The 44868-nt window shown below is 57.5% G+C and carries 48 protein-coding genes, 1 other RNA gene and 2 riboswitches (1 of these 51 only partly in view); of the genes, 22 read left to right on the top strand and 27 right to left on the bottom strand.

The features are described 5' to 3' along the window. The 5 genes from ACQY5R_RS12040 to ACQY5R_RS12020 form a co-directional block, all read right to left on the bottom strand. Window positions 1-296 (bottom strand): hypothetical protein (locus ACQY5R_RS12040; protein WP_428608690.1); only part of this gene is annotated, 296 nt, incomplete at its 3' end. A 178-nt stretch (window positions 297-474) separates the two neighbouring features. Continuing rightward, window positions 475-1065 carry a 5-formyltetrahydrofolate cyclo-ligase gene (locus ACQY5R_RS12035; RefSeq protein ID WP_428608681.1) on the bottom strand — a complete coding sequence of 197 codons (591 nt, stop codon included), beginning with the start codon at window positions 1063-1065 and terminating at the stop codon, window positions 475-477. 24 nt (window positions 1066-1089) lie between these two features. Beyond that, window positions 1090-1273: non-coding RNA, 6S RNA (gene ssrS / locus ACQY5R_RS12030), on the bottom strand. Window positions 1274-1302: 29 nt separating this feature from the next. Further along, window positions 1303-1617 carry a cell division protein ZapA gene (locus ACQY5R_RS12025; protein WP_428608679.1) on the bottom strand — a complete coding sequence of 105 codons (315 nt, stop codon included), beginning with the start codon at window positions 1615-1617 and terminating at the stop codon, window positions 1303-1305. A 62-nt stretch (window positions 1618-1679) separates the two neighbouring features. Next, on the bottom strand, window positions 1680-1910 hold the full coding sequence (locus ACQY5R_RS12020) for a TIGR02449 family protein (RefSeq protein WP_428608676.1): 231 nt from the start codon (window positions 1908-1910) through the stop codon (window positions 1680-1682). A gap of 141 nt (window positions 1911-2051) precedes the next feature. On the opposite strand from ACQY5R_RS12020, the gene ACQY5R_RS12015 reads away from it, so the two are divergent. Beyond that, a complete protein-coding gene (locus tag ACQY5R_RS12015; RefSeq protein WP_428608673.1) occupies window positions 2052-2606 on the top strand; it encodes a UPF0149 family protein in 555 nt (184 codons plus the stop codon). After that, complete coding sequence (pepP, locus tag ACQY5R_RS12010; protein ID WP_428608670.1) at window positions 2603-3910, top strand: Xaa-Pro aminopeptidase; 1308 nt, start codon at window positions 2603-2605, stop codon at window positions 3908-3910. Before ACQY5R_RS12015 ends, pepP begins: the two co-directional genes overlap by 4 nt. A gap of 9 nt (window positions 3911-3919) precedes the next feature. Here pepP and ACQY5R_RS12005 read toward each other — a convergent pair whose 3' ends face one another. The 3 genes from ACQY5R_RS12005 to ACQY5R_RS11995 form a co-directional block, all read right to left on the bottom strand. Next, a complete protein-coding gene (locus tag ACQY5R_RS12005; RefSeq protein WP_428608667.1) occupies window positions 3920-4981 on the bottom strand; it encodes an ABC transporter ATP-binding protein in 1062 nt (353 codons plus the stop codon). After that, window positions 4956-6572 carry an ABC transporter permease gene (locus ACQY5R_RS12000; RefSeq protein ID WP_428608664.1) on the bottom strand — a complete coding sequence of 539 codons (1617 nt, stop codon included), beginning with the start codon at window positions 6570-6572 and terminating at the stop codon, window positions 4956-4958. Before ACQY5R_RS12000 ends, ACQY5R_RS12005 begins: the two co-directional genes overlap by 26 nt. A 184-nt stretch (window positions 6573-6756) precedes the next feature. Next, complete coding sequence (locus ACQY5R_RS11995; protein ID WP_428608661.1) at window positions 6757-7773, bottom strand: Fe(3+) ABC transporter substrate-binding protein; 1017 nt, start codon at window positions 7771-7773, stop codon at window positions 6757-6759. A gap of 292 nt (window positions 7774-8065) precedes the next feature. After that, a riboswitch (glycine riboswitch) is annotated at window positions 8066-8153 on the top strand. Between the two features lie 15 nt (window positions 8154-8168). Next, window positions 8169-8264: riboswitch (glycine riboswitch) on the top strand. Between the two features lie 106 nt (window positions 8265-8370). On the opposite strand from ACQY5R_RS11995, the gene gcvT reads away from it, so the two are divergent. The 13 genes from gcvT to ACQY5R_RS11930 all read left to right on the top strand — a co-directional run bounded on the left by gcvT (window position 8371) and on the right by ACQY5R_RS11930 (window position 21112). Continuing rightward, entirely contained in the window at window positions 8371-9462 is a 1092-nt protein-coding gene (gene gcvT / locus ACQY5R_RS11990; protein ID WP_428608658.1) for a glycine cleavage system aminomethyltransferase GcvT, read from the top strand. 71 nt (window positions 9463-9533) lie between these two features. Continuing rightward, window positions 9534-9929 (top strand): glycine cleavage system protein GcvH, encoded by a 396-nt coding sequence (gene gcvH / locus ACQY5R_RS11985; protein ID WP_428608655.1) that lies wholly within the window; start codon window positions 9534-9536, stop codon window positions 9927-9929. 16 nt (window positions 9930-9945) lie between these two features. Then, a complete protein-coding gene (gene gcvPA, locus ACQY5R_RS11980) occupies window positions 9946-11343 on the top strand; it encodes an aminomethyl-transferring glycine dehydrogenase subunit GcvPA (RefSeq protein WP_428608652.1) in 1398 nt (465 codons plus the stop codon). A gap of 18 nt (window positions 11344-11361) precedes the next feature. Next, window positions 11362-12819: an aminomethyl-transferring glycine dehydrogenase subunit GcvPB gene (gene gcvPB / locus ACQY5R_RS11975; protein WP_428608650.1), complete on the top strand. Its 1458-nt coding sequence runs from the start codon at window positions 11362-11364 to the stop codon at window positions 12817-12819. Then, window positions 12820-13182: a diacylglycerol kinase gene (locus tag ACQY5R_RS11970; RefSeq protein ID WP_428608648.1), complete on the top strand. Its 363-nt coding sequence runs from the start codon at window positions 12820-12822 to the stop codon at window positions 13180-13182. A 163-nt stretch (window positions 13183-13345) separates the two neighbouring features. Then, window positions 13346-14278 (top strand): carbohydrate kinase family protein, encoded by a 933-nt coding sequence (locus tag ACQY5R_RS11965; RefSeq protein WP_428608646.1) that lies wholly within the window; start codon window positions 13346-13348, stop codon window positions 14276-14278. Window positions 14279-14299: 21 nt separating this feature from the next. Next, on the top strand, window positions 14300-14818 hold the full coding sequence (moaB, locus tag ACQY5R_RS11960) for a molybdenum cofactor biosynthesis protein B (protein WP_428608643.1): 519 nt from the start codon (window positions 14300-14302) through the stop codon (window positions 14816-14818). Window positions 14819-14854: 36 nt separating this feature from the next. After that, window positions 14855-16108, top strand: coding sequence for a molybdopterin molybdotransferase MoeA (locus tag ACQY5R_RS11955; RefSeq protein ID WP_428608640.1), 1254 nt, complete (start codon window positions 14855-14857; stop codon window positions 16106-16108). Next, window positions 16105-16359 carry a molybdopterin converting factor subunit 1 gene (gene moaD / locus ACQY5R_RS11950; protein ID WP_428608637.1) on the top strand — a complete coding sequence of 85 codons (255 nt, stop codon included), beginning with the start codon at window positions 16105-16107 and terminating at the stop codon, window positions 16357-16359. Before ACQY5R_RS11955 ends, moaD begins: the two co-directional genes overlap by 4 nt. Before the next feature lie 194 nt (window positions 16360-16553). Then, complete coding sequence (moaE, locus tag ACQY5R_RS11945; RefSeq protein WP_428608634.1) at window positions 16554-17012, top strand: molybdopterin synthase catalytic subunit MoaE; 459 nt, start codon at window positions 16554-16556, stop codon at window positions 17010-17012. Between the two features lie 6 nt (window positions 17013-17018). Further along, a complete protein-coding gene (locus ACQY5R_RS11940) occupies window positions 17019-17651 on the top strand; it encodes a LysE family translocator (RefSeq protein WP_428608631.1) in 633 nt (210 codons plus the stop codon). 189 nt (window positions 17652-17840) lie between these two features. Further along, window positions 17841-20063, top strand: coding sequence for a thiamine pyrophosphate-dependent enzyme (locus ACQY5R_RS11935; protein ID WP_428608627.1), 2223 nt, complete (start codon window positions 17841-17843; stop codon window positions 20061-20063). Beyond that, window positions 20060-21112, top strand: a complete 1053-nt coding sequence (locus ACQY5R_RS11930) for a malonyl CoA-ACP transacylase (protein WP_428608624.1) — start codon at window positions 20060-20062, stop codon at window positions 21110-21112. Before ACQY5R_RS11935 ends, ACQY5R_RS11930 begins: the two co-directional genes overlap by 4 nt. Window positions 21113-21155: 43 nt before the next feature. Here ACQY5R_RS11930 and ACQY5R_RS11925 read toward each other — a convergent pair whose 3' ends face one another. The 5 genes from ACQY5R_RS11925 to ACQY5R_RS11905 all read right to left on the bottom strand — a co-directional run bounded on the left by ACQY5R_RS11925 (window position 21156) and on the right by ACQY5R_RS11905 (window position 25480). Next, window positions 21156-21593 carry a hypothetical protein gene (locus ACQY5R_RS11925; protein ID WP_428608622.1) on the bottom strand — a complete coding sequence of 146 codons (438 nt, stop codon included), beginning with the start codon at window positions 21591-21593 and terminating at the stop codon, window positions 21156-21158. Between the two features lie 94 nt (window positions 21594-21687). Beyond that, on the bottom strand, window positions 21688-22398 hold the full coding sequence (locus tag ACQY5R_RS11920; protein ID WP_428608620.1) for a hypothetical protein: 711 nt from the start codon (window positions 22396-22398) through the stop codon (window positions 21688-21690). After that, window positions 22395-22940 (bottom strand): RNA polymerase sigma factor, encoded by a 546-nt coding sequence (locus ACQY5R_RS11915; RefSeq protein WP_428608617.1) that lies wholly within the window; start codon window positions 22938-22940, stop codon window positions 22395-22397. Before ACQY5R_RS11915 ends, ACQY5R_RS11920 begins: the two co-directional genes overlap by 4 nt. Window positions 22941-23119: 179 nt before the next feature. Further along, on the bottom strand, window positions 23120-25240 hold the full coding sequence (locus ACQY5R_RS11910; protein ID WP_428608614.1) for a thioredoxin domain-containing protein: 2121 nt from the start codon (window positions 25238-25240) through the stop codon (window positions 23120-23122). Next, window positions 25241-25480, bottom strand: coding sequence for a hypothetical protein (locus ACQY5R_RS11905; RefSeq protein WP_428608611.1), 240 nt, complete (start codon window positions 25478-25480; stop codon window positions 25241-25243). An 89-nt stretch (window positions 25481-25569) separates the two neighbouring features. Here ACQY5R_RS11905 and ACQY5R_RS11900 point away from each other — a divergent pair, with 89 nt between their 5' ends. Next, window positions 25570-26676, top strand: a complete 1107-nt coding sequence (locus tag ACQY5R_RS11900; protein WP_428608609.1) for an HD domain-containing phosphohydrolase — start codon at window positions 25570-25572, stop codon at window positions 26674-26676. Here the strand turns inward: ACQY5R_RS11900 and metA are convergent. From metA to ACQY5R_RS11865, 7 genes are all read right to left on the bottom strand, one after another. Next, the gene (gene metA / locus ACQY5R_RS11895) at window positions 26666-27736 is read right to left on the bottom strand and encodes a homoserine O-succinyltransferase MetA (protein ID WP_428608607.1); all 1071 of its coding nucleotides are present in this window, start codon (window positions 27734-27736) and stop codon (window positions 26666-26668) included. The genes ACQY5R_RS11900 and metA overlap by 11 nt on opposite strands. 12 nt (window positions 27737-27748) lie before the next feature. Then, window positions 27749-28543 (bottom strand): ATPase, encoded by a 795-nt coding sequence (locus ACQY5R_RS11890; protein WP_428608687.1) that lies wholly within the window; start codon window positions 28541-28543, stop codon window positions 27749-27751. A 120-nt stretch (window positions 28544-28663) separates the two neighbouring features. After that, complete coding sequence (locus ACQY5R_RS11885) at window positions 28664-29815, bottom strand: MFS transporter (protein WP_428608604.1); 1152 nt, start codon at window positions 29813-29815, stop codon at window positions 28664-28666. Beyond that, on the bottom strand, window positions 29816-30151 hold the full coding sequence (locus ACQY5R_RS11880; RefSeq protein ID WP_428608602.1) for a hypothetical protein: 336 nt from the start codon (window positions 30149-30151) through the stop codon (window positions 29816-29818). 74 nt (window positions 30152-30225) lie between these two features. Next, window positions 30226-33360, bottom strand: coding sequence for an efflux RND transporter permease subunit (locus ACQY5R_RS11875; RefSeq protein ID WP_428608599.1), 3135 nt, complete (start codon window positions 33358-33360; stop codon window positions 30226-30228). A 1-nt stretch (window position 33361) separates the two neighbouring features. Continuing rightward, window positions 33362-34396 carry an efflux RND transporter periplasmic adaptor subunit gene (locus ACQY5R_RS11870; protein ID WP_428608596.1) on the bottom strand — a complete coding sequence of 345 codons (1035 nt, stop codon included), beginning with the start codon at window positions 34394-34396 and terminating at the stop codon, window positions 33362-33364. Continuing rightward, window positions 34393-34938, bottom strand: a complete 546-nt coding sequence (locus ACQY5R_RS11865) for a helix-turn-helix transcriptional regulator (RefSeq protein WP_428608593.1) — start codon at window positions 34936-34938, stop codon at window positions 34393-34395. The genes ACQY5R_RS11870 and ACQY5R_RS11865 overlap by 4 nt, the downstream gene beginning before the upstream one ends. Before the next feature lie 120 nt (window positions 34939-35058). Here ACQY5R_RS11865 and ACQY5R_RS11860 point away from each other — a divergent pair, with 120 nt between their 5' ends. After that, the gene (locus tag ACQY5R_RS11860; protein ID WP_428608590.1) at window positions 35059-36255 is read left to right on the top strand and encodes a class I SAM-dependent rRNA methyltransferase; all 1197 of its coding nucleotides are present in this window, start codon (window positions 35059-35061) and stop codon (window positions 36253-36255) included. A 59-nt stretch (window positions 36256-36314) separates the two neighbouring features. On the opposite strand, the gene ACQY5R_RS11855 is transcribed toward ACQY5R_RS11860, so the two are convergent. Both ACQY5R_RS11855 and ACQY5R_RS11850 read right to left on the bottom strand, forming a co-directional pair. Then, window positions 36315-36653, bottom strand: a complete 339-nt coding sequence (locus ACQY5R_RS11855) for a helix-turn-helix domain-containing protein (protein ID WP_428608587.1) — start codon at window positions 36651-36653, stop codon at window positions 36315-36317. 409 nt (window positions 36654-37062) lie between these two features. Beyond that, a complete protein-coding gene (locus ACQY5R_RS11850) occupies window positions 37063-37416 on the bottom strand; it encodes a hypothetical protein (RefSeq protein WP_428608584.1) in 354 nt (117 codons plus the stop codon). Between the two features lie 115 nt (window positions 37417-37531). Here ACQY5R_RS11850 and lgt point away from each other — a divergent pair, with 115 nt between their 5' ends. The 3 genes from lgt to ACQY5R_RS11835 all read left to right on the top strand — a co-directional run bounded on the left by lgt (window position 37532) and on the right by ACQY5R_RS11835 (window position 40243). After that, the gene (lgt, locus tag ACQY5R_RS11845) at window positions 37532-38374 is read left to right on the top strand and encodes a prolipoprotein diacylglyceryl transferase (protein WP_428608582.1); all 843 of its coding nucleotides are present in this window, start codon (window positions 37532-37534) and stop codon (window positions 38372-38374) included. Window positions 38375-38377: 3 nt separating this feature from the next. After that, complete coding sequence (locus ACQY5R_RS11840) at window positions 38378-39172, top strand: thymidylate synthase (protein WP_428608580.1); 795 nt, start codon at window positions 38378-38380, stop codon at window positions 39170-39172. A 108-nt stretch (window positions 39173-39280) separates the two neighbouring features. Continuing rightward, complete coding sequence (locus ACQY5R_RS11835; RefSeq protein WP_428608577.1) at window positions 39281-40243, top strand: arginase; 963 nt, start codon at window positions 39281-39283, stop codon at window positions 40241-40243. Here ACQY5R_RS11835 and ACQY5R_RS11830 read toward each other — a convergent pair. Then, window positions 40144-41154: an ornithine cyclodeaminase gene (locus ACQY5R_RS11830; RefSeq protein WP_428608575.1), complete on the bottom strand. Its 1011-nt coding sequence runs from the start codon at window positions 41152-41154 to the stop codon at window positions 40144-40146. The genes ACQY5R_RS11835 and ACQY5R_RS11830 overlap by 100 nt on opposite strands. Before the next feature lie 74 nt (window positions 41155-41228). On the opposite strand from ACQY5R_RS11830, the gene folA reads away from it, so the two are divergent. Beyond that, window positions 41229-41732 carry a type 3 dihydrofolate reductase gene (gene folA, locus ACQY5R_RS11825; RefSeq protein WP_428608573.1) on the top strand — a complete coding sequence of 168 codons (504 nt, stop codon included), beginning with the start codon at window positions 41229-41231 and terminating at the stop codon, window positions 41730-41732. 23 nt (window positions 41733-41755) lie between these two features. Here folA and ACQY5R_RS11820 read toward each other — a convergent pair whose 3' ends face one another. From ACQY5R_RS11820 to apaG, 4 genes are read right to left on the bottom strand one after another with little or no spacing between them, the layout of a single operon-like run. After that, window positions 41756-42544 (bottom strand): TIGR00266 family protein, encoded by a 789-nt coding sequence (locus tag ACQY5R_RS11820; RefSeq protein ID WP_428608571.1) that lies wholly within the window; start codon window positions 42542-42544, stop codon window positions 41756-41758. Window positions 42545-42603: 59 nt separating this feature from the next. After that, window positions 42604-43437 carry a symmetrical bis(5'-nucleosyl)-tetraphosphatase gene (locus tag ACQY5R_RS11815; RefSeq protein ID WP_428608568.1) on the bottom strand — a complete coding sequence of 278 codons (834 nt, stop codon included), beginning with the start codon at window positions 43435-43437 and terminating at the stop codon, window positions 42604-42606. 15 nt (window positions 43438-43452) lie between these two features. Further along, the gene (locus tag ACQY5R_RS11810; protein WP_428608566.1) at window positions 43453-44070 is read right to left on the bottom strand and encodes a DUF2238 domain-containing protein; all 618 of its coding nucleotides are present in this window, start codon (window positions 44068-44070) and stop codon (window positions 43453-43455) included. A gap of 9 nt (window positions 44071-44079) precedes the next feature. Then, on the bottom strand, window positions 44080-44463 hold the full coding sequence (gene apaG, locus ACQY5R_RS11805) for a Co2+/Mg2+ efflux protein ApaG (RefSeq protein ID WP_428608563.1): 384 nt from the start codon (window positions 44461-44463) through the stop codon (window positions 44080-44082). A gap of 156 nt (window positions 44464-44619) precedes the next feature. Here apaG and ACQY5R_RS11800 point away from each other — a divergent pair, with 156 nt between their 5' ends. After that, a protein-coding gene (locus ACQY5R_RS11800) for an ankyrin repeat domain-containing protein (protein WP_428608561.1) crosses the window boundary here: on the top strand, window positions 44620-44868 show its 5' portion. It continues 210 nt past the right edge of the window; only the first 249 of its 459 coding nucleotides appear in the window; its start codon is at window positions 44620-44622; its stop codon lies beyond the right edge, outside the window.

Below are 44868 nucleotides of genomic sequence, written 5' to 3'. Positions count from 1 at the left end.
GCGACCTTTTTCTTAGCTACCTTCTTTTTAGCCACTTTCTTTTTAGCGGCGACCTTTTTCTTAGCTACCTTCTTTTTAGCCACTTTCTTTTTAGCGGCGACCTTTTTCTTAGCTACCTTCTTTTTGGCCACTTTCTTTTTAGCAGCGACCTTTTTCTTGGCTACCTTCTTTTTGCTGACGGCTTTCTTTTTACTGACCGTCTTTTTGGGTGCGATAGCCTTCTTGCTGACTGTTTTCTTCGCGACTGCACCCTTCTTCTTTGCAGCTTTCTTCTTAGCGGCTTTCTTGACGGCCATTACACTCCCTCCACGATCAGTATGTAAAAGTCAATTTTGAGTATAATAAAGTATTCAAAAAAAGCTAGTAAATTACGGATATTTTGGTCTTTTTTGGCTTGATTTGTAACTTGAAAGCGATCTTTTTGAGCTTTTAGCTTAATTGGGATGGGAATAGGGATTGAATGAAAGGCTGGGGTTACCGGTACGACTTATATCCTCGCTCAGTGATGATGCCGTGCAGCGGTACATCCCAATGCTCTCTTGTGAGTTCTTCAATGCACTGAAATGCGTGGGCATAGCCAACGAGCTTGGGACGGATCCATCGCTGATGTCTCAGTTGATAAGAGAGGGTGCGATCGTAGTAACCTCCGCCCATACCTATGCGAGTACCTTCGCTGTTGAACGCAACCAACGGCATGACAATTAGATCAAGCGACCAGGCCGGTTTAGGTTTACTGTGCCGGATATTAGGTTCAGCAATGCCGAAACGGTTGGGTATCAGACGTTCTCCATCTCTATACTCGGCAAACCAAAGCGAATTATTGGTGCCGGGTTTAAGAACCGGTAAATAGAGTTTTTTATGTAGTTGTCTTAACCGGCGTATCAAGGGTTGGGTGTCCAGCTCACCATCTGCGGCGAGATAGAGTGCAATGTGATTGCAGTGGATAAGTTGTGGATTGCAAATGAAGTGGGTGGCGGCAGACAGGCTATTTGCTCGATGTTCCTGCGTGGTCAGGCTGCGCCTTTTTGCACGAATGGCTTGGCGTATTTTTGCTGGGTTAGGCATCTAGTTGTGTTGGAATGAAATAAGGCATCCCCCGCCTGTGCCGTAGCAAATCATCGTTCTTGAACCAGTAGGTTCAAGTGGGGACGACAAGGAAGCTTAAGGCTTTCCGCTTTGGGCGGACATGCACAATGACATTCCCATTAAGTCCCCGGGGTAATGAATAGGCTCAAGAAAATACCCGATTCGCTTACAAACACCGCAGGGGATACCTGTGAGAATAGGCTAACTCTAATGGATTTAAAGATCCAGCTGATTTTCTTTACTAAGGATGGCGTCAATTTTTTGTTGCATGGTGCGCAGTCGGGAGTTAATGCCAAGATTTGCTTCATCCTTATGCATCTGTTTTTCGAGCAGGTCATGTGCCAGATTGAGCGATGCCATTACCGCAATCCTATCCGTCCCCAGCACTTTCCCACTCGAACGGATCTCCCGCATCTTCTGATCGACCAGGCGCGCGGCAGCGATCAGACTCTCTTCCTCACCCTGCTTACAGGCAACGCGGTACTCCTTGTCCAGTATGCGCACGGTAACGGGGATGCTGTTCTCGATCACGTTTATTATCCAGGATGTATTTGATGTTGGCGGATTAGCGCGGTGATTTTATCCGATATGGATCAGCCGGTTTCGATGGCGCGCAGCCGGGAGATCATTGCTTCGACACGGCTTCGGGCCAGTTCGGTCTTCTCGATCAACTCCGCGCGCTCTGACATCAGCTCCTGCTGTTTGCCGCGGAGACTTCTGTTCTCATCACTTAACCGCTCGATCGTGCGGATCAGCTGATCCACTTGTGACTCAAGCCGTTTAAGGTCCAGTTCTGTAGAGGAATTGGGGTCGTTCGTGTTCATAACGTCCAATATAGAGTGAGCTAAAGCGTCGGTCAATGTTATCCCTATGCATGATACTATCATTAAGGCGATATGCTATTAGATAATGCGCAGTTAGTGATATTGTCCCAATAAATACAGCCCCCATGAAACAGGTTTCCAATGAGTGATAGCAGTTTGAATTATGAGCGTGTCGAACGGCAGATGGCCTCGGCGGATATTGAGAGTACCGGTGCCGAAGTGCATGGTATTTTGTGCGGGTTGATCTGTGCGGGTCGTGAAGATGCCCAGGCGCGCTGGTTTGCCGAGTTGTTTACCGAGATGCAGGCAACGGATCTATTGGTACGTGAGTGCGCCAACTCGCTCAAGGTGCTGCATGATGAAACCCTGGCGGCGGTAACAGGACCGGGGCTGGGGTTTACCCCCTTCCTGCCTGATGAGGAGGTGCCGATCAAGCAGCGAGCACAAGCGGTCGCAGACTGGTGTCAGGGGTTTCTCTACGGTATCGGGGTGGCGGGGCTTTCGGCCGACCACGACTTTTCTACAGAAACCCAGGATGCCTTGAGTTCATTGTCTGAAATCACCCGTATGGATCTGGATCATCTGGATGGGGGAGAAGAGGATGAGGAGTCGCTCACGGAGATAGCGGAATTTATTTGGGTGGCCGCCATGTTGGTGCATGCGGAAATGGTCGCCGACGAGACGGAGCGGTCATGACTCAGGCGGAATTCAAACGACGGCGCAATCAACTGATGCGCATGATGGGGCCGGGTAGCATCGCCATCCTCCCTTCGGCTCCGGTGTCGGTGCGCAACCGGGATGCCGATTACCCTTATCGTCCCGATAGTGATTTTTACTACCTGACCGGGTTTCCAGAACCGGAAGCGGTAGCCGTGCTGATACCCGGTCGTAAACAGGCTGAATATATTCTGTTTTGCCGTGAGCGCGATCTGGAAAAAGAGACCTGGAATGGACTACGCGCCGGTCAAGAGGGAGCCTGCGAGATTTATGGCGCAGATGACTCTTTTCCGGTCGGTGATCTGAATGACATTTTGCCGCGCATGATTGAACAGAGTGAGCGGGTGTTCTACGCCATGGGTTGTAATCATGAGCTGGATAAGCAGATGTCGGAATGGATCAGTACAATTCGCAACATGGGGCGTAATGGGGTACATGGCCCGATTGAGTTTGTGGCACTGGACCACTACCTGCATGACATGCGGCTGTATAAAAGTCGTTCCGAGATTAAAGCGATGCGAACCGCCGCGCGAATCTCAGCTAAGGCACACAAGCGGGCGATGCAGTATTGTCGTCCGGGACTTATGGAATGGCAGGTGGAAGCAGAGTTGGTGCATGAGTGCGCCCGTCAGGGAGGGCGTTTCCAGGCCTATACCCCCATTGTTGGCGGGGGCGCCAACGGCTGCATTCTGCACTATGTAGAGAATTCTGCCGAGCTGAAGTCAGGGGATCTGCTGTTGATTGATGCCGGTTGTGAGTATGACTATTACGCCTCGGATATTACCCGCACCTTCCCGGTCAACGGAAAATTCACGCCGGAACAACGGGCGCTTTACGAATTGGTACTCAAGTCCCAGGAGTCGGCAATCGAGAAAGTGCGTCCGGGAAATCACTGGAACGACCCGCATGATACGGTCGTTAAAGTGATCACCAAGGGGTTGGTTGAACTGGGAATACTCAAGGGCCGCGTCTCCACCCTGATTAAGAAAGAGGCGTACAAGTCTTTTTATATGCACCGCGCCGGTCATTGGCTGGGTATGGATGTCCATGATGTGGGGGATTATAAAATCGACGGAAAGTGGCGCCTGCTGGAGCCGGGTATGGTTCTGACGGTTGAGCCGGGTATCTATATTCCGGCCGGTGCAAAAGGGATAGCGAAAAAGTGGTGGAATATCGGCATCCGCATTGAGGATGATGTGCTGGTGACCAAGGATGGGCACGACATTCTCTCCAAAGATGTGCCTAAGTCGGTTGAAGAAATCGAGGCCTTGATGGTCAGGTAGACGGTTTGGTCAGAGTGCCCGGCCATCGTTAGAGAACAGGACCAGATCCTGAATGTCCAGTTTCAGGCTGACCGTGTCACCGGGGGTGTGTTGCTGGTGGCTGGGTGCGAGACACTGGAAATGGTGGCCGCTGGCCAGTTGCAGGGTATAGAGATACTCCGCACCCTGGAACAGGCGTTCGCTGATCCGGGCACTGATGGAACCCTCCTTGGTGGTTAGATGGATGTCGTCGGGGCGGATCAGCAGTTGCAGGGCGGTGCCGGTCTCAATGCCGTCGGGGAGTTTGCCGCTCAGGCGTCCAAACGGTGTATCGATGCTGTTTCTGTCGGCAACCTGAATGGCGAATAGGGCGCCGCGGCCGACAAAGTCAGCCACGAAGGTTGTGGCCGGGTGGTGGTAGAGATTGTAGCCGCTATCCCACTGATGCAGTTTGCCCTGGCTCATGACGCCAATTTGATCGGCCATGGCGAAGGCCTCGGTCTGGTCGTGGGTTACCAGGATGGCGGTGATGCCATCCTGTTTCAGTAGTGAGCGCACTTCGCTCGCCAGCTGTCCGCGCAGCTCGGGATCGAGGGCGGAGAACGGCTCGTCCAGCAACAGGATCTCCGGGCGCGGCGCCATGGCGCGAGCCAGTGCAATGCGCTGTTGCTGTCCGCCGGAGAGTTGGTGCGGGTGTTTGCCGGCGGAGTCGCTGAGCCCGACCAGCGTCAGCAGGTCGGCAATCCGGGATTGCTTTTCTGCGGCCGTCCAGCCGCGCAGGCCGAAGCCGATATTTCCGGCTACCGTGAGATGGGGGAACAGGGCAAAGTCCTGGAATACCATGCCCACGCGGCGCCGTTCCGGTGCAATCATGCGCTGGGTGTCACAAACCACTTTTCCATGCAGTGCGATACGGCCCTGGCGCAACGGCTCAAAGCCCGCAATCGCCCGCAACAGGGTGGTCTTGCCACAGCCGCTGGGGCCCAGCAGGCAGCCGATGTCACCTTCACGCAGCTGCAAGCTGACCCGCTGTACCACATCGGTGGCACCGAAGGTGACGGTCGCCTCATTCAGTTCCAGTCGGTAGCTCATGCTTCTCTCTCGAATTGCGTATGGAACGGCTCAGCAGGATGACCGGGATGATTCCTGCCAAGACAATGGTCAGGGCGGCGCTGGCCGAATCCTGAAGGCGTTCGTCCGAGGCCAGTTCGAAGGCCCGGACCGCCAGGGTATTGAAATTGAACGGGCGCAGCACCAGGGTTGCCGGCAGCTCCTTCATCACATCCACAAAGACCAGCAACAGTGCCGTCAGCAGGCTACCCTTCAGCATCGGCAGATGCACCCGCTTCAGCACCTCGCCCGGCGAGGCGCCCAACGTACGGGCACTCTCATCAATACTCTGTTTGATCTTGCCCAGTCCCGCTTCCACCGTTTGTAGCGAAACTGCGAGAAAGCGCACCAGGTAGGCCGAGACCAGCGCCACCAGGGTGCCGCTCAATAGCAAGCCGCTGGAAACGCCATAATGCGCCCGCAGCCAGCTGTCGATGCCGTTGTCGATCCAGGCGAGTGGCAACATCACTCCGACCGCAATCACCGTGCCGGGTACCGCGTATCCCATGCCGGCCACCCGAACCGCGGCCACCGTACTGCGGTTGGTGCTGATGCGCCGTCCGTAACCCATGAGCAACGCCAACAACAGGGCGAGCAGCGCGGTACCGGCGGCCAGGCCAACGGTATTGAGGGTCAGACGCAGAAACTCGTGATCGATCATCTCGCGTGTCTGGATCGCCCAAAATAGTAACTGGCCGGCCGGTAGCAGGAAACCCAGTGTCAGTGCGGTCGAGCAGATCAGGATGGCACCCAGCTTCTGCCTGCCCTGGAGCACAAAACCGGGCAGGGACTGGTGGCGCTGGCTGGCGTGGTGGTAACGCATCTTGCGGCGTGACCAGCGCTCCAACAGTACCAGGGTAAAGACAAACAGCAGTAGCGCGGTGGAAAGTTGCGCGGCGGCGGCACTGTCGTCCATGCCGAACCAGGTGCGGAAAATGCCGGTGGTGAAGGTGCCAATACCGAAATACTGAACCGTGCCGTAATCGGCCAGGGTCTCCATGAGTGCCAGGCTCAGGCCGGCCACCACGGCGGGTCTGGCCAGCGGCAGGGCTACCCTGAAGAAGGTGCGCCAGGGTCCATTGCCTAGTGATCGGCTCACCTCCAGCACGCACACCGACTGCTCCAGGAAGGCGGTACGCGAGAGCAGGTAGACGTAGGGATAGAGGGTTAGTGACAGCATGCCGCCGGCGCCCCACAGGGAACGGATATCGGGAAACCAGTATTCCCCATACCGCAGGCCAAACCAATCCCGCACGCTCGACTGGACCGGCCCAGCCACGTCGAACATGCCGGTGTAGGTGTAGGCGATGATATAGGCCGGCATAGCCATGGGCAGCAGCAGCGCCCACTCGAACAGGCGCCGGCCGGGGAAGCGGCACATGGTGGTGAGCCAGGCGGTGGAGACACCGATCAGCAGGGTGCCCACGGCCACCTCCAACATAAGCAGCAGGGAGTTGCTGACATAGTCGGCTAGCACGGTGTCGGCGAGGTGTTGCCACACCTCACCGGCCGGAATCAGGGCATAGCTGGAGACGACCAGCACCGGCATGGCCAGCAGCAGGGCGGTGCCCATGATCCCGAGCCGCCAGGACAGCGGTGCTGTTGCTCGTCTGTTGTTGCCAGATGCCACCGCTTCAAGGTTTCCGGAGTGACTGAAGATAAAAGACCAACGCCATCCAGCAGGATGGCGTTGGTGTGTGAAGCCCTATTCTCTGGGGTTCAGCGGGATTGTGCAATAGAGGTCGCCCCCCTTGCGATTACTTCCAGCCCGCCTTGTCCATCAGACGTACGGCGGTTGGGTTGTTCTTGCCTAGTTGCGAAAGGTTCAGTGTGTCAGCCTTGAAAGTGCCCCATTGCTTGAGGGTTTCAGACCACGCTACCCCGGGGCGCACCGGATACTCATGGTTGACGCTGGCGTACCAGGCCTGGGACTTTTCATTCACCAGGAACTCCAGTAGTTGGATCGCTGCCGCCTTGTTTTTGGCGGAACGGGTTACGCCCGCCCCACTGACATTAACGTGAGTGCCGCGGTTAGCTTGATTGGGCCAGAACAGCGCAACCTTGGAAGCGGCGGCCCGCTCGCCTTCGTCCTTACTGTTGATCATGGCGCCCAGATAGTAGGTGTTGATGATCGCCAGATCACAGACGCCGGCAGCCGCGGCCTTGACTTGGTCGCGGTCGCCGCCCTTTGGATCGCGGGCGAAATTTTTCACGAAACCGTCGGCCCACTCCTGGGTGGCGGCCTCGCCGTTAGCGGCGATCAGCGAAGCTACCAGGGACTGGTTGTAGATGTTGCCGGAGCCACGAATACAGATACGGCCTTTCCATTGTGGGTCGGTCAGGGCTTCATAGGTGGAGAGCTGCTGGGGATCAATCCGGTCCTTGATATAAGTAACCACCCGGGCGCGTACCGAAAGCCCGTGCCAGAACCCCTCGGGGTCGCGATAGTGGCTGGGGATGGCCGCGCTCAAAATGTCGCTGCTAACCGGTTGCAGGACGTCCGCTTCCTTGGCGCGGTGCAGGCGGCCGGCGTCGGTGGTGATGAACAGGTCGGCCGGGGAGTTGGCTCCCTCGCTGGTTAGCCGCTTCAACAGAGCGTCCGCCTTGCCGGTGACCAGGTTGACCTGGATACCGCTTTCGCTGCTGAACTGATCCAGCAGTGGCTTGATCAGGGCTTCCTTGCGGGCTGAATAAACATTCACCTCGGCCGCCAACGCATGGGTGCAGAGGGCGAGAGTGGTGACAAATAGGGCTAGCTTGTAGCGGATGTTCATGGGAGGGCCTCCAGGATTGTTAATTCAATGATGCGCATTCTATTAATAATCATTCGCGTTTGCAATACTAACAATCTCGTATCGCCCAGCAATCTCTATCCGATGTTTTGCGATATCGCAGTCCAGCCCTGTCGCAATTGCCATTGGAGCCAGTTTGCAAGGGATTGGGGTGGTGCGGCCGTCTACCCCGGTCAGTATAGAAAAGGCTGGCGGCGAGAGCGACCAGGGGACTTTCTCTCCACCACCGTTATTGGCAAAGGGTAACTCAACAGGTATAGTCGGCAATTCAATCCAAACCACTGTGGGAGAGATCGGCCGAGGCCGACACCGAAGGCGCAAACCGTCCGGAATCGCTCAGGTAGAAGGACCGCGGTGTGGGGAGGGATCTCTCCTTCCAGGTTGACTCTGGAGAGTGGCCGTCCGGCCCACCGACGGGGCAGGGACCGATCATTTCGGTTTCAAACTCTCAGGTTCAGGACAGAGGGGCGGCGCATGGGATCATTCCCCTGCGCCGCCCCTTTTTTTGTCCGGGGACGGACTTATGCTGCCGAGCACAGGGATGTGTGAGAGCTGCCTTGTTTTTGACTGGAGGATCCCATGGGAAACAGAACCATCCTTTTTGATACTCATAACAGCATAGGGGCACGTATCGTCCCTTTTGGCGGCTGGGATATGCCGCTGCATTATGGCTCGCAACTTGAGGAGCATCACGCCGTGCGACGGGATGCAGGCATGTTCGATGTTTGCCACATGACAGTGGTGGACCTCAACGGCGAGCGAGTACGTGAATTCCTGCGCCACTTGCTGGCCAACGACGTCGCCCGTCTGCAGCAACCCGGCAAGGCCCTTTATAGTTGCATGCTGAATGAACAGGGCGGTGTGATTGATGATCTGATCGTCTATTTCATGAGTGAAACCTGGTTTCGCATGGTGGTCAACGCCGGTACAACGGAGAAGGATTTGGCCTGGTTGAACCGGCAAGCGCCGGCATTCCAAGTCACGGTGCAGCCGCGCAAGGATCTGGCGATGATCGCGGTCCAAGGTCCACAGGCAAGGGAGAAGACGTTGCCGCTACTGCCGGAGGCGCTAAGGGGGCCGGTGGGAGAACTGAAGCCATTCTTTGCCGCCAGTGCAGCCGACTGGTTTGTTGGACGCACCGGGTATACGGGCGAGGATGGCTTTGAGGTGGTGCTGCCAGAGACCGAGGCGGTCGCCTTTTGGCAAGCGCTGGCCACTGCCGGTGTACAGCCCTGTGGCCTGGGCGCGCGGGATACGCTGCGTCTGGAGGCGGGGATGAATCTGTATGGCTCGGATATGGATGAAACCATTTCGCCGCTGGAGGCCGGGTTGAACTGGACGATCGCCTGGGAGCCAGCGGAGCGGGACTTTATGGGTCGTCGCGCGATTGAAATCCATCGGGATGATCCCGCCAACCGGCAGTTTGTCGGGCTGGTTCTCACCGGGCGCGGCGTACTGCGTGACCATCAGAAGGTCTTTTTTCAGGATCAGGAGGCGGGAGAGATCACATCCGGTGGATTTGCGCCTACACTGGAGAAATCCATTGCCCTGGCGCGGGTATCCCCTGCCGTCAGCGAGCAATGCGAGGTAGAGATCCGCGGCAAGCGCATCGCAGCAAAGGTGGTGCAACCGCCCTTCGTGCGTCATGGCAAGGTGCGGGTCGAACTCTGATCGTCCAGCGGTAATCCAGACAACGAAAATTTTAGATAACAACCTATTTAGCGAATAGCGAGGGCCTAGAGATGAGCAATGTACCCAATGATCTGAAATACGCCAAAAGTCACGAATGGGTGCGTGATGAAGAGGATGGTACGGTGGTCATCGGTATTACCGACCACGCCCAGGAATTACTGGGGGATTTAGTATTTGTCGAGCTGCCGGAGGTGGGCGACACGGTTTCCGCAGGCAGTGAGTGCGCGGTGGTTGAGTCCGTCAAGGCCGCTTCCGATGTTTACAGTCCGGTATCCGGTGAAGTGGTGGCGGTGAACGAGAGCTTGGTGGATGCGCCAGAAACCGTTAACCAGGATGCTTTTGGCGATGGCTGGCTGTTCCAGGTCAAACTCTCTGCCCCGGCAGAGTTGGATGACCTCCTGGATGCCGATGCCTATAGCGAAGTGATGGAATCGGAAGAGCACTGAGAGGGCCCTGAGAGACATGCCATTTATCCCCCACACAGAAGAAGAGGTTCAGGAGATGCTGGCGACCATCGGTGCAGCCAGCATTGATGATCTGTTCGATGAGATACCCGCCAACCTGCGCCTCTCACAACTGGATGCCATCCCGTCCGCGATGTCAGAAATGGAGATCAGCCAGCTGATGAGCCAGCGGGCTCAGCAGGATGGTCAGGCGACTTGCTTCCTGGGTGCTGGTGCCTATGACCACCACATCCCGGCAGCGGTCTGGCAGATCACCACCCGTGGCGAATACTACACCGCCTATACACCCTATCAGGCTGAGGCGAGCCAGGGCACGTTGCAACTGCTCTATGAGTATCAGTCCATGATGGTGGCGCTAACGGGGATGGATGTTTCCAATGCCTCACTCTATGACGGTGCCTCGGCACTGGCTGAAGCCGTGTTGATGGCGGTGCGGGCCAACCGTAAATCCAAGTCAAAGCGCATCTTGATGCCCCGCACAGTGCATCCTGCTTACCGCCGGGTGGTGCACAATATCGTTAAAAACCAGCAGATTGAGCTGGTGGAGCTGCCGTTTGATCCCCAGGGAGGCCATACTGATCCAGCCGTGCTGGAGGCGTATCAAGGCCAGGACTTTGCCGCCCTGGTGATCCCCCAGCCGAATTTCTTCGGTGTCCTGGAAGAGGTGGATCTGTTGACCGACTGGGCCCATGCCAATGGCGCCTTGGCCATCGGCCTGGTCAACCCCCTCAGCCTAGCGTTGTTAACACCGCCCGGTGAGTGGGGTGAAAAGGGCGCGGATATCTGCTGTGGCGAAGGTCAGCCTCTCGGTGCCCCTCTCTCCTCCGGTGGGCCCTATTTCGGTTTCCTCTGTTGCCAGCAGGCGCATGTACGGCAAATGCCGGGACGCATCATCGGGCGTACCCAGGATCTGGATGGTAAGGTCGGTTACACCTTGACCCTGCAGGCCCGTGAGCAGCATATCCGCCGCTCCAAGGCAACTTCGAATATCTGCACCAATCAGGGGCTGATGGTCACCGCGGCCACCATCCACATGGCACTGCTCGGCAGTGAAGGGTTGGAGAGGACGGCGGCGGCCTGTTTCGCCAACACCCGGAGGCTGGTGGACGCGTTGGGGGCGATTCCGGGTGTCACCCCACTGTTTGACCGTGCTGTCTTCCATGAGCGGGTATTGGCGTTGCCCGCACCGGCAACCAGTGTGTTGCGTTCCCTGGCGGCGCACAATGTGCTGGGCGGACTCGATCTATCCCGCGACTATCCAGAATTGGGCGAGGCGATCCTGGTCTGTGCCACGGAAAAACGGACCGAAGGTGAGATTGCGGCCTATGCCGAAAAACTGGCCCGGGTGATACAGCTGCAGGGTGGTGTGACCTGCGGTCTGGTGCCGAAAGAGTAATCGGGAGAATCTGTCAGCATGTTAATTTTTGAACAATCGAAGGCCGGTCGTTATGCGCCGGCCCAATCGCCCCTCGATAGGGCGGATGCCAGTGGCATCCCCGAGGCGTTCCGGCGCAAGCAGTCGGCGGCACTGCCGGAGGTTTCTGAGATGCAGGCGGTGCGCCACTACACCCGCCTCTCGCGCAAGAATTTCTCTATCGATACCCAGTTCTATCCGCTGGGTTCGTGTACGATGAAATACAACCCCCGTGCCTGTAACAGTTTGGCCAGTTTGCCGGGATTGGTGACGCGTCACCCCGAGGCGCCCGAGAGCCACAGCCAGGGTTTCATGGCCTGTCTCTATGAACTGCAGGAGATGCTGCGTGAGGTGACCGGCATGAAGGCGGTCTCCCTTAGCCCGGCGGCCGGTGCTCAGGGTGAGTTTGCCGGGGTAGCCATGATTCGCGCCTACCATGAGGCACGCGGTGACACCGCTCGCTGCGAGATCCTTGCGCCGGATGCGGCGCACGGGACAAATCCGGCCTCGGCGGTGATGTGCGGCTACAAGGTGCGGGAGATCCCCACCGGCCCGGAAGGCGATGTGGACCTGGAGGCGCTGAAGGGCGTGGTCGGTCCGCAGACGGCGGGTATTATGTTGACCAACCCATCCACCCTGGGCGTGTTTGATCGCAATATTGAGGCGATCGCCAAGACCGTGCATGAGGCGGGTGGTCTGCTCTATTACGATGGCGCCAACCTGAATGCGATCCTGGGCAAAGTCCGACCCGGCACCATGGGGTTCGATGTGATTCACATGAATCTGCACAAGACCTTCTCTACCCCCCATGGCGGTGGCGGTCCGGGGGCTGGTCCGGTCGGGGTCAGCGAACGCCTGGTACCCTACCTGCCGGTGCCGATGGTCACCAAAACGGGTGACGAGTACCAGTGGCTTACTGAGCGGGAGTGTCCGGAAAGTATCGGGCGCCTGACGGCCTTCGCCGGTAATGCCGGGGTCTTGCTGCGGGCGTATATTTATGCGCGCATGCTGGGTCGCGAGGGTATGCCGCGGGTGGCGGAATTCTCCACCCTGAATGCCAATTACATGCTGAAGCAGTTACAGGCGGCCGGTTTCCAGGCGGCGTATCCGCAGCGGCGTGCTACCCATGAGTTCATAGTTACCCTAAAAAAGCAGGCCAAAGAGTTGGGGGTGAATACCATGGACTTCGCCAAGCGTTTGCTGGATTACGGGTTCCATGCGCCCACCACCTATTTCCCGCTATTGGTACCGGAGTGTCTGCTGATAGAGCCGACCGAGACGGAGGATAAGGCGACCCTGGATGACTTTATCGACGCCATGCGAAGCATTCTGGAAGAGGCGGCGGAGGATCCGGGGCTAGTGAAAGGGGCGCCTCATACCCTGCCGGTGAAACGGCTGGATGACGTGAAAGCGGCGCGTGAGCTGGATTTGGCCTGGCGTCGTCCGGCGGTTAAATAGATGGCGGGTCAAAAGGTCACCGGCGTGCGTCGAATCATCAATGCCGGTGGCTATTCCATTGCCGGATTCAGAGCTTGCTGGCAGCATGAAGCGGCCTTTCGTCAGGAGCTGCTTGGGGCGATTCTGCTGCTTCCGTTGGCGCTCTATCTGGGCCAAAACGGTTTGGAAAGGGCGCTGTTGGTTGGCAGTGTGTTGCTGGTGCCTTTAATAGAACTGCTCAATTCCGCCATCGAGGCGGTGGTCGATCGTTTCGGTGGCGAGCAGCATGAGCTTTCCGGGCGGGCCAAGGACCTGGGGTCGGCTGCCGTGTTCTTGTCCATCGTACTGGCGATAGCGGTCTGGTTATTGATTCTCCTGCCCTGAGGTAGACCTGATCTGGATCATTGCCAGGCGCGCTCTCGCCTGGCAGTTTTGTGCAGGGATGGACTTATGCCGCCGAGGCCATGGATGGCCTGGAGCGGCTTTCTATCCAACCTTACACCTATCGGTGTATGATCCCCGGCTTGAAAAAACAATGGAGGACGGAATGTCTGCGCTGATTTGTGGCTCTATGGCCTTTGATACCATCATGGTCTTTCAGGACCAGTTCAAGAACCACATCCTGCCGGAGCAGGTACATATTCTTAACGTCTCCTTCCTGGTGCCGGAACTACGCAGGGAATTCGGCGGTTGTGCCGGCAATATTGCCTACAACCTGAAACTGTTGGGCGGGGAGGGAAAGCCGATGGCAACCGTCGGCGCCGACTTTGGTGCCTACGCCAGTTGGATGGATGAGATCGGTGTCAGCCGGGATCATATCAAAGTGATTGAGGACAGCTATACCGCGCAGGCCTATATCACCACCGACCAGGATGACAATCAGATTAACGCCTTCCACCCGGGTGCCATGTCTTTTTCCCACCTGAACCGGGTGGATGAGGCAAAAGGGTGCAGCATTGGTATCATCTCCCCCGATGGCCGCCAGGGAATGATCGAGCACGCCGAGCAGTTTGTTGAGCTGGGTATACCTTTTATATTTGATCCCGGCCAGGGCCTGCCGATGTTTGATGGCGACGACCTGAAACGCTTTGTCGACCAAGCCACTTGGCTGGCCTTTAATGACTACGAGGCCAAACTGATGGAAGAGCGTACCGGCCTAACCCCGGAGCAGATGGCCAAACAGGCGGAGGCGGTGGTGATTACTCGGGGCGGCCAAGGTTCGCTGATCTATACCCGCGACAAGCTGCATGAAATCCCGGTCGCGCCGGTGGCCAATATCGTTGACCCTACAGGTTGTGGTGATGCTTATCGGGCCGGTCTGTTGTATGGTTTGATGAACGATATGGACTGGGAAACCACGGGACGTATCGCTTCGCTGATGGGTGGCGTGAAGATCGAGGAAGCGGGGCCGCAGAATCATCGCTTCCAGTGCGACGAATTTGCGCAGTGCTTCAAGATCGCCTTCGGCTACAGCTTCTGATCCGAATTTTGTGAGTAAACCATGACAGGACATTATGATGAATCGGGCTTCGTGCCCTTGAATATTGCGGTATTGACTATCTCAGATACGCGCACCGAAGAGACGGATAAATCGGGCAAAATTCTCCAGGAGGGGGCCGAGGCGGCCGGGCACCGGGTGATCGAGAAAGCGATCGTCAAGGATGATGTCTACCAGATGCGGGCGATCTTTTCGCGCTGGATCGCCGACCCCGATGTGCATGTCGTTATCAGTACTGGGGGGACCGGGATAACCGGGCGTGACAGTACCCCGGAAGCGGTGCAGCCGCTGCTGGAGAAATCAATCGAGGGTTTCGGTGAGCTGTTTCGCCACGTCTCCCTGGAGGAGATTGGCGCCTCGGCCATCCAGTCGCGGGCGATTGCCGGATTGACCAACCAGACCCTGGTGTTCTGTCTGCCGGGCTCCACCGGTGCCTGTCGTACCGGTTGGGATAAGATTCTCAATCCACAGTTGGATCACCGCACCCGTCCCTGCAATTTTGCCCAGATGTTCCGGGCCTGACGCCTCCCCAGCAACAGAACCCAAGAGTAAAGAGCGATGAGTGAGTGTGGTTGTTCTTCCGTATCCGAGCCGAGCATGAAACCGTTGGAAGAGGCGCTGGCACTGTTGCTGGGTCACGCCCAGGCGGTGACTGAGCGTGAAGTCGTGACTTTGGCCGAGGCCAATGGGCGCATCCTGGCGGAGCCGGTGGTGAGCAAAATCAATATGCCACCCTGGGATAACAGTGCAATGGACGGCTATGCGGTCAATAGTGTCGATCTGAAGCAGGGGGCGTCTAATTGCTTGCCGGTTTCCCAGCGCATCCCGGCCGGCGCGGCGCCACAACCGCTCGTTGCCGGAACGGCGGCGCGCATCTTCACCGGTGCTCCGGTGCCGCCGGGAGCCGATGCCGTGGTGATCCAAGAGGTGTGTGCCCAGGACGGCGAGCAGGTCACCATCAATGAACTGCCTGAGCAGGGTGCCAATATCCGCTATGCCGGCGAAGATACCCGCATCGGCCAGGAGGTGTTGCAGGCCGGTACCCGTCTGGGTGCCCAGCATCTGGGCTTGGCGGCCTCTGTCGGTGTCGGCGAACTGGTGGTCTATCGTCGCCTAAAGGTGGCGTTGTTTTCATCCGGTGATGAGCTGATCAATCCCGGCAAACCACTGGGACCGGGACAGATCTACAACTCCAACGAATATACGTTGCAAGCACTACTGCAGTCGTTGGGCTGTGACATAGTCAGTCTGGGCATTGTTGAGGATACCTTTGAGGCGACCTGCCAGGCGCTTTCCGCCGCCGCGGCGCAGGCTGATCTGGTGATGACGTCCGGCGGCGTTTCAGTGGGTGAAGAGGATCACCTGAAGCCGGCAGTCGAAGCTCTGGGCTCGTTGGATCTGTGGAAGATAGCCATACGACCGGGTAAGCCGCTGGCATTTGGTCATATTGAGGGCATCCCCTTCATCGGCACCCCTGGCAATCCGGTCTCCCTGTTTGTGACTTTTTGCCTGTTCGCCCGCCCCTTCATCCTCAAGTCACAGGGTGTGCGGGAGGAGGCTCTGGCGCCTACACCGATTCTGGCCAAGGCGGATTTCGATTGGCCGAGGGCTGAAAAGCGCCGTGAGTTTGCCCGCGCCCAGTTGAACCTGGATGGGCAGGGCCAGGCACAGATCAGCCTCTACTCCAGCCGCTCTTCCGGTGTGCTCAACTCCCTGACCTGGGCCAACGGACTGGCAATTTTGCCGGAGCAGCGGACGCTGGCTCGCGGCGAACTGGTGCAATTTTTACCCTTTAGCGAGTTACTCAAATGATCAACCTGCTCTACTTTGCGCGGTTGCGCGAGGCGCTTCAGACCGGTTCAGAGGAGCTGGACTACAATTCGGATATCGACACCGTGGCTGCCGTTGTGGCAAGACTAAAAAGTCGTGGTGATGTATGGGGTGACGTGTTTGCCGATGACCAGACTGTGTTGGTGGCGGTAAATCAGGAGATGTGTGATCTGTCGACCGCGGTTAAGGATGGTGACGAAGTGGCCTTCTTCCCCCCGGTCACCGGCGGCTAGGCAGGCATCAATACTCCTTGGTGGGGCTGCATGCTCCGGTGACACAGTAGATGGTAGGGTGGGCATGCTTTTTGTGTCCACCGAATGGGGGATAACCGCGTGGGCACAAATGACGTGCCCACCCTACCGGATGCCTCTCTCGCATTTACCCTAAGAGGGCATCCGTTCGCCCCATCAAATCACGGTAGCACAGCATGAAAGAGATCAACATCCAGACCGAACCTTTTGATATTGCGGCGATTCAGGAAGAGCTGCGGCGCCAGAATCCCGCCATCGGTGCGGTGGTTACCTTTCTCGGTCAGATGCGCGATATCAACGAAGGTGACGCGGTGACTACCATGACCCTGGAGCACTACCCCGGTATGACCGAGAAGGCGCTGCAGGCAATTGTGGACGAGGCCAATGAGCGCTGGGAGTTGATGGGGATACGGGTGGTTCACCGGGTTGGACCGTTGCATCCGCTGGATCCGATTGTGTTGGTGGCTGTCGCCAGCGCACATCGTGGCGAAGCGTTCCAGGCCTGTGAATTTGTGATCGATTATCTCAAAACCCGGGCTCCATTCTGGAAAAAGGAGCAAACCTCGGCGGGTGAGCGTTGGGTCGATGCCCGTCATACCGACGACCAGGCTGAGCAACGCTGGAAAAAATCCTGAACGGCCATGGCTGCTACCCTGAATCCGGCACTGCTGGGGGTCTTTATTCCCACCTTTTTTTTCGTCTCGATCACTCCCGGTATGTGCATGACCCTCTCCATGACATTGGGTATGACCATCGGTATCAGGCGTACCTTCTGGATGATGGCGGGTGAGTTGCTGGGGGTTGGATTGGTGGCCGCTGCCGCCGTCATTGGCGTGGCCGCACTGATGCTCAATTATCCGCTGCTGTTCGAATTGTTCAAATATCTGGGCGGCGCCTACTTGGCCTTCCTTGGGATACAGATGTGGCGATCCCGCGGTAAGCTGGCCATCGACCTGGAGTCACCCCGGCATGGACGTGCTACGGCCCCGACCTTGGCGTTGCAAGGGTTTGTGACCGCCGTGGCCAACCCAAAGGGGTGGGCCTTTTTTATCTCCCTGCTGCCGCCCTTTATCAGTAACGAACAACCGATGTTACCCCAGCTCGGCGTGTTGTTGAGTCTGATACTGTTGATCGAATTCAGCTGCCTGGTGCTTTATGCCAGTGGTGGTCGTAGCCTGAGCCTATTTTTGCAACAACGTGGCAATGTGCGACTCCTCAACCGGGTTGCCGGCACCCTGATGCTGGCGGTAGGTGTCTGGTTGGCATTTGGCTGAATGTCTGGCATTGCGTCGCTCAGTGCTTTGCTATGGGAATCCTCACCACCGCCAACTCGCCAAGATCTCGTCCCTTGAGCTTAAATTTATGTGCAAGGCCGAGACGCTATGCTATTCATAGACTGTTGATTCCAGGCGAATGAAACCGCTTCCCGGATCTTCCGTTAACGGTATGGATGGACCATCTGAATGAAAAGCAGGGCCGAACTCCTCGCGTCGCAATTTCCTGAAGCTGTCTTGTCGGGTACCTTGCCGGCCCCGCTTACCCGCTTGACCCCCAGCGAGGTAGGGGTAACGCCGGCTGAGTTAGTCGATCTGTTCGAAAGCCAGCTGATGAGTCGGCACCTGGATTACCAGTCGCGTCGTTTGCGGGCCAGAAATGAGAGCTTCTATACCATCGGTAGCGCCGGCCATGAGGGCAATGCCGTACTCGGCAAACTGTTTCGCATCACGGATATGGCATTTTTGCACTACCGCAGTGGTGCACTGCTGATTCAGCGCAGCAAGCAGCGGCCTGGTGAGACGCCGCTGTATGACATGCTGCTCTCCTTTGCCGCCTCCCGGGAAGATCCGATCTCAGGTGGACGGCATAAGGTGTTGGGTAGCAAGACCCTGCTGGTGCCGCCCCAGACCAGCACCATCGCCTCTCACCTGCCGAAGGCGATGGGGGCGGCCCATGCCTTGGGTTTGGCCCGGGTACTGGAGCCAGATGCGGTAGCGCTGCCGCCGGACAGCGTCATTTTGTGTAATTTCGGCGACGCGTCAGCCAACCACTCTACGGCCCAGGGGGCCATCAATACCGCTGGTTGGGCCGCCTATCAAAACTCACCCATGCCGATCGTGTTTGTCTGTGAAGACAACGGTATCGGCATCTCCACCCAGACCCCCAAGGGGTGGATTCATGCCAGTTTCTCCCAGCGTGCCGGTCTGCACTATCTCTACTGCGACGGCACCGACTTACTCGATACGCTACGTGGTGTGCGCGCGGCCGTAGCCTATGCGCGCCGCTATAGCAAGCCGGTATTTCTGCACATGCGGGTCGTTCGCCTGCTGGGTCATGCCGGATCCGATACCGAGGTCAGTTACCGTACCTTGCAACAGGTGGAAGCGGATGAGCGCCAGGATCCATTGCTGCGTTCCGCGCGTCTGCTGCTGGAACAAGGCATTCTTACTGCGGACGAGATCTGTGCCCTGAATGAACAGATTGCCCAGCGGGTTTCACGTATCGCTGAGCTGGCTATCCTACGGCCCAAGCTACAGAGCGCGGCCGAAGTGATGGCGCCGATTGCAGCGGTAAGGCAGACATTTCCGGCTATTCCGCCGGTCGATCCCTCCCGTCGTGAGGCGATGCTGGGGGTGGATAAGCGTCAGCGGCATAAGCCGCAAAATATGGCGCGGCTGATCAATCTGGCGTTGGCCGATATCCTGTTGCAGTATCGTCACTGTGTGGTGTGTGGCGAAGATGTGGGGAAAAAGGGGGGCGTCTACAGCGTGACTACCGGCCTGGTAGAGGCATTCGGTCCGCACCGGGTGATCAATACGCTGCTGGATGAACAGAGTATTCTTGGTCTGGCTATCGGGCTGGGCCACATCGGTTATCTGCCGATTCCGGAAATCCAATTTCTCGCCTATGTACACAATGCCGAAGACCAGATTCGCGGCGAGGCGGCGACGCTGTCGTTCTTTTCAAACGGCCAGTTCAACAATCCGATGGTGATACGGATTGCCGGCTTGGCTTACCAGAAAGGATTTGGCGGCCATTTCCATAACGACAATTCGTTGGCGCTGTTTCGGGATATCCCCGGTCTGGTGATCGCTTGCCCGTCCAACGGGGCGGATGCGGTACAGATGTTACGCAGCTGTGTCGCGCTGGCCCATCAACAACGCCGGGTGGTGGTTTTTATCGAGCCGATCGCGCTCTACATGACCCGTGACTTGCACCAGCCCGGCGATGCATTGTGGACGGCTGAGTATGAAGCGCCGGGTGAGGGGATGCCGATTGCGGTTGGTGAATTCGGCTGCCACGGTAACGGAACCGAACTCTGCATCGTCAGCTATGGTAACGGCTACTACCTCTCCCGCCAGGCGGCCCATGATTTGAAGCAAGGTCACGGTATCGATCTACGTGTTATCGATCTGCGTTGGTTGGCGCCATTGGATGAAATGGCGTTAGTCGAGGCTATTGCCCCTTGTGAACGGGTGCTGGTGGTGGATGAGTGCCGCCGTACCGGCTCGATCAGCGAGGCGATTGTCACCATGCTGGCCGAGCGCGCCCCGGGTCGACATCGGGTTGCCCGGGTAACGGCTGAGGATAGTTTTATACCGTTGGCGGAAGCGGCCAATCTGGTGTTGCCAGACAAGCGGCAGATCATCGAGGCCGCGCGCGCATTGATCAATGGGGAGGTGCTATGAAGCAGACTGCCGTGGTGATCTGCCCCGGGCGCGGTAGCTATAGTCGGGATGAACTGGGTTATCTGGCCCGCTACCATACCGATAAAAGGGAGCTGCTCGACGCCGTGGATGACTATCGTCGACAGCGTGACCAGGTGACCGTCACTGATCTGGATGCACTACCCCGCTTTTCGCCCAATCAACATGGGGTGGGCGAGAATGCCTCGGCGCTGATCTATGCCTGCGCCCTAGCCGACTATGCGGATATCGATCGGGATCAATTTGAGATTGTAGCCGTCACCGGTAACTCCATGGGTTGGTATCTGGCACTGGCGGCCGCCAGTGCTCTCGAGCAGGCATCGGCTATCGCACTGGTTAACACCATGGGGTCGATGATGCAGGAGGGTTTGATCGGCGGACAGTTGGTCTATCCGGTGGTGGATGCAGAGTGGCGCCCGAATCCGGCGGCCAAGACAGCCCTGTTTGAACAGATCGGGCAGGTCAATCGCCTCAGCGGTTGCGAAGCGTATCTCTCGATTGATCTGGGCGGTCTGGTGGTGATCGGTGCCAACGTGGCCGGTATTGAGGCGCTCAAGGCTACATTACCTCCCGTCCAGGATATCTATCCCATGCAACTGGCCAAGCATGCCGCCTTTCATACACCGCTGTTGCGAGGGGTAAAGGAACGGGCGCGGGAACAGTTTCAGGCGGAGCTGTTCGGTCGGCCACAACTTCCCCTGATCGATGGGCGTGGCCATATCTGGCAACCCTGGGCAACCGATACCGCTGCACTCTACGACTATACGCTGGGGCATCAGGTGGTGGAACCCTTTAATTTCTCGGCCGCGATCGAAGTGGCGATTAAAGAGTTTGCTCCGGACCGGTTGATCTTATTGGGGCCGGGTAGCGGTCTGGGAGCGCCAATCGGCCAGGAACTGGTCAAGCAACACTGGTTGGGGCTAGAGGATAAACAGGGATTTAAGGAACGACAGGAGAGGGATCCTTTTCTGCTGGCAATGGGTCTCGAAGCGCAACGCAAACGGGTGGTGAGCGGGCAGTGGCGTGATTAGATAAGGGCAGGCACGGCGGCCTGCCCCCGCCACCATTTTTAAATTACGGCCTGACGTAAGAGTAGCCCTGCTCTTGCAGCTCCATGATGCGCATCACACCGGCTTTGACCACCTGGACTCCCTCCAGCGGCACCGGCAACTTGCCGGTCTTCTTTTCCACCCCTTTCATGGTGTTGCCGCAGGCACTGAACTGGATGTCCTGCATGGCCAGGCTGGTAACGCGTTTGCCCACTTTTGAACCGTTGGTGAGCATGCCGAGACCGGGGCCATAGGCGACGATCTCAATCTGTACATTGTCCTGGCCCAAGGCATTTTGCAGGTTTACCGCGTTGTTTAGAGCGATAGTCTGGGTGCGGGGGTCGTCAGTGCTGACCTGGATCACCACTTTGTGAGGACCGCTCTCCGCGGCCAGCAGAGCCTGCCCCGTCAACAGTCCAAACAACAGTAGCAGGGCCATTAAGCTATGGTTTATGGGTTTCATTTTTTCATCCTCGCTTTGGTTTATTAGCTGCCGTTTTAGGCTCTTATAAAGTCGGCCGTTTGGTTGCAGCTCGGTAGTCGGTCTAAATTGCGCTTCAGACCTTGATGTAGGCCCAGCCGGTCTGCTGGCGCCGTGTTATATAGGAGATGCCGGAGCGGACAATCACCGCATCCGGCAGGATTTGTATCTTTTCCCCCGTCTCTTTAGTCATCCGTTCCAGGGTGTTGCCGCAGGCGGCGAAGACCAGATTTGGGTAGGTCTCGCTCAGCCGGTGGATACGTTGCGGAAACGGTGATCGACCCTGTTGCATCAGGCGCAACCCCTGATTGTTGGCCACCACCTCCAGCCGCAAAGGCTGGCCGCTGGCGCGGTGTTCCTTGAGCACCAGCTCGACCTGATCCAGCAACAGGGCGGCATCTTTACGGCTATCGCTACTGATATGGAACACGACCCGTGTCTGCTGTTGCGGGTTCTCCTGCAGCGCAGCCAGAGGTGCCGGCCGATCTGTCTGGATGGGTGCTTCCGTTATCCATTGCACGGCGAATAGGGTGAGGCCGCCGATAGCCGCTGCCGCCAAATAACGAGTCAGGCCCGTTGTGGTTTTGGCAGCATGCAGCGGGGAGCGTTGCTCCGTCAGCGGGTAGGCGGACTGGGTCAGCGCTTTCAGATACTGCAGTTGTAGCAGGCGGCTACGCAACGGTTCCGATTCGGTTGCCGCTTGCAGGATCTCCAGTCGTTCGGGATGGGTGAGTTCATGGTCGATGAAGGCATTCAGCTGTTCATCGCTGTATCGGATATCGTTCATTTTACACGCTCCATAAATGAGCGGCTGCCAGAGGGTGTGCGTTTGTCGGATGTGATGAGTCTCCGCAACTGTTGTCGGGCACGGTTCAGCCGGCTCATCACCGTGCCGACGGGAATATCCAGAATGTCGGCCACCTCGGCATAGCTGCAGGCCTCCAGGTCAACCAGCATCAATACTTCGCGTTGATGAGGGCTGAGTTGGGCGATCACCTGGCGAAGGCGAGTCGCCGTCTGCTGTTGTGACAGGTGCTCATCAGCGCTATGCAGGGATGGGTCGATGCATTCGTCGAACGGGTCAGACGGCCGCTGGCGTCGGCAATGGTCACGAAAGCAGTTGGCGAGAATGGCGAAGGCCCACCCTTCCAGGGCCTGATCATCCTTGAGTGAGGTGAGGCGCGAAAGTGCCCGGGTCAGTGCCTCTTGGGACAAGTCTTCCGCCAGGCTCTCTTCACCACACCAGGCCAGTGCCAGTCGCCTGAGCCGGGGCCCCAGGGCCGCTAGCCGTTGCCTGTTTTTACTTTCGCTACGCCAAGTGGTGAACATCAAGCTGCCGTTCTCTTTCTGCCATTGTGTGTAAGACGCCGTACCCGTCGGATTTATTCCATCTATTTTTTATCGGTTATGGGGTTTCGTTGATTGTCGCCGCAATACCCTCCCGGATTCAGGCGGGGAGAGGCGTTGACGGCCAACGGGCAGTGACGTAAGCCCCCTCTTTCGGGCGACTATTCGCGAAAACGCTTGAATGAACCCACCGTCCCTTCAAACTGCTGGCTTTCGGCATCGGCGCTGACTTCGCCGCCGGCTAGCGCTTCATCGAATCGCTTGTAGTCATGGATCGGTGCCTCACAGTGGCTGCCGTGGCAGAGATAGGCGGTGCAGCCTGTCGTCGCCGATTTGATACTTAGGGCGGGTGGTAGTCCGCTTGTTTCAGTGGGTATGGCGAAGCTGATACGACGCGGGGCATAGTGGCGGTTGGCTCGTTTGATCCAGGGTCGCAAGGCGTCGTCATCTCCCCGCAGGACGATGATTTCGCTCGGATTGACCAGCTCATCCAGTGCTTTCAGTAGGGTGCAGTGGGCATGGGGGATCTGTTTCAGGTGCTCCCAACCGCAGTGCAGGGTGCGTTCCGCTGCCTGCAGATAACGTGGTTCGCCCAGCAGATGACCGAGTCGGGTCAGTGCGGCGGCGGCGATACCGTTACCGGAGGGTATCGATTCATCGCCAAACGGCTTGGGGCGATAAATCAGTCTCTCGTGGTCATTCGAGGTAAAGAAAAAGCCTCCTTGTTCCCGATCTTCAAAGCGCTCCAGCAGCGTGTCGGCCAGGGAGATGGCAAACTCCAGCAACTGGCTATCCCACTCTGCCTGCAGCAGCTCCAGCAGGGCGTCGATCAAGTTGGCGTAGTCATCCAGATAACCGTTCAGGTGGGCTTGGCCATCCTTGTAGGCGGCCAACAGATGCTGGTTGTGCCACAGGTGCTGCCGGAGAAAATCGACGGCACGGCGTGCCGAAGCGATCAGGGACGGTTCGTCCAGCAATCGGCCGGCCCGTGCCAGGCCTTTGATCATCAGGGCATTCCAGGTGGTCAGGACCTTTTCGTCGCGGCCAGGCCGCACCCGCTGCGCCCGTTGTTCGAGTAATTTTTTCCGTGCCTGCAGCAGTATCCCCGCTGCCTGCTCCGGTGTGCTGTCCATCTCTCCGTCTAGCGGGGCTGTGTCGCTGTAGTGGTGTAGATGCCACCGTCCTTCAAAGTTGGCTTCCCGGTCCAACCCGTAATAGCGGCTGAAGTGTCGGTACTCCTCTTCGCTCAACAGTTGCCGTACCTCATCCCGATCCCAGGCGTAGAAGCGCCCCTCATGCCCTGCACTGTCGGCGTCCAGCGAGGCGTAGAAACCGCCCTCTGGCGACTGCATCTCGGTCATAACCCAGTGGGCGGTATTCAGGGCGGTCTCCCTGAAAAGCGGCTTGCCGCTGGCCTGCCACAGATCGGCATACAGGGCGAGCAAGGGGCCGTTGTCGTACAGCATCTTCTCAAAGTGGGGGATCATCCACTGGTCATCCACCGAATAACGGCAGAATCCGCCGGCGAGCTGGTCGTTGATCCCGCCCTGGGCCATTCGGGTCAGGGTGAAGTCCACCATGTAGAGTGAGCGTGCATCGTGGGTGCCGGTGGCGGCCCAGTGTCTGAGCAGTTGCTCCAGGCTGCTTGGGTGAGGGAATTTCGGGGCGCTGCCAAAACCGCCGTAGGTTTCGTCAAAGCCACTCGCCAACTGTTGCCGGGCGGTCTCCAGGGGGGCGGTGTCGAGCGCAGTCGCTTTACCCGTTGCGATGGGATCAAGCTGATTGATGGCGCGGATTAGCGCCTGGTTTTGTGCCCGGATATCCTCTCGCTGCTGCCGGTAGGCATTGGCGATATTCTGCAAGATATCGACAAAGGGCGGTAGACCGTGCCGCTCCGCTTTGGGGAAGTAGGTGCCGGCAAAGAAGGGCGTCTGGTCATCGGGGGTTAGAAAGACCGTCAACGGCCAGCCACCGGGGCGTTGCGCCAACAACTGGTGAGCTGATTGGTAAACCTTGTCCAGGTCGGGGCGCTCTTCCCGGTCCACTTTGATGTTGACGAACAGCTGGTTCATGAGTGCGGCGGTAGCGTCATCTTCGAAGGATTCATGGGCCATTACATGGCACCAGTGGCAGGCGGAGTAGCCAATGGAGAGCAGGATCGGCTTGTCTTCCTGACGGGCCTTTTCGAGAGCCTCTTCTCCCCAGGGGTACCAATCTACCGGATTGTCGGCATGCTGTTGCAGGTAGGGGCTGGTGCATTCACTCAGGCGGTTGGTGGACATTTAATTTCCTGTGGTGTTGTTGGATGTTCGGATCCTGTAAAAGCGGCTTAGGATGGCCGTATCCGTTGAGTAACCAATCTTTGGGGTGGATCGACGGCTGTTGGTGTTGTATCCGTTATTCCGCTGAATGCCGGTCTCTTCGGGAATCATGACAGAAACTATAGATGCTTCAACGATATAAAACCTATAGGAATTGGTATCGATCGGTGGGGCATGCCAGTTGGAATTTTCTTCCTTCATGGGCTATATCTTTAAACGGTATTCGGTATCTTTTCGCTGAACGCCGGAGAAGAATGAAATAATAACAAACAATAAGAGTGGGAGGCTGTATGAGTTGGGACCGACTCGGTGAGCGAATCGTGCAACTGCATGATGATTTGCGCACCTATTGGCCGCATCTAAGCCGCTTGGCTGTGGCCATCTATGATCCGGAGACGGATCGCCTCAACACTTTTGTAAACAGCACGGATGGTGACCGGCAGCTACGCAATTATAGCGCTCGACTCACCGATGTTCCTTCGCTGAAGCAATTGGCGGACACCGGCAAACCGCGGATTAAACAGCAGCTCAATACCCCCGGGGGGGAGATGTCTCCCCACACGCGGTGGCTGTTGGATGCGGGCTTCGCCTCCAGTTATACGGTGCCCCTGTATGGCAATCAGAATCTGGTGGGTTTTCTCTTTTTTGATGCCGATCGCACCAACTATTTTACCGAGGCGATGGTGCGTTATCTCGCGGTTTACACCGAGTTGATCAGTGCCATCATCACCAATCAGTTGGCGCCGATCTATATTCTGCGCGGGGCGCTCAATACGGTTCGCCACCTGACACTGCAGCGTGACAGCGAGACGGCCGGTCATATCCAACGCGTGGGGCATTACGCCCAGTTCATCGCTTTTAAACTGGCTCCGCGGTTGAACCTTTCCGACGAATATATCGAGTTTGTCCTGCAGTACGCGCCGATGCACGATATCGGTAAGATCGGGGTGCCCGATCATGTACTGTTGAAGCGGGGTGAGCTGAGTCGCGAAGAGTTTGAAGTGGCCAAAATCCATGTCCAGTGCGGTATGGATATTGTCGATTCCATCGTACAGGAGTTCGAGTTGGGAGATCTGGCCCATATTGATATCCTCCGCAACATCATTGCCACCCATCATGAGTGGTTTGACGGCGGAGGCTATCCGATCGGGTTGGCGGGTGATGCGATTCCTCTGGAGGGACGGATCACTGCCGTGGCCGATGTGTTGGATGCCCTAACCACCCGTCGTTCCTATAAGGAGGCGTGGAGCTTTGAAGACGCTATTGCCTATCTACAGGCGCGTGCGGGCAAGATGTTCGACCCGCTCTGCGTGGCGCCGCTGATCGACCATATCGAGCAGTTGAAAGAGATTCATGACTGCTTCAAGGAGGGTGGCGAACCGCCTCCTACCAGTTGATATTGAGTGGATTGGTGGGGTCGACGCCATCCATAAAGGGCAGGCGCCGGTCGCGGTGGGTAATTTGGTAAACCAGACCCATCCAGTTACCCACGATACCCTCTGCCGTATCGTGCCAGGTATTATCCAGCTCCTCACTGATCAACGCTTCCGGGAAAGGGGGCGGCTCGGTCCCGTCACGCCGCGCCTGCTCCAGGTAGACCCGGTATTCGTTAAAAATGGCTTGAACCTGCGGCATGAAGTAGTTATCCGGGAACGGCGGATAGCTGTCTCTTTTGCCTGCGGCATAGAGCAACACTTCGCGCTTGTACTCTTTCAACAGGCTGATGGTTTCGTATTCCGGATGGCCCTGGAAATAGACCATACGGAAGCCATCTTGACTCACTGCCAGGTGCACGCCGGCCACTTCGCTCTCTGCCAAGATATGCAAACCGGCCTCCTCAAACTGCTGACGCGAGATCTCGTTGAAACGGGAGTGAGGAACGTCGAAGCGGGTATTGACGTCGTTGACCAGCGGGTGGGTTCGATTCACCACCCGGTGCGGAAATACCCCCCAACGCTTGAATCCCAGCGGTTTGCGTTTGGTGGCGTAACGCGCCTCCAACACCGCGTGGGTGGCCAGGCAAGAGCAAAGTGTTGAGGTGACATTTTCATAGGCCCACTCCACCACCCGCTCCAGTGGCGCCCAGAACGGCTCGTCGGACAGGTTGGGATGGACCGGAGTGGCACCGGTAATGATCAGGGCATCCAGCCCCTCTTCCTGGATCTTGGATAACGGGTCATAGTACTGGTCGATGTGCCGGCGTGCTTTGTCGCCCCGTGGCAGTTCATCCAGGGTAAAGGGGTGCACATAGAACTGGGCGATCGGGTTGCTTTCGCCAATCAACTGGAAGAATTGGCGTTCGGTCGGCTCCAGGGCACCGTCCGGCATCATGTTGAGCAGGCCGATATGCAGCTCGCGGATATCCTGGTGCTGCGCCCGTGTAGGTTCCAGTACGGTCTGGCCGGCCTGTCGCAGACGCTCGAAGGTGGGCAGGTTGTTATGTGATACCAGTGGCATGACGGCTCCGGTTCAATCCTCTGTTTTGCGTGAAATGGCCAACTCCAGCAAGGCTAGAAAGTCGGCCTCGTCCCGTACCTGGCTGATCTCCATAGAGGTGACGGTATAGCCGAGCGGCCCGGCAATCGCCTCATAGTGCGGGATGCGCGAATGGAACAGGTGCGGAAAGATCCAGCGGGTGAAGTCGTCCGGATCCATTTGTGCCGCATATTGCAATCCCTGTTCCTGTAGGTAGCGCTGGAGCTGCTGTTGCAGGAACGCGGGGCGGAAATAGAGCGGTTTGGGATCGCTTTGGGCTCGGCGGATCAACTCGGCCTCTTCATCGGCTTCGGTGGCCTGGATGTAGAGGATCAGGCTGTGTTGCGCCAGCAGATTGATGACGCTGGGATCTTCCATGTCGCACAGGCTGCCGCCCACATCGTTGACGAAGTGCTGGTAACCGTATATCTCCCGTGCTTTGCGAACAAACTCCGGGACGTCGCGCATGGCATTGATTTCGGCTTGGCGGTACTGCGCCTGGCGTTGTTGAAACGCTTCCAGCGGCACGCCGCCCAGTTCCGGGTTGCCCAGTTTGCCCACATAGGAGAGTACCGGACCCAGATCGTCCACTTTGATGTTGTTGCGGATGTAGATCCAGTCCTTGCGCAGCAACTCCTTCAGGAAGGGCACCCGCATCGCCTCTTGCTTGATGCTGTCCAGGATGGATTCGTCCAGATAGCGGGTGCCGATCCGGTAGTCACCGGAGTAGTGAAACCAGTTGTAGCGGCGCATCGTTTTGGACAGATGGGTTTTGCCGACACCGGACATGCCCAGCAGGGTGATGCACTTGTTATTCCAGGCGCGGAACGCTTCCAGACTCAACTTCACGACTTGCGGCCTTCTCTAGATAAGGGTTGGTAATGTTCGAACGGCATACTATAACCGAAATCAGCGGTGGGCGTCCCTACGCTCTCCTAATCCAGCCATAAAGGGGGGTATCAGCAACAGCAGGCAGATCAGGATTACCCCCTGCCAGCCCCACTGGGTATAGGCGAAACCGCTGCTGGTAATACCGATCCAGCCGCCTATGTAGTAAAACAGGACGTAGAGGGCGTTGGCCCGGCCCTGGCCACCGGTGAGTCGTCGGTTGAGGGAGCCGACAGCGGCGGCGTGTACCGCGAAAAAACCGGCGCAGAGACCCAGCAGGCCGAGGATGATGGCGCCGATCGAAGGGAGCAGGGTTAGCAATACCGAGGTACCGAGCAGCAAGGTCCCACCGATAAGCGTATTGCCACTGCCAATACGGTTGCTGATGCGACCGGACACTGGCCCCATGAAGATACCCATCACGTAAACCAGGTAGAGCAGGGTGATCAGCTCGGTGGAGAAGGTGAAAGGGGGCGCCGCCAGCCGAAACGGTAGGTAGTTGAAAACCGAGGAAAAGATAAAGAATCCCCCGGCGGCGGCCAGATAGATCCGCACCAGTTCCCAACGCCGGAGCAGGCTGAGAAAGCGTGGCTGATCACGGATGACGCCATCACTTGGCGGGGGCTTGGGCAACTGCTTCAGCGCCACGAAGGTGGTGATCAGGATCAACAGGGCGGCCGATCCGAAGGCGTACCGCCAATGCAGTGGTGGATGGATCCAGCCGCCGAGCAGACGTCCGCCCAGCCCGCCGACCACGGTAGCCGAGACATAGGCGCCCATTACGACATTGAGTCGCTCCGCCGGAAGGGTTTTTGCCAGATAGGCGGCGATGCAGGTGGTCAGGGCCGGGATAAACAGCCCCTGCAGAAAACGCGCGGCGATCAGTATCCAGAGGTTATGGGTAAAAGCGCAGATCAAGCCGCCCAGCGCCACGGCGACGCCGCCAGCAAGGATGATCGGCTGGATCGGCAGGCGGTCCGCCAATACGCCGAAGGGTAGATTGGAGAGGGCGATGCCCAGGATCACCGCGGCGACCGTAAAGGAGACTTGCAGGGTGCTGGCGGCAAACTCTTGCTGCAACACCGGGAGTACCGGTTGGGTCAGGTAGACATTGGTGAAGGAGGCGGCCACCAGGGCAAACACCACCAGTTGCAATCGGGTCTGGTCGCGCATTCAGGTGCAACCGCCGCAGCTGCCGCAGCGCCAGTCGCTGGCATTGACCGCCTGGTAAAACCAGCGGGCGTGTTGTTCGTCGATGGGGATCTCATTGGCAATAAACAGATCCGTTAGCCAATCGATGTTTTCCAGCACCCAGTCCTCCTCCTCCAACCCCTCGGCAAACTCCGGGTCATCGGGGTAGAGAAAGGAGTAGATCCCATAGGTGCCCATATCCTCTTCACAATGGGGAGCGGGGATATCCAGCGTGCGGCCCTGATAACTGATTTCCCAGCGGCCGAGACAGATCAGGTGACCCTGCTCGCTCCAGGCGGCGGTAAACGGATTATTCATGCTGTACAAGTATAGGTAATGTCGTGCGGTTGCAGGTCAAAGCACCCGCCGGAAGGCGGGTTAAAGGCGGGCCATTATAGACGATCGACGAGTCGGGGCTGTAGTCCTGATTGGTTTTTTTCGCCGGCCGCGATACGGCGGCGGGTGACCCAGCCCGCTCCCATGAACAGTCGGTAGAGCAGCGGGATCACGAACAGGGTCAGCATGGTGGAGACGGCCAGCCCCCAGACAATGGCGGTGGCGACCGGCCCCCACATCAGCGAGGCGCCGCCGAGGCCGGTGGCCAGGGAGAAAAGGCCGGCGATGGTGGTCATGGAGGTGATCAGGATCGGAATCACCCGGCGCCGCGCCGCATACAGGGTGGCGTGCAGTACGCTCATGCCCCGCGCCAACCTTTCATTGGCGGCCGAGATCAAAACGATGGCGGCATTGACCGCAATACCGGCCAACGCCACCACGCCATACAGCGTGAACAGGCTCAAGGGGTTGTTGGTGATGACCAGACCGATTACCACGCCGGTAAAGGCCATGGGGACGGTCGATAGGATCATCAAAGGTTGGAAATAGCTCTTGAACTGGGTACCGAGGATCAGATACATCAGCCCGACACCGAAGAGGAACAGGACGGCGATGGCATCCAGGCTCTCCTGGATATCATCCAGTTCGCCAGAGAAGTCAAGATCGATACTGGGATATTGGGGGGCGATCTTGTCCCACGCCTCCTGAATCTGCCGGTTGGCCTTCACCGTATCCATCTGCCGTTTGTCCAAGTCTGCTTCGACGGTGATGGTGCGGCGGAAATTGTAGTGGCGGATGCTGTTGATACTGGGGCCGGTGTGACTGTGAACCAGCTCTTTCAACGCAATGCGCCCGCCCCCAGGTAGCGGCAGGGTGTAGTTGCCGGGTGCGCCGATGGTGGATAGCGTGCGCGGCAGGGCGCGTACCCGTACCTCCAGCTCCTCCCCCCGGTCCTGCATCTGGCTGACGATTTCGCCATCCACCAGCAAGCGTAGCGTGCGGGTCACCTCGTTCGGGCTGATGCCGGCCCGGCGGGCGGCATCCTGGTTGACCGTCAGTGCCAGTTCCATCTGACCCTGGCTGTCGTCATCGGTAATATCGCGGATCGCCGGATTCTGTTTCAGGATCGCTTTCAACTCCTGCACCGCCGCGCGGATGGAGGCTATCTCGTCTCCCCGTACCTTGACCTGGACCGGCTTTGAGGTGGGTGGTCCACCGGCCAGGCGCAGGAAGGATATTTTGTCCGGACCGGCGGTCGCCTCTATATCGGCGCGCATTGATTCGATCATCGCATCTACGCTACGCAACCCATTACTTTTGGGGTTAAGCGCCACCAGTATCTGGCCATAATGGTCGCCGAAGAAGGGGGCGGTTTCGGTGAATAGCTGCCCGGCATAGCTGAGGATGTTGCGTGCCTCGCCCGGTAGGATCTTGCGGCGGATCTTCTGTTCCACTTCCAGCACCTTGTTACGCGTCACCTCCAATGGGGTGCCGGCCGGCATCTCCAGGCTGACGTAAAACAGACGGATCGGGTCAGAGGCAAAAAAGTCTATCTTTACCAGTCCGATCGCTGTTGCCGCAATGGCGCCGATAAACATCAGCAGAACTCCGAGCAACAAGGCCTTCGGCCAGCGTAAGGCACGTACCAGCAGCTTGGTATACTTGACCCGGATCCAGTGCAGGGCATCGGTGCGCCAGCGTTGCATACGGGAAGGGTTGTTGAAGTGGATGTTGGCGCCCAGCATGTGTGCCGGCAGCATCCAGTAAGCCTCGATCAGGCTGATGGCGAGGGCGATGGTAACCACCAGCGGGATGATCAGCATGAACTTACCCAGGATGCCGGGCAGCAGCATCAATGGCAGGAAGGCCGCCATGGTGGTCAAGACTGCCGTGGTGACCGGAGCGAAGACCTCTTTTAGCGCTTCCAGGGTAGCGGGCAGCACCGCCATGCCCCGCTGCAGCCGGTAGTAGATCGATTCCACCACCACCACCGCGTCATCCACCAGCATACCGAGACTGATCACTACTCCCAGCAGGACACTGACATTTAGCGTCTGGTCCAGTGCATTGAGCACCAGGAAGGTGCCGGCCAGGATAAAGGGGATGCCAATAGTCGTGAGCAGGGAGATGCGGCTGCCGAGGAACAGCCAGGTGACAAACAGTACCATGATCAGACCCAGCAGGGCGTTGGTCTGCATGATGTCGAGGGCGTTGCGGGTGATCTCGGTCTGGTCGTCGATCAGTACCACCTTGACGCCGGTCCGATCCTGGAAGCGGTTGCGTGCCTCGGCGTAGTCGGTGATCTTCTGCACTAAATCCAGGGTGTTGGCACTGGCCTTTTTGGTAATGGCCAGCATGACCGCCGGACGCCCTTGGTAGAGCACCACCTTGTCCTGCTTTTCACGGCCGCGAACCACTTGAGCCAGATCGCCCAAGGGTACCTCGCCGCTGACTCCCGCTACCGGCAGGCCAGCGAGATAGCCTGGATCGCTATCCTGTCCGATGATGCGCACCAGCCAATTCTGGTCATTTACCCGGGCACTACCGGCGGCCAGATCCTGGAAGCTACGGGTAACGGTATCGGCCAATTGGGTCGGGCTGATGCCGGCGGCTTCAAGCCGCTCGGGGTAGAAATTGATCTGCAGCTCAGGGTCGCGCAGGGCGGTATCCAGAATACGGTCGACCCCCTTGATGCGTTCCAGATCTTTCTTGACGTTTTCCGCCTGGCGCCGCAAATTTTCGTCATCGGCCGGTCCGACCACGGCCAGGGTGGCGCTGGGAAAGGCGTTGGCGGTGGTGATCTCGAACACGAACGGGGTGGTGGCATTGTCTGGCAGTTCGTCGTCGGCGTTCTGTACTTCGCGCCTCAGGTCGGCCACCCGTTTGTCGAATACGGCGGGTTCGATATCCTCGAACCGAACCAGGATGCTGGAGATACCTTCGCGGCTGGCACTGGAGACAAACTTGATGTCGGAGAGGCGGCGGATCTTCTTCTCCAACACTTCGGTAACCCGCTTTTCCACATCCGCGGCGGCGGCACCGGGGAGCACCGTGGTGATGTCTATCCAGTTGAAATTGATGCTGGGATCCTGTTCCCGCGGCATCAGGTTGTAGGAGAGCAAGCCGATGCCCAGTATCAGCACAAAGGCCAGGTTGGCCAGCACATGGTTTTTATAGAAGCGCGCCAGCATCTCAGTTGGCCAACTCTATTCTGGCGCCTTCCACCAGCGCCTGACGCCCTTCGATGACCAGTTGGGTATCGGAAGGCAGGTCCACCCGTGCCGGGTGGCCCTCCAGTGCCTCGGGAAGCGGTAGGAAGTGGGCTTTTCCCTGTACTACGGTAAAGAGTCCCAGGGTGTCGCCGCGCCGGACCGGCAGATCGGCCGGCACATAGGGTTGTAGTGACTGCCACAGCAGGCGGCCGCTGCTGCCGGGTAGGGCGCGATCGTCATGGAATAGCAGGCGTACTTCCCGATTGCGCCCCAGCGACTCCACTACCGGGACGATCCGGCGTAGCGTAACGGGAAAGCGTCCCTGGTTGGTCTCAAAATCGATCTGTTGTGCCTGTTGGAGTGACTCGATTTTATCTACAGATACCTGGGCCGAGATCTCCAGGCGCTCCATGTCGGTCAATTGCACCAGGGGTTGTCCCGGATTCACCCACTCTCCTTCGCCCGCCAGCCGTTCGCGCACCACGCCGGCGAAGGGGGCTCTGATCTCGCAACGTTGCCGGTTTAGCTTTGCCTCGGCAAGGGTGGCATATTGTGCCTGTCGGTCCGCTTCGGCCATCCGCAGGTCGGCCTGTTGCTGATTCAATCTCTCCTCGGAGATGCTGCTGGTTTTACGCAGCGACTGGGTCCGCTCAATCTGGCGTCGCGCCAGGGTGAGCCGTGCTTCGATGCGAGTCAGTCCTGCCTCGGCTTTCTGCAGTTGCAGTTCATTGTCATGGCAATCCAACTCGGTCAATAGTGCACTCTGTTCCACCTGGTCGCCGATCTGTACCGGGATATTAACGATACGACCGGTTGTTTCTGCGCTGATACGACTCTCGTTCAAACTTAGGGTGGTAGCGGGGGCCGAGTAATCCTGAAACAGGATGATCTCTCCCAGTTGCGCCGTGGTGACTTGGATAGGTCGCTCTTCGGCCGCGCTTGGCAGGGTAAAGAGGGCGAGTAGGGTGACACCGCACAGTCGGGCTAAATGCCGGGTCGATAGGATAGGGTTCATAGGGTTTTCGGGCTCCTTGCCGCGTCAATCTCCTGGCTCAGCGAGGCGGCGCGCGTCTGCATTAACCGGAGCAGCGCCTGGTTGGCGGCAATGCCGTACTCCAGAGTGAAGTGCATGCCGGGGGTTAGGGTTTCACACTCATCGATAATGCGGGTTAAGAGGTTCAACTCGGCCTGCAGGAGGCCGGTTTGCTTATCCAGTAAAAGGGTAATCTGTTCGTTTGGCAGCAGGTGGGCAAACATCATCAGAAACAGAAAGTCGCTACGATGCTGTTCGGCCGGCTCAGTGGCCATCAACGTCTGGAAAAAATGCTTCCGACCGGTATCGGTGAGGGTAAACACCTTCTTGGTCGGACGTTTCGGCTGGGCCTGCTCGTGATAACGGACCAACCCTTGTTCGGACAGTTTTGCCAGGGCTGGATAAATGGATCCATAGCTGGTGGCCTGAAAATGGCTGAACGTCTGTTCTATGGCCTTTTTGATTTCATATCCGCTGGCATCACCCAGGCTTAAAATACCGAGGCAGAGGTGGCTGGTGTTCATGTTAAATATATATCGATCCGTTATATGTCGGGACAATATATTTAACCCGGCGTCCGGCTGTCAAATCTGTTAATCTTGCCTGCCCGTTTTTACCATCGGATGACACCAGGACTTCAGGCCATGAATTTTGCTCCGCTGCGATTGAAAAGAAATGAGGACAGGCGGCTACGCGCCGGCCATTGCTGGATCTACAGCAATGAGATCGATACTTCGGTTACGCCGTTCAAGGCGTTGGATCCGGGGCAGCCGGTCGAGATATTCAGCGATAAGGAGAAGCGGCTGGGTACCGGTTATGTCAATCCCCATTCGTTGATCTGCGCGCGTCTGGTCAGTCGTGACCACCAACATCCGCTTAGCGGATCGTTGATTGTACACCGCCTGAAGGTGGCCTTGAGCTTGCGGGAGCGGCTCTATCAACAACCGTTTTATCGCCTGCTATTTGGCGAAAGTGATGGCTTGCCGGGGTTGGTTATTGACCGATTTGGCGATTTTCTGGTGATCCAAATCACTACCGCCGGTATGGAGCGGCTGAAGATGGAAATTCTGGCTGCGGTGGTCAAGGTGATCCGTCCTTCCGGCGTGCTGTTTCGCAATGACTCGCCAGCCCGAGAGCTGGAGGGGTTGGATCTTTATGTTGAGGATGCCCTGGGCTGTTGGCCGGAGATGCTGACCGTCGAAGAGCACGGTGTACGCTTCCTGTTGCCCTCGCAAGCGGGGCAGAAGACGGGCTGGTTTTTTGATCAGGCGGCCAATCGGGGACGTATGATCCCGTATGTGCAAGGTAAACGGGTACTGGATGTTTGCAGTTATGTCGGTGCATGGGGTGTGCAGGCGGCCGTGAAGGGGGCCTCCGAGGTGATCTGTGTTGACGCATCTGCGGCGGCCCTGGATGCGGTGGATCGCAATGCCCAGGAAAACGGTGTGGCCGAACAGGTGGCGGGGCTCCAGGGGGATGCTTTTGATGCCTTGCGGGAGTTACGTCAGGCCCATGAGCGTTTTGATGTGGTACTGGTTGACCCGCCCGCATTTATCAAGCGTAAAAAAGACACCAAAGAAGGCACCCTGGCCTATCGGCGTCTGAATCAGCTGGCGCTGCAGGTATTGAGCAAGGACGGCATCCTGGTCTCCTCATCCTGCTCCCATCACATGCGGGAAGAGGCTTTGCTGCTGGAGATACAACAGGCGGCAAGGCATACCGATCGCTCACTGCAACTATTGGAACGTGGCTTCCAGGCGCCGGACCATCCGGTCCACCCGGCGATCCCGGAGACGGCCTATCTCAAGACCTTTTATCTGCGTGTCTTGCCGAGTTTTTAACGCTATCCTGAATAGGCCCACCCCTGCGTAACGGTAAACAGGGGTGGGCGATTCATCACTTACCCTTTTGCGGCAAGCTCCATGATTTCTTGTTGCACCCGAGATTTATGGGGCTCGGGCAGGGCATGCCACGCTTCGGCGACTGCCATGGCATCAGGTGGAAGTGATGCGGCCAGTTCATCGCCAAACATCAACCAGGCGGGGTTAACATCCAGTACAGCGGCAATCTGGTCAATTTTGCGAGGACGCAAGCTCTTCCCGTTTTCGATTTTCTGGATGACGGCCTGATTTGTTCCAGCACGCACGGCCAGTTGCTCTTGTGTCCAGCCTTTTTCTTGGCGTCTGAAGCGCATCCGTTGACCCAGATTCCCGGGGTTTTGGGGATTCTCATTAGTCATTTTCTTCAACCTGTCGTTAGTCCGATTTGAGTATAGCTCCCAATCAGGTGGCCGATTGCTGTTCTTGGGCCTTTTTTTCAGCCCTCTGTCACATCTCGCCATGCCGGGTTTTCGGGGCATGGCTAGCCACCACGTATTTTTACGCCAGGGTTATCGAGTGATAAACAGAACAACCCTGTGTACTTAGGAGCTCCAGCTTGTAGCTTGTATAGCCTTAGCACCTTGACGTGATATCAGTGAATTCAATTACTAATACCAAGGAAATTACTATCTTACGAGAATAATAAGCCTCAAGGTAAGCATAACCCTTTTTCCTAAAGCTGTCCCTATTTTGCGCGCCAAATGGGTGCGATTAAAAGTACTTGGTTCACTGTTTCGTACATATTTGTTCCTCGGCATACTGGGGGTGTCAGGGGTTTAACCAGATCCGAAAGCGTTGTTGGCTGGTGCCGTGCTGAGAGTCCTGTGCCTCAATGTCAACGTAGCGGATTCCATTCGGAATGGTGATAGTGAGTCCGCGGGTGAAGGGTTGTTCATGTACATGCGGATGGAGTAGTTTCCGCTCACCCAGCACTCTTCCATCCGGTGCCAGCACCCGCCAGGCGTTGGCGTAGTGTTCCCACCCACTGTCGTCGTGACGCAAGGTGACCTGGACGGTGTAATGGCCGCTGCTTTGTGCTTCCGCCTTGGCGGAAACGATCTCTACGTTACCGGCAAATAGCAGTCCGGGTAGTAGCAAGAAGAGGATCGGTACGGCGCGCATGACGGGGCCTCCTTGGGAGGGGTTCGGGTACAAGTCGACGATCTTTGCGCTTTGGCACATCCCAGGTGAAAACATGGGATGATTTATTTCCAGCTTGACCATAAGATAGCCCCCTATGTTGACTTACCCAAATATTGATCCGGTATTGTTGTCGCTGGGGCCGGTCTCCGTGCATTGGTATGGCGCCATGTATCTGGTGGGCTTTGTGGTGGGCTGGTGGCTGGGCAGAGTGCGAGCCGGTCGGGCGAATTCCGGCTGGCAGGTTGAACAGGTGGATGATCTACTGTTCTATATAGCCTTGGGTGTGGTGTTCGGAGGACGACTCGGTTATACGCTGTTCTATGGATTTGATGATTTTTTACGGGATCCACTCTCTCTGTTGCGTATTTGGCAGGGGGGGATGTCTTTCCATGGTGGTTTGATCGGGGTGTTGGTGGCCATGTGGCTGTTCGGTCGACGCCATGGTAAAGGTTTTTTTCAATCCACCGATTTTATCGCGCCCTTGATACCGGTCGGTCTGGGGGCTGGCCGCATCGGTAATTTTATCAATGGCGAGCTATGGGGTGCGCCCGGCTCCGTCCCCTGGGCGATGCAAGTCTCCTGTGAGCGTTTTGTGGCGCTCTGTACAGATAAATTGCAGTTGCCTCCCGGCACGTTAGTCACACCGCCGCTGCATCCTAATCAACTTTACGAGGCACTGCTGGAGGGGCTGGTGATGTTTATCGTCCTGTGGCTCTTTTCGGCGCAACCCCGTCCCGCCAGGGCGGTTTCGGGTCTGTTCCTTGTCTGCTATGGCGTGTTTCGTTTTAGCATTGAGTTTGTCCGCATGCCGGATGTCCAACTCGGTTATATCGCTTTTGGTTGGCTGACGATGGGGCAGTTGCTGACCCTGCCCATGCTGCTGGCGGGCGGTGTACTGATCTGGCTGGCCTATAGAAAAAGAACCCTATCGGATTGAATTATGCGTCAATACCTTGATCTCATGCGTCATGTCCTGGAAAACGGTACCCATAAGGAGGATCGTACCGGCACCGGCACCCGGAGTCTGTTCGGCTATCAAATGCGCTTTGATCTGGCCCAGGGCTTTCCCCTGGTCACCACCAAAAAAGTGCACCTGCGTTCCATCATCCACGAACTGCTCTGGTTCCTGAAAGGCGAGACCAATATCCGTTATCTGAAAGAGAACGGTGTCAGTATCTGGGATGAGTGGGCGGATGAAAACGGCGATCTGGGGCCGGTCTATGGTGCCCAGTGGCGCTCCTGGCCAACGTCGGAGGGTGGCCATATTGATCAGATTACACAATTGGTCGATCAGATTCGGCGCAATCCGGATTCCCGGCGTCTGTTGGTAAGCGCCTGGAACCCGGCCGAAGTGGAGCGTATGGCGCTACCGCCTTGCCACTGTCTGTTTCAGTTCTATGTGGCGGAGGGTCGGCTCTCCTGCCAGCTTTACCAGCGCAGTGCCGACATTTTTCTGGGAGTACCGTTCAATATTGCCTCCTATGCACTGTTGACCCTGATGATCGCCCAGGTCACCGGGCTGGAGGCCGGTGAATTTATCCACACTTTTGGCGATGCCCACCTCTATTCCAACCATCTTGAACAGGTGGAGACCCAATTGGCCCGGACCCCGTTTCCGCTCCCCCGGATGCGCTTGAATCCGGACATTACCTCGCTGTTTGATTTCACTTTTGATGACTTTGAGCTGGAGCAGTACCAGTGCCACCCCCATATCAAGGCGCCGGTGGCGGTCTGAATCGGCGTTTTCCTCTCGGCTGCACATTTTCATCACCTCCCGCAACGGAAACCTATACTTGGTAGGAAGCCTCTAAATCTCTGGAAACTGTGATTCAGGAGGTGATGCATGAGGTGTATCGCGACAGTCGGTGTGGCTTCCGGCCAAGCGGGTCAGCATGGGAGTTGTTGGCGTGGGCCAATGGTGCTGCGCAGTTCGCCAGGTTTGAAGCGCTTCTGCCATAGCCAGGGGTTGCGCCTGGTGTGGCATGCGTTGCTGGAAGCGGATGAGCGGGCGGCCAAGCCGGATGCGGTGGCGGATCTCTGTCGGCAGGCAGCACGCTTCTCTTCCGCCCTGGTGAAACAGGCCCACCCGTTCCTGTTCCTGGGCGGCGACCACGCCAGTGCCATGGGTGTGTGGCGAGGGGTGATGAGTGCGTTACCGGATCAGAGGCGGTTGGGCCTGATCTGGATCGATGCCCACATGGATGCCCATACCTTTGAGACCACTCCCTCGGGCAATGTGCACGGTATGCCGGTTGCCGGGCTGCTGGGTCAGGGTGACGCGCTGTTACAACGGATCTATGGCGGTACGCAATACTTGTCCCCGGAAAACCTGGTGCTGTTGGGGGTGCGCAGTTTTGAGCCCGCCGAGCAGCAGCTGCTGGATCGGTGTGGTGTACGGGTGATCGGTATGGCTCAGTTGCATGAGCCGGGAGCGTTTCGGGTGCAGCTACTGGAGAGTGTCGATCGATTATTACAACAGGCGGATTATCTGGGTATCAGTATCGATCTGGATGCTATCGATCCACTGGACGCACCGGCGGTCGGCGTACCCGAGCCGGGCGGAATAGCCGGTTCAGAATTGGTTGATGCCTTGGCGGCCATCGCCGGTAACCCCCGATTGCTGGGCATGGAGATAGCCGAGTTTTGTCCCCGGCATGAGAGTGGCGAAAAGACGGTGCGCTTGATCGGCGAGTTGATTGCCGCCCTCTATGGCGAGACGAGTACCCGGTACAGATCCTTGGGGTCGACTGGCGAAGGGACCAACTCGACCTCTTCACCGATACCCAGGTTGCGGGCCAGTCGATAGACCAGTTGCAGGATCACGAAGTCTTCCAGGGCAAAGCCGACGGAATCAAACAGGGTCAACTCTCGGCTATCTTGCCGTCCCGGCTTGCTGCCATTCACCAGTTCCCAAAGTTCGGCGTAGACCGGGGTCTGCTTGGCCAGTTGGATTTCGCCCTCCGCCAGGCTCTGTGGTAGGTATTCCACCACGACCTTACACTCTGCCAGCAGTGCGGGATCCAGCTCAGTCTTGCCAGGGCAGTCGCCCCCCATGGCGTGGATGTGGCAGCCGGGATCGATCATCCCCGGTTTCAACAGTCGGTTATGCTGCCTGGCCGCGGTGGCGGTGATGATCATGTCGCTATCGGCGATGGCTTGCTCTATGGATTGGCAGGGCTGCAAATCGACCAGGCCGTCCATATTGCGGGAAAATTTTTTCATCGCCTCGGGATCGGTATCAAAGAATGAAACCCGTTCGATCGGCAGCACTTGGCGGATGGCTTGCAACTGAAACTCAGCCTGGGCGCCCGTGCCGATCATCGCCAGGTGGCGACTATTAGGGCGGGCCAGATATTTGGCTCCCAGCGCCGTGGTGGTAGCCGTGCGGATGGCGGTCAGCAGGGTCATTTCACTGAGCATGAGCGGAAAGCCGTTTGACGCATCCGCCAGCATGCCCAGGGCGATAATGCTGAGCTGTCCCTGGGCTGTATTTTTAGGGTGTCCGTTGACGTATTTGAAACTGTAAAAATTGTCGTCTGCGCAGGGCATCAGTTCGATCACCCCTTGCGGGTAGTGTGTGGCGTGACGGGGGGATTTGTGAAAATCGTTCCAACGTCCAAAGGCGGCTTCCAGATCCGCCAGGTTTTGCCGGAGAAAATGATCGAGTCCAGTGTGTTGGACAATCTGTTTCAGGTGGCTGATGGTGATCAGTTGCATGTCGCCACTCCTGTATTGCCTGTTGTTATGGTCTTGAGTAAAGCTTAGTCCATGGACGTGGTATGCTCTGCGGCATGCCTAAGCGACCACGTATTTCACTCATTGCGGCCATGGACGAAAACCGGGTTATCGGCTGTGAAAATCGGCTGCCCTGGCGGCTGCCCGCCGATCTGCAGCATTTCAAGCGATTGACCCTGGGTAAGCCGATTGTGATGGGGCGCAAAACCTGGGAGTCGTTGCCCGGGCTACTGCCCGATCGGACCCATATCGTGATCACCGGGAGTCCCCGGTATGTGGCGGAGGGGTGTCTGCTGGCGCACTCGGTGGATCAGGCGCTGGCGCTGGCCGGTGACGTGGAAGAGGTCATGATTGTGGGCGGGGCCAACCTGTACCGCCAGCTGTTACCCTTGGCGGACCGACTCTATCTAACCTGTGTCCACACCCGGGTTACCGGGGATGCGTGGTTTCCGGAATACGGTTCAGATGCCTGGCGAGAGGTGGAACGGGATGCCCATCAAGCCGATGAGCGTAATCCGTTTGACTATACATTCCTTACCCTGGAGCGAGTCGACCGCTGATTCGGTTGACCGGTGTCGCTGGATCAATTGCCATCCAGCAAGCGGCCGATCCCTCCCAGTGCCGATCCTTCTCCCCGGTTGCTGCCTCCGGCCGAAGGGGCGTGCGACAGGATTCGGTCAGCCATGCGTGAGAAGGGGAGACTCTGTAGCCAGACGGTACCCTCGCCCTTGAGGGTGGCAAGGAACAGTCCCTCGCCGCCGAATACCATCGACTTGAGATTGCCTGCCCGTTCGATGTCGTACTTGATATGGCCACTGAAGCCTACCAGGCAACCGGTATCTACCCGTAGCGTCTCGCCGCGCAGCTTTTTCTCGATGATGGTGCCGCCTGCCTGGATAAAGGCCATGCCGTCGCCCTGCAGGCTCTGCAGGATGAAGCCTTCGCCGCCAAACAGGCCGACACCGATCTTGCGGTTAAAGGCGATATCGATCTTGGTGCCGAGTGCGGCGCACAGAAAGGCATCTTTCTGGCAGGTAACATTTTCACCATGGAGCGCCATATTGAGTGGAATGATATTGCCGGGATAAGGGGCGGAGAAGGCGACGCGGCGCTTGCCGACACCCTGATTGCTGAAGTGGGTGGTGAAAATCGACTCACCCGTAACGATCCGTTTACCGGCGGAAAAGAGCTTGCCCATCAGGCCCTGCTCCGGTTCGGAGCCGTCCCCCATCCGTGTTTCGAAGGCAATGCCCTCTTCCATGTAGGTCATGGCACCGGCCTCCGCTACCACGGTTTCCCCAGGATCCAGCTCTATTTCCACCAGCTGCATCTCGGATCCGATGATTTCATAATCGATTTCATGACAACGCATGGCTCACTCCTCACGTTTGCAGGCTGCCCTGCTTTCTCTGTCCGTTTAGTGTATTCGGGTTAAGGTTTTTTATATCCGCTGCAGGAGACTTGTAGCGGTTTGGGCTGTTTCTCCCGGCGCAGCTGCAGAGCTGTCAGTTTCCCGCCCCACAGGCAACCACTGTCCAGACACCAGGTATTGTGGCTGCTGTGATAGCCGAGGGTTGACCAGTGTCCGAACAGGATCCGGTGGTCGCGGGTGGCTCGGTTGGGGATGGCAAACCAGGGGAAAAAGTCGGGGGCCTGGTTACCCGGTGCCCGTTTCTCCTTTAATGCCAGATTGCCTTGGACGTCGCAAAAACGCAGGCGTGTAAAACAGTTGATGATGAAGCGGTGGCGCTCCATGCCCTGCAGCGTATCCGACCAGCGGCTGGGCTCATTGCCATACATCTGCTGGCAAAATGTCGGGAATTGGTCGCCCCGCAGTATGGCTTCCACCTCTTTTGCGCACTGCTGGGCGGTCGGCAAGTCCCACTGGGGCGGCAGTCCGGCATGTATCAGGCTGTACTCGCGCTCGGCGCAATGATGCATCAACGGGCGGTGGCGTAGCCACTCCAGCAGATCGTCCCGATCCTTCGCCTTTAAGATGTCCCGCAGGGTGTGATCCTTGTCAGCCTGTTTGAGATTACCTTGTGACAGGGCCAACAGATGGAGATCATGATTACCCAGCACGACGGTAGCGCCTTCTCCCAGTCCTTTGACGAAGCGCAGGGTCTTCAGGGAATCCGGCCCCCGGTTGACCAGGTCTCCGGCAAACCAGAGGCTGTCCCGGTCGGGCGAATATTTGATCAGTTTCAGTAGCCGCTGCAGATCTTTGTAGCAGCCCTGGACGTCGCCGATGGCAAACAGCGCCATATCAGAATCTATCTCTCATTGAAGTTGGCTAAGTTGTCGGTCGTGCAGGCGCGCCAACAGCAGTTGTGAAAGCAGTGCGCCGGTGAGTGCCAGGAACATATCCCATTGGGTATCCCACACATCGCCCTGGGTGCCAAGAAATGCGCTGGAAGCTTCTTCGCTGATGAGGGCGGTCCACCACTCAATCATCTCATACAGGGCTGAAAATGCGAGACAAATGCTGGTTACGGTGAGGATTAGCCAACCGTCGCGAATTAAAGGCGAACGGCGCAGCAGGATTTCCCGTGCCAGGATTGCCGGAATGAATCCCTGGGCCAGATGGCCGAGTCGATCATAGTGGTTACGTGACAACTCCAGGCTATCCCGCAGCCAATTGAACAGCGGCACCTCGGCATAGGTGTAATAGCCGCCCACAATCAGGATGACGGCGTGTATCGCCAGTAGGCGGTAAAGCAGCAGTGTGAGGGGAAAGGTTCGCCGCGTATAGGTCAAAAGGACCAGTCCCAGCATGACTGGCACGGTCTCCAGAAACCAGGTCAGTCGGTCGGCCACCGGATCGATGGCGCTGAGCAGAAGTAGCAGGGTGACCAGCAGCAGGAGCACGGTCGGTTCGCGGGTGCTGGCTCGATACATGGGCTAACCCTAGTGCAGTATATGGGGCAGTGCCAATCTGAAAGGAGCGATAACGGCCTCAAAATGATCGCCGGCTTCGGTCTGCATCTGGTAACTGCCCTGCATGGTACCAACCGGGGTGGGCAGTGTGGTGCCGCTGGTGTAGCTGAAATCTTCACCCGGACGCAAAAAGGGTTGCTGTCCTACCACGCCTTCCCCGAAGACTTCTTGCACTTCGCCATCCGCATCGGTAATGAGCCAGTGACGGCTGATTAGTCTGGCGGCGTTGTCGCCGGTGTTGCGGATAGTGATGGTATAGGCGAACACATAGTGGTCTTCGGCCGGGTTGGATTGTCCTTCCACATAGGCGGTGCGAACATCCACTTCAATGCTGTTTTGCAGTGATTTACTCATGTATAGATGTGTGACTCGAATTGGGGTTTGCCCGGATTTTATCTGAAATGCCGATGGTGTGGGATATTATGACAGCTTCAGATAACAGTTGTCCGGTCGCTCAATAGTTTAACGAAAAGAATATCTGAAACGAGTCTGGACTATAGGGTACTACGGATGAACAAGCGATCTTTTTTCATGTTGCTCTGGTTCCTTAGCGCGACCATCTGGGCGGCCGATTCTAATCAAATGTTGCTGGCGGCGGCTAGTCTAGGGCAGGAGCACCAGGTGGCGGCGCTGCTGGCGCAAGGCGCCGATGCCAACGTCAAGAACGGTGCTGGACGCCCCGCTTTGGTGTTGGCGGCCTTCAACGGCAATGCCCGTACGGTGAAGGCCTTGTTGGCGGCCGGTGCCGATGTGAATGCG

The organism is Sedimenticola sp., assembly GCF_050289425.1.
Lineage (GTDB): Bacteria > Pseudomonadota > Gammaproteobacteria > Chromatiales > Chromatiaceae > Sedimenticola.
The sequence above is the reverse complement of the archived record's forward strand: the minus strand, read 5'-3'. Positions and strand labels throughout refer to the sequence as shown.

What these genes read in the sequence shown, in the direction of transcription:
- ACQY5R_RS11840 (WP_428608580.1), top strand. Translation starts at nt 38,378, where the DNA reads ATGCGTCAATACCTTGATCTCATGCGTCATGTCCTGGAAAACGGTACC.
- ACQY5R_RS11860 (WP_428608590.1), top strand. Translation starts at nt 35,059, where the DNA reads ATGAATTTTGCTCCGCTGCGATTGAAAAGAAATGAGGACAGGCGGCTA.
- ACQY5R_RS11815 (WP_428608568.1), bottom strand. Translation starts at nt 43,437, where the DNA reads ATGGCGCTGTTTGCCATCGGCGACGTCCAGGGCTGCTACAAAGATCTG.
- ACQY5R_RS12015 (WP_428608673.1), top strand. Translation starts at nt 2,052, where the DNA reads ATGAGTGATAGCAGTTTGAATTATGAGCGTGTCGAACGGCAGATGGCC.
- ACQY5R_RS11905 (WP_428608611.1), bottom strand. Translation starts at nt 25,480, where the DNA reads ATGAAGGAAGAAAATTCCAACTGGCATGCCCCACCGATCGATACCAAT.
- moaE (WP_428608634.1), top strand. Translation starts at nt 16,554, where the DNA reads ATGAAAGAGATCAACATCCAGACCGAACCTTTTGATATTGCGGCGATT.
- ACQY5R_RS11890 (WP_428608687.1), bottom strand. Translation starts at nt 28,543, where the DNA reads ATGTCCGGTGTCGGCAAAACCCATCTGTCCAAAACGATGCGCCGCTAC.
- metA (WP_428608607.1), bottom strand. Translation starts at nt 27,736, where the DNA reads ATGCCACTGGTATCACATAACAACCTGCCCACCTTCGAGCGTCTGCGA.
- ACQY5R_RS11875 (WP_428608599.1), bottom strand. Translation starts at nt 33,360, where the DNA reads ATGCTGGCGCGCTTCTATAAAAACCATGTGCTGGCCAACCTGGCCTTT.
- ACQY5R_RS11880 (WP_428608602.1), bottom strand. Translation starts at nt 30,151, where the DNA reads ATGAATAATCCGTTTACCGCCGCCTGGAGCGAGCAGGGTCACCTGATC.
- ACQY5R_RS11925 (WP_428608622.1), bottom strand. Translation starts at nt 21,593, where the DNA reads ATGAAACCCATAAACCATAGCTTAATGGCCCTGCTACTGTTGTTTGGA.
- ACQY5R_RS11820 (WP_428608571.1), bottom strand. Translation starts at nt 42,544, where the DNA reads ATGCGTTGTCATGAAATCGATTATGAAATCATCGGATCCGAGATGCAG.
- gcvT (WP_428608658.1), top strand. Translation starts at nt 8,371, where the DNA reads ATGGGAAACAGAACCATCCTTTTTGATACTCATAACAGCATAGGGGCA.
- moaD (WP_428608637.1), top strand. Translation starts at nt 16,105, where the DNA reads ATGATCAACCTGCTCTACTTTGCGCGGTTGCGCGAGGCGCTTCAGACC.
- ACQY5R_RS11995 (WP_428608661.1), bottom strand. Translation starts at nt 7,773, where the DNA reads ATGAACATCCGCTACAAGCTAGCCCTATTTGTCACCACTCTCGCCCTC.
- ACQY5R_RS12035 (WP_428608681.1), bottom strand. Translation starts at nt 1,065, where the DNA reads ATGCCTAACCCAGCAAAAATACGCCAAGCCATTCGTGCAAAAAGGCGC.
- ACQY5R_RS12020 (WP_428608676.1), bottom strand. Translation starts at nt 1,910, where the DNA reads ATGAACACGAACGACCCCAATTCCTCTACAGAACTGGACCTTAAACGG.
- ACQY5R_RS11870 (WP_428608596.1), bottom strand. Translation starts at nt 34,396, where the DNA reads ATGAACCCTATCCTATCGACCCGGCATTTAGCCCGACTGTGCGGTGTC.
- pepP (WP_428608670.1), top strand. Translation starts at nt 2,603, where the DNA reads ATGACTCAGGCGGAATTCAAACGACGGCGCAATCAACTGATGCGCATG.
- ACQY5R_RS11970 (WP_428608648.1), top strand. Translation starts at nt 12,820, where the DNA reads ATGGCGGGTCAAAAGGTCACCGGCGTGCGTCGAATCATCAATGCCGGT.
- apaG (WP_428608563.1), bottom strand. Translation starts at nt 44,463, where the DNA reads ATGAGTAAATCACTGCAAAACAGCATTGAAGTGGATGTTCGCACCGCC.
- lgt (WP_428608582.1), top strand. Translation starts at nt 37,532, where the DNA reads ATGTTGACTTACCCAAATATTGATCCGGTATTGTTGTCGCTGGGGCCG.
- ACQY5R_RS11955 (WP_428608640.1), top strand. Translation starts at nt 14,855, where the DNA reads ATGAGTGAGTGTGGTTGTTCTTCCGTATCCGAGCCGAGCATGAAACCG.
- ACQY5R_RS11965 (WP_428608646.1), top strand. Translation starts at nt 13,346, where the DNA reads ATGTCTGCGCTGATTTGTGGCTCTATGGCCTTTGATACCATCATGGTC.
- gcvH (WP_428608655.1), top strand. Translation starts at nt 9,534, where the DNA reads ATGAGCAATGTACCCAATGATCTGAAATACGCCAAAAGTCACGAATGG.
- moaB (WP_428608643.1), top strand. Translation starts at nt 14,300, where the DNA reads ATGACAGGACATTATGATGAATCGGGCTTCGTGCCCTTGAATATTGCG.
- ACQY5R_RS11835 (WP_428608577.1), top strand. Translation starts at nt 39,281, where the DNA reads ATGAGGTGTATCGCGACAGTCGGTGTGGCTTCCGGCCAAGCGGGTCAG.
- ACQY5R_RS11855 (WP_428608587.1), bottom strand. Translation starts at nt 36,653, where the DNA reads ATGACTAATGAGAATCCCCAAAACCCCGGGAATCTGGGTCAACGGATG.
- ACQY5R_RS11940 (WP_428608631.1), top strand. Translation starts at nt 17,019, where the DNA reads ATGGCTGCTACCCTGAATCCGGCACTGCTGGGGGTCTTTATTCCCACC.
- ACQY5R_RS11830 (WP_428608575.1), bottom strand. Translation starts at nt 41,154, where the DNA reads ATGCAACTGATCACCATCAGCCACCTGAAACAGATTGTCCAACACACT.
- ACQY5R_RS12005 (WP_428608667.1), bottom strand. Translation starts at nt 4,981, where the DNA reads ATGAGCTACCGACTGGAACTGAATGAGGCGACCGTCACCTTCGGTGCC.
- ACQY5R_RS11900 (WP_428608609.1), top strand. Translation starts at nt 25,570, where the DNA reads ATGAGTTGGGACCGACTCGGTGAGCGAATCGTGCAACTGCATGATGAT.
- ACQY5R_RS11885 (WP_428608604.1), bottom strand. Translation starts at nt 29,815, where the DNA reads ATGCGCGACCAGACCCGATTGCAACTGGTGGTGTTTGCCCTGGTGGCC.
- ACQY5R_RS11910 (WP_428608614.1), bottom strand. Translation starts at nt 25,240, where the DNA reads ATGTCCACCAACCGCCTGAGTGAATGCACCAGCCCCTACCTGCAACAG.
- folA (WP_428608573.1), top strand. Translation starts at nt 41,229, where the DNA reads ATGCCTAAGCGACCACGTATTTCACTCATTGCGGCCATGGACGAAAAC.
- ACQY5R_RS11810 (WP_428608566.1), bottom strand. Translation starts at nt 44,070, where the DNA reads ATGTATCGAGCCAGCACCCGCGAACCGACCGTGCTCCTGCTGCTGGTC.
- ACQY5R_RS12000 (WP_428608664.1), bottom strand. Translation starts at nt 6,572, where the DNA reads ATGGGCACCGCCCTGCTGCTGGCCATGCCGGTGCTGGTCGTCTCCAGC.
- ACQY5R_RS11850 (WP_428608584.1), bottom strand. Translation starts at nt 37,416, where the DNA reads ATGCGCGCCGTACCGATCCTCTTCTTGCTACTACCCGGACTGCTATTT.
- gcvPB (WP_428608650.1), top strand. Translation starts at nt 11,362, where the DNA reads ATGTTAATTTTTGAACAATCGAAGGCCGGTCGTTATGCGCCGGCCCAA.
- gcvPA (WP_428608652.1), top strand. Translation starts at nt 9,946, where the DNA reads ATGCCATTTATCCCCCACACAGAAGAAGAGGTTCAGGAGATGCTGGCG.
- ACQY5R_RS11930 (WP_428608624.1), top strand. Translation starts at nt 20,060, where the DNA reads ATGAAGCAGACTGCCGTGGTGATCTGCCCCGGGCGCGGTAGCTATAGT.
- ACQY5R_RS11865 (WP_428608593.1), bottom strand. Translation starts at nt 34,938, where the DNA reads ATGAACACCAGCCACCTCTGCCTCGGTATTTTAAGCCTGGGTGATGCC.
- ACQY5R_RS11935 (WP_428608627.1), top strand. Translation starts at nt 17,841, where the DNA reads ATGAAAAGCAGGGCCGAACTCCTCGCGTCGCAATTTCCTGAAGCTGTC.
- ACQY5R_RS11915 (WP_428608617.1), bottom strand. Translation starts at nt 22,940, where the DNA reads ATGTTCACCACTTGGCGTAGCGAAAGTAAAAACAGGCAACGGCTAGCG.
- ACQY5R_RS11920 (WP_428608620.1), bottom strand. Translation starts at nt 22,398, where the DNA reads ATGAACGATATCCGATACAGCGATGAACAGCTGAATGCCTTCATCGAC.